The 57,190-nt window shown below is 60.7% G+C and carries 50 protein-coding genes (1 of these 50 cut by a window edge); 16 read left to right on the forward strand and 34 right to left on the reverse strand.

What is annotated here, in order from left to right; genetic code table 11:
* The first annotated feature begins 552 nt into the window (after positions 1-552).
* Positions 553-1,566 (forward strand): GTPase ObgE, encoded by a 1,014-nt coding sequence (gene obgE / locus ACMO9O_RS09645; protein WP_418983652.1) that lies wholly within the window; start codon positions 553-555, stop codon positions 1,564-1,566.
* On the opposite strand, the gene ACMO9O_RS09650 is transcribed toward obgE, so the two are convergent.
* From ACMO9O_RS09650 to serB, 3 genes are read right to left on the reverse strand one after another with little or no spacing between them, the layout of a single operon-like run.
* Positions 1,496-2,329, reverse strand: coding sequence for a DUF5689 domain-containing protein (locus ACMO9O_RS09650; protein WP_418983653.1), 834 nt, complete (start codon positions 2,327-2,329; stop codon positions 1,496-1,498). The two genes, obgE and ACMO9O_RS09650, sit on opposite strands and share 71 nt — an antisense overlap.
* Positions 2,307-3,065, reverse strand: a complete 759-nt coding sequence (locus ACMO9O_RS09655; protein ID WP_418983654.1) for a DUF5689 domain-containing protein — start codon at positions 3,063-3,065, stop codon at positions 2,307-2,309. The genes ACMO9O_RS09650 and ACMO9O_RS09655 overlap by 23 nt, the downstream gene beginning before the upstream one ends.
* Before the next feature lie 4 nt (positions 3,066-3,069).
* Complete coding sequence (gene serB / locus ACMO9O_RS09660) at positions 3,070-4,293, reverse strand: phosphoserine phosphatase SerB (RefSeq protein WP_418983655.1); 1,224 nt, start codon at positions 4,291-4,293, stop codon at positions 3,070-3,072.
* A 97-nt stretch (positions 4,294-4,390) separates the two neighbouring features.
* Here serB and ACMO9O_RS09665 point away from each other — a divergent pair, with 97 nt between their 5' ends.
* From ACMO9O_RS09665 to ACMO9O_RS09680, 4 genes are all read left to right on the forward strand, one after another.
* On the forward strand, positions 4,391-5,311 hold the full coding sequence (locus ACMO9O_RS09665) for a mechanosensitive ion channel family protein (protein ID WP_418983656.1): 921 nt from the start codon (positions 4,391-4,393) through the stop codon (positions 5,309-5,311).
* 19 nt (positions 5,312-5,330) lie between these two features.
* Positions 5,331-5,768, forward strand: coding sequence for a membrane lipoprotein lipid attachment site-containing protein (locus tag ACMO9O_RS09670; RefSeq protein WP_418983657.1), 438 nt, complete (start codon positions 5,331-5,333; stop codon positions 5,766-5,768).
* A gap of 17 nt (positions 5,769-5,785) precedes the next feature.
* Positions 5,786-6,193 (forward strand): DUF5606 domain-containing protein, encoded by a 408-nt coding sequence (locus tag ACMO9O_RS09675; protein ID WP_418983658.1) that lies wholly within the window; start codon positions 5,786-5,788, stop codon positions 6,191-6,193.
* Between the two features lie 209 nt (positions 6,194-6,402).
* Positions 6,403-6,882 (forward strand): methylglyoxal synthase, encoded by a 480-nt coding sequence (locus tag ACMO9O_RS09680; RefSeq protein WP_418983659.1) that lies wholly within the window; start codon positions 6,403-6,405, stop codon positions 6,880-6,882.
* A gap of 55 nt (positions 6,883-6,937) precedes the next feature.
* Here the strand turns inward: ACMO9O_RS09680 and dusB are convergent, their stop codons facing one another.
* Entirely contained in the window at positions 6,938-7,960 is a 1,023-nt protein-coding gene (gene dusB, locus ACMO9O_RS09685) for a tRNA dihydrouridine synthase DusB (protein ID WP_418983660.1), read from the reverse strand.
* Positions 7,957-9,228 (reverse strand): hemolysin family protein, encoded by a 1,272-nt coding sequence (locus tag ACMO9O_RS09690; RefSeq protein WP_418983661.1) that lies wholly within the window; start codon positions 9,226-9,228, stop codon positions 7,957-7,959. Before ACMO9O_RS09690 ends, dusB begins: the two co-directional genes overlap by 4 nt.
* Positions 9,229-9,391: 163 nt before the next feature.
* Here ACMO9O_RS09690 and argS point away from each other — a divergent pair, with 163 nt between their 5' ends.
* The 5 genes from argS (at position 9,392) to ACMO9O_RS09715 (ending at position 15,612) form a co-directional block, all read left to right on the forward strand.
* Positions 9,392-11,173 carry an arginine--tRNA ligase gene (gene argS, locus ACMO9O_RS09695; protein ID WP_418983662.1) on the forward strand — a complete coding sequence of 594 codons (1,782 nt, stop codon included), beginning with the start codon at positions 9,392-9,394 and terminating at the stop codon, positions 11,171-11,173.
* A gap of 279 nt (positions 11,174-11,452) precedes the next feature.
* Positions 11,453-13,234 carry a M23 family metallopeptidase gene (locus ACMO9O_RS09700; RefSeq protein WP_418983663.1) on the forward strand — a complete coding sequence of 594 codons (1,782 nt, stop codon included), beginning with the start codon at positions 11,453-11,455 and terminating at the stop codon, positions 13,232-13,234.
* 11 nt (positions 13,235-13,245) lie between these two features.
* Entirely contained in the window at positions 13,246-13,758 is a 513-nt protein-coding gene (locus ACMO9O_RS09705; protein ID WP_418983664.1) for a hypothetical protein, read from the forward strand.
* A 346-nt stretch (positions 13,759-14,104) separates the two neighbouring features.
* Entirely contained in the window at positions 14,105-14,935 is an 831-nt protein-coding gene (locus ACMO9O_RS09710; RefSeq protein WP_418983665.1) for a hypothetical protein, read from the forward strand.
* Between the two features lie 389 nt (positions 14,936-15,324).
* Positions 15,325-15,612 (forward strand): hypothetical protein, encoded by a 288-nt coding sequence (locus tag ACMO9O_RS09715; RefSeq protein ID WP_418983666.1) that lies wholly within the window; start codon positions 15,325-15,327, stop codon positions 15,610-15,612.
* Positions 15,613-15,663: 51 nt separating this feature from the next.
* On the opposite strand, the gene ACMO9O_RS09720 is transcribed toward ACMO9O_RS09715, so the two are convergent.
* The 13 genes from ACMO9O_RS09720 to dnaA form a co-directional block, all read right to left on the reverse strand.
* On the reverse strand, positions 15,664-16,434 hold the full coding sequence (locus ACMO9O_RS09720; RefSeq protein WP_418983667.1) for a metal ABC transporter ATP-binding protein: 771 nt from the start codon (positions 16,432-16,434) through the stop codon (positions 15,664-15,666).
* A complete protein-coding gene (locus tag ACMO9O_RS09725; RefSeq protein WP_418983668.1) occupies positions 16,431-17,282 on the reverse strand; it encodes a metal ABC transporter solute-binding protein, Zn/Mn family in 852 nt (283 codons plus the stop codon). Before ACMO9O_RS09725 ends, ACMO9O_RS09720 begins: the two co-directional genes overlap by 4 nt.
* 781 nt (positions 17,283-18,063) lie before the next feature.
* On the reverse strand, positions 18,064-18,522 hold the full coding sequence (locus tag ACMO9O_RS09730) for a helix-turn-helix domain-containing protein (protein ID WP_418983669.1): 459 nt from the start codon (positions 18,520-18,522) through the stop codon (positions 18,064-18,066).
* Positions 18,523-19,180: 658 nt separating this feature from the next.
* On the reverse strand, positions 19,181-19,567 hold the full coding sequence (locus ACMO9O_RS09735; RefSeq protein ID WP_418983670.1) for an HIT family protein: 387 nt from the start codon (positions 19,565-19,567) through the stop codon (positions 19,181-19,183).
* A gap of 463 nt (positions 19,568-20,030) precedes the next feature.
* On the reverse strand, positions 20,031-20,303 hold the full coding sequence (locus tag ACMO9O_RS09740; RefSeq protein WP_418983671.1) for a hypothetical protein: 273 nt from the start codon (positions 20,301-20,303) through the stop codon (positions 20,031-20,033).
* 69 nt (positions 20,304-20,372) lie between these two features.
* On the reverse strand, positions 20,373-20,888 hold the full coding sequence (locus ACMO9O_RS09745; RefSeq protein ID WP_418983672.1) for a hypothetical protein: 516 nt from the start codon (positions 20,886-20,888) through the stop codon (positions 20,373-20,375).
* Positions 20,889-20,894: 6 nt separating this feature from the next.
* Positions 20,895-23,108 carry a RelA/SpoT family protein gene (locus ACMO9O_RS09750; protein ID WP_418983673.1) on the reverse strand — a complete coding sequence of 738 codons (2,214 nt, stop codon included), beginning with the start codon at positions 23,106-23,108 and terminating at the stop codon, positions 20,895-20,897.
* A gap of 37 nt (positions 23,109-23,145) precedes the next feature.
* Positions 23,146-24,159, reverse strand: a complete 1,014-nt coding sequence (gene recA / locus ACMO9O_RS09755) for a recombinase RecA (RefSeq protein ID WP_418983674.1) — start codon at positions 24,157-24,159, stop codon at positions 23,146-23,148.
* A 49-nt stretch (positions 24,160-24,208) separates the two neighbouring features.
* Positions 24,209-24,673 carry a thioredoxin-dependent thiol peroxidase gene (gene bcp / locus ACMO9O_RS09760; RefSeq protein WP_418983675.1) on the reverse strand — a complete coding sequence of 155 codons (465 nt, stop codon included), beginning with the start codon at positions 24,671-24,673 and terminating at the stop codon, positions 24,209-24,211.
* 83 nt (positions 24,674-24,756) lie between these two features.
* Positions 24,757-24,969: a hypothetical protein gene (locus ACMO9O_RS09765; protein WP_418983676.1), complete on the reverse strand. Its 213-nt coding sequence runs from the start codon at positions 24,967-24,969 to the stop codon at positions 24,757-24,759.
* A gap of 98 nt (positions 24,970-25,067) precedes the next feature.
* A complete protein-coding gene (locus ACMO9O_RS09770) occupies positions 25,068-25,973 on the reverse strand; it encodes a helix-turn-helix transcriptional regulator (RefSeq protein ID WP_418983677.1) in 906 nt (301 codons plus the stop codon).
* A 1-nt stretch (position 25,974) separates the two neighbouring features.
* Positions 25,975-26,514 (reverse strand): STM3941 family protein, encoded by a 540-nt coding sequence (locus tag ACMO9O_RS09775; protein WP_418983678.1) that lies wholly within the window; start codon positions 26,512-26,514, stop codon positions 25,975-25,977.
* Positions 26,515-28,545: 2,031 nt separating this feature from the next.
* A complete protein-coding gene (dnaA, locus tag ACMO9O_RS09780) occupies positions 28,546-29,955 on the reverse strand; it encodes a chromosomal replication initiator protein DnaA (RefSeq protein WP_418983679.1) in 1,410 nt (469 codons plus the stop codon).
* A 227-nt stretch (positions 29,956-30,182) separates the two neighbouring features.
* On the opposite strand from dnaA, the gene ACMO9O_RS09785 reads away from it, so the two are divergent.
* Entirely contained in the window at positions 30,183-31,925 is a 1,743-nt protein-coding gene (locus tag ACMO9O_RS09785; protein ID WP_418983680.1) for a phospho-sugar mutase, read from the forward strand.
* Positions 31,926-32,048: 123 nt separating this feature from the next.
* Here the strand turns inward: ACMO9O_RS09785 and ACMO9O_RS09790 are convergent, their stop codons facing one another.
* Positions 32,049-34,610 carry an alpha-N-acetylglucosaminidase TIM-barrel domain-containing protein gene (locus ACMO9O_RS09790; protein WP_418983681.1) on the reverse strand — a complete coding sequence of 854 codons (2,562 nt, stop codon included), beginning with the start codon at positions 34,608-34,610 and terminating at the stop codon, positions 32,049-32,051.
* A complete protein-coding gene (locus tag ACMO9O_RS09795; RefSeq protein WP_418983682.1) occupies positions 34,607-35,716 on the reverse strand; it encodes an acyltransferase family protein in 1,110 nt (369 codons plus the stop codon). Before ACMO9O_RS09795 ends, ACMO9O_RS09790 begins: the two co-directional genes overlap by 4 nt.
* Positions 35,717-35,940: 224 nt before the next feature.
* On the opposite strand from ACMO9O_RS09795, the gene ACMO9O_RS09800 reads away from it, so the two are divergent.
* From ACMO9O_RS09800 to ACMO9O_RS09810, 3 genes are all read left to right on the forward strand, one after another.
* A complete protein-coding gene (locus ACMO9O_RS09800) occupies positions 35,941-36,846 on the forward strand; it encodes a hypothetical protein (protein ID WP_418983683.1) in 906 nt (301 codons plus the stop codon).
* 574 nt (positions 36,847-37,420) lie between these two features.
* A complete protein-coding gene (locus ACMO9O_RS09805; RefSeq protein ID WP_418983684.1) occupies positions 37,421-37,804 on the forward strand; it encodes a BlaI/MecI/CopY family transcriptional regulator in 384 nt (127 codons plus the stop codon).
* Between the two features lie 11 nt (positions 37,805-37,815).
* Positions 37,816-39,531, forward strand: a complete 1,716-nt coding sequence (locus ACMO9O_RS09810) for a M56 family metallopeptidase (RefSeq protein WP_418983685.1) — start codon at positions 37,816-37,818, stop codon at positions 39,529-39,531.
* A gap of 246 nt (positions 39,532-39,777) precedes the next feature.
* On the opposite strand, the gene ACMO9O_RS09815 is transcribed toward ACMO9O_RS09810, so the two are convergent.
* From ACMO9O_RS09815 to dapB, 8 genes are read right to left on the reverse strand one after another with little or no spacing between them, the layout of a single operon-like run.
* The gene (locus ACMO9O_RS09815) at positions 39,778-40,110 is read right to left on the reverse strand and encodes a nucleotide pyrophosphohydrolase (RefSeq protein ID WP_418983686.1); all 333 of its coding nucleotides are present in this window, start codon (positions 40,108-40,110) and stop codon (positions 39,778-39,780) included.
* Positions 40,111-40,119: 9 nt separating this feature from the next.
* On the reverse strand, positions 40,120-40,767 hold the full coding sequence (locus ACMO9O_RS09820) for an O-methyltransferase (protein WP_418983687.1): 648 nt from the start codon (positions 40,765-40,767) through the stop codon (positions 40,120-40,122).
* Positions 40,767-41,363, reverse strand: a complete 597-nt coding sequence (locus ACMO9O_RS09825; protein WP_418983688.1) for a type 1 glutamine amidotransferase family protein — start codon at positions 41,361-41,363, stop codon at positions 40,767-40,769. The genes ACMO9O_RS09820 and ACMO9O_RS09825 overlap by 1 nt, the downstream gene beginning before the upstream one ends.
* 3 nt (positions 41,364-41,366) lie before the next feature.
* Positions 41,367-42,581 carry a M16 family metallopeptidase gene (locus ACMO9O_RS09830; protein WP_418983689.1) on the reverse strand — a complete coding sequence of 405 codons (1,215 nt, stop codon included), beginning with the start codon at positions 42,579-42,581 and terminating at the stop codon, positions 41,367-41,369.
* A gap of 7 nt (positions 42,582-42,588) precedes the next feature.
* Entirely contained in the window at positions 42,589-45,378 is a 2,790-nt protein-coding gene (gene uvrA, locus ACMO9O_RS09835) for an excinuclease ABC subunit UvrA (RefSeq protein WP_418983690.1), read from the reverse strand.
* A gap of 1 nt (position 45,379) precedes the next feature.
* On the reverse strand, positions 45,380-45,979 hold the full coding sequence (locus ACMO9O_RS09840) for an IMPACT family protein (RefSeq protein ID WP_418983691.1): 600 nt from the start codon (positions 45,977-45,979) through the stop codon (positions 45,380-45,382).
* 1 nt (position 45,980) lies between these two features.
* Positions 45,981-47,333, reverse strand: a complete 1,353-nt coding sequence (gene lepB / locus ACMO9O_RS09845; RefSeq protein ID WP_418983692.1) for a signal peptidase I — start codon at positions 47,331-47,333, stop codon at positions 45,981-45,983.
* A gap of 23 nt (positions 47,334-47,356) precedes the next feature.
* Entirely contained in the window at positions 47,357-48,118 is a 762-nt protein-coding gene (dapB, locus tag ACMO9O_RS09850) for a 4-hydroxy-tetrahydrodipicolinate reductase (RefSeq protein WP_418983693.1), read from the reverse strand.
* 215 nt (positions 48,119-48,333) lie between these two features.
* Here dapB and truA point away from each other — a divergent pair, with 215 nt between their 5' ends.
* Positions 48,334-49,098 carry a tRNA pseudouridine(38-40) synthase TruA gene (gene truA, locus ACMO9O_RS09855; RefSeq protein WP_418983694.1) on the forward strand — a complete coding sequence of 255 codons (765 nt, stop codon included), beginning with the start codon at positions 48,334-48,336 and terminating at the stop codon, positions 49,096-49,098.
* 18 nt (positions 49,099-49,116) lie between these two features.
* Positions 49,117-49,305 carry a hypothetical protein gene (locus ACMO9O_RS09860; RefSeq protein WP_418983695.1) on the forward strand — a complete coding sequence of 63 codons (189 nt, stop codon included), beginning with the start codon at positions 49,117-49,119 and terminating at the stop codon, positions 49,303-49,305.
* 61 nt (positions 49,306-49,366) lie between these two features.
* On the opposite strand, the gene ACMO9O_RS09865 is transcribed toward ACMO9O_RS09860, so the two are convergent.
* The 6 genes from ACMO9O_RS09865 to ACMO9O_RS09890 form a co-directional block, all read right to left on the reverse strand.
* Complete coding sequence (locus ACMO9O_RS09865; protein WP_418983696.1) at positions 49,367-50,839, reverse strand: zinc ribbon domain-containing protein; 1,473 nt, start codon at positions 50,837-50,839, stop codon at positions 49,367-49,369.
* Positions 50,836-51,141 (reverse strand): hypothetical protein, encoded by a 306-nt coding sequence (locus tag ACMO9O_RS09870; RefSeq protein ID WP_418983697.1) that lies wholly within the window; start codon positions 51,139-51,141, stop codon positions 50,836-50,838. The genes ACMO9O_RS09865 and ACMO9O_RS09870 overlap by 4 nt, the downstream gene beginning before the upstream one ends.
* An 8-nt stretch (positions 51,142-51,149) precedes the next feature.
* On the reverse strand, positions 51,150-53,300 hold the full coding sequence (locus ACMO9O_RS09875; protein WP_418983698.1) for a zinc-ribbon domain-containing protein: 2,151 nt from the start codon (positions 53,298-53,300) through the stop codon (positions 51,150-51,152).
* A gap of 7 nt (positions 53,301-53,307) precedes the next feature.
* Complete coding sequence (locus ACMO9O_RS09880) at positions 53,308-55,140, reverse strand: C25 family cysteine peptidase (RefSeq protein WP_418983699.1); 1,833 nt, start codon at positions 55,138-55,140, stop codon at positions 53,308-53,310.
* Between the two features lie 18 nt (positions 55,141-55,158).
* Positions 55,159-56,592: a hypothetical protein gene (locus ACMO9O_RS09885; RefSeq protein ID WP_418983700.1), complete on the reverse strand. Its 1,434-nt coding sequence runs from the start codon at positions 56,590-56,592 to the stop codon at positions 55,159-55,161.
* Positions 56,593-56,700: 108 nt separating this feature from the next.
* Positions 56,701-57,190, reverse strand: the 3' portion of a protein-coding gene (locus ACMO9O_RS09890; RefSeq protein ID WP_418983701.1) for a hypothetical protein. The gene runs 86 nt beyond the window's last position; 490 of the gene's 576 nt are visible here — the last part of the coding sequence; the start codon falls outside the window, past its right edge; the stop codon is at positions 56,701-56,703.

The following is a 57,190-nucleotide window of genomic DNA, read 5'->3' on the forward strand; positions in this document are numbered from 1 at the left end:
CGAGGCTCGACGATAGAGAGCGTGTTTACATTGGTCTGACCGACCAGCATCCGGTGCGACTATCCTTTTGGGCCTCCGCCGCCGGAGGCTGCGGCCCGCCGGCTCTTCGAGCCGCTGCCGGCATGCAAAAAATTATATCTGATGTTCTTCGCCCCTCCCGAGGGAGGGGTCGGGGGTGGGGTCAGATTTGTAAACGCGGCGGCACGCCGCGAAGCTCGACGATCGAAAGCGTATTATGTTGGTCAGACCAACGACTATCCGGGGCGACTATTCTTTTGGGCCTCCGCGTCCGGAGGCTGCGACCCGCCGGTTCTTCGAATCGAAACAAGGCAAACCGTATTTTGGCCCGCCGACCTAAAGGTCGAGGACAGGAAAAGTGAATTTCGGCCCGCCGACTTGGCGGTCCAAAGCAAAAACCCATCGGCTTCGGCAGTCTTATTTTCGCCCCGGCTTCGGTTTCGTTTTTATTTTGTACCTTTGCAGCCTGAATCCACGGACGGGCGGCATGCACATAGGATGCAGCAAGTCGCACGTCCGGTATTGAACGAGATTATGGCAGGTTCCAACTTCGTAGACTACGTGAAGATATTCGCCCGCTCGGGTCACGGCGGCGGCGGTTCGGCACACTTCCGGCGCGAGAAATTCGTCGCGTTCGGCGGTCCGGACGGCGGCGACGGCGGCAAGGGCGGCAGCATCGTGCTCAAGGGCGACAAGCAGTACTGGACGCTCATCCACCTCAAATACCAGCGCCACCAGTTCGCCGAGGACGGCGGGAACGGCTCGGGCGCGCGTTCGTCGGGCAAGGATGCCCGGGACATCGTGATCCCCGTGCCGCTGGGCACGGTGGCCAAGCGGGTCGTGGAGTGCGAGGACGGTACTACCGCGACCGAAACGGTGGGCGAGGTGACGGCCGACGGCGAAGAGCTGGTGCTGCTGCGCGGCGGTCGCGGCGGGCTGGGAAACTGGCATTTCAAGAGCGCCACCAACCAGACGCCCCGTTACGCCCAGCTGGGCGAAGAGGGCGAGGAGGGGACTTTCATCCTCGAACTGAAGGTGCTGGCCGACGTGGGGTTGGTCGGCTTCCCCAACGCGGGCAAATCGACGCTGCTGTCGGTGGTCTCCGCCGCGAAGCCCAAGATCGCCAACTACGCCTTCACCACGCTCGAACCCAACCTGGGGATCGTCGAGGTGCGCGACCACAAATCGTTCGTCATGGCCGACATTCCCGGTATCATCGAGGGGGCACACGAGGGGCGCGGCCTGGGAACGCGCTTTTTGCGCCATATCGAACGCAATTCGGTGCTCCTGTTCATGATCCCGGCCGACAGCGACGACATCCGTGCCGATTACGAGGTGCTCCTGGGCGAGCTGACGCAGTACAACCCCGAACTGCTCGACAAAGAGCGGCTGCTGGCCATCACCAAGTGCGACATGCTCGACGATGAGCTGATCGGACAGATGCGCGAGCACCTGCCCGAGGGCGTGCCGTCGGTCTTTATCTCGTCGGTGTCGGGGCTGAATATCGCCCGCCTGAAGGATATGCTCTGGGAGGCGTTGCAGCGTTGACGAACGCAAAGTCGCGGTTGACCACGCGCAGGGCGTAACTGCCGTTGAAATAGTCGAGAATCCCCCGTATGGAGCCCGTGCCGGAAGGTACGGGCTCGCTTGCATAGAGGCAGCTACCCGCGGTGCGGACCCGCAGCGTGCGCCCCGTGCGGTCGACGATCTCCCGCTCGGTGGCGAGCATGCGACCCGTCTCGGGATCGCGGTCGCACCAGCTGCCCGGATGGATGAAACGAACCCCGTCGAAGCGGACGTAGGTGTCGACGTAACGCATCGACAACTCCCCGAACGTGCGCGGCACGGGTTCGGGCGGCGACGCCGATGCAGGGTTGCGGCGCAGGTAGCGGGCCAGCTCCGCACGCGGGATGCGCCCCGTGCCGTATTGGCCGGGCGCCGTGCCGAGCCGGATATTGCCCCCGTAATCGTTCAGGACTAACCCGTTGCAGTAAACCGTCACGGATGCTCCGAACGGGTAGTCGTCCGCCAGCGCGGGGTGCTCGATGTCGATCGAAATGCCGCCGCTCGCATCCTGCACGACGAGCGTTTCGGGGAACTCCCCGTAGCGGTCGTTGCCGACCACCGTGCCGCGGACGACGAGCTGCTCCCGGACGGGAACGCTCGCGCCGGTGCACAACGAGCGCAGGTAGGCAATCGAGCGCACCGCATCGGGCGTATCGTCGTAGGCGATCTCCGACGAGCGGTCGCACGCGGCAAGCAGCAGCACGGCGGCGATTCCGAGAAGTTCAGTGCGCGCAGTCGTTCGCATCGCGGAGTTTGAGGATGTAGCGCCCCTCGCCGTCGTCGTATTGCAGAATACCCGTGAGCGAGCAGACCCCGGCGGGGACCTCTTCGGCGGCAAAGGCGGCTCCGGCACGGACGTAGGTGTAGACGGCTGCTCCCGACGCATCGCAGAAACGTTTGTAGCCCGCCCATGCGCCCGACGCAAGTTCTTCGGGCGTGTAGCTCACCGGCCCGATGCGCACCAGCGTGCCGCACCTGGCGGGCGTCAGCTCTCCGATCGTAAGGGTGGCGGGGATTACGGGTTCGAGCGTCTCGCCGTCGCGGACGAGGCAGAGTCCGACGGCTGCCGGGGAGCCTATGTAGTCGGTGGGGTAGCCGCTGCCGGGCGCAGGCATGCGTCCCGCCTGCAACACGCCGCGGCTTTGCCCGAGCGCCAGCCCGCGCAGGCGGAGCGTCACGCGGCAGCCCGGGGGATAGTCGTTGTGCAGGTGGTCAATGCCGGCCATCACCTCCAGCCCCGCGCCCTCGTGCTCGATGCAGAGCGTGCGGTAGAAGTTCTCGCTGCGGTCGGAGGTGGTGACCGTTCCCTTGACCACCACCTCGCCCGTGACGGGAAAGGTCGTCCCGACGAAGCGGTCGCGCAGCTCCGCAAGGGTGGTCGTCGCAGGTTCCGGGGCCGCGCCGTCTTCCCGCTCGCCGAACGACGAGTCGTAACAGGCCGCCACGAGCAGCGCCGCAGCGAGGATCGGGAGCCGGCGCATGGGCTTACTGCTCGATGCGCGAATCTTTCAGTCCGAGGAAGTAGAGGATGCCGTCCAGCCCGATGGTCGAGATCGACTGCCGGGCCGTGGCCTTGACTTTGGGCTTGGCGTGGAAGGCGATGCCCAGACCTGCGAGGTTGAGCATCGGCAGGTCGTTGGCCCCGTCGCCCACGGCTACCGACTGCGCGATGTTGATCTCCTCGAACTGGCACAGCAGGCGCAGCAGTTCGGCCTTGCGGCGGCCGTCGACCACCTCGCCCAGGTAGCGCCCCGTCAGCCGCCCGTCTTCGATCTCCAGCTCGTTGGCATAGACATAGTCGAAGCCGTATTTCTGGCGCAGGTAGTTGCCGAAGTAGGTGAAGCCGCCCGAGAGGATCGCCGTCTTGTAGCCGACGCGCTTGAGGATGGTCATCAGCCGCTCAAGCCCCTCGGTGATGGGCAGGTTGCGGGCGATGTCCTCCATCACCGTGACATCCAGCCCCTTGAGCAGCGCCACGCGCTGGGTGAAGCTCTCGCGGAAGTCGATCTCGCCCCGCATGGCGCTGGCGGTGATCTCGCGCACCCGGTCGCCCACGCCGGCCCGCTCGGCCAGCTCGTCGATCACCTCGGTTTCGATCAGCGTCGAGTCCATGTCGAAGCAGATCAGGCGACGGCTGCGGCGATAGATGTCGTCCTTCTGGAACGAAACGTCCAGCCCCATCTCCGAGAGGTTGATGAACCGCTCCTGCATGGTGCTGCGATCCTCGTCGGAGAGCGATCCGCGCACCGAAAGCTCGATGCACGACTTGGCGGCCCGGTCGTCCTCGCGCAGCGGCATGCGGCCCGTCAGACGGCGGATGGCGTCGATGTTCAGCCCGTGTTCGGCCACGACCCGCGTCACCTCGGCGATGTGGCGCGCCGTGACGGTGCGGCCCAGCAGGGTCACGATGTAGCGGTTCTTGCCCTGACGCCCCACCCAGTCGTCGTACTTCTGTTCCGGGATGGGCGTGAAGCGGACGAAGACGCCCAGCTCCGACGCTTTGAACAGCACCTCTTTCATGATGTTGCCCGACTTGTCGGCCGTGGTCTTGATCAGGATGCCCAGCGTGAGCGACTGGTGGATGTTGGCCTGGCCGATGTCGAGGATGAAAGCGTCGTAACGCGCGAGAATCTCGGTGAGCGACGTGGTCATGCCCGGTTTGTCCTCGCCCGATATATTGATCTGGATAATTTCTACGTTCGTGTTCATTGGTGGGGTGTTTTCCGTTTGCTTTGTCGGTTAATTTCAGACAAAGTTAATAAAGTTTCTATTTTTTACTATTTTTGCAGGCAAACTAAATGAAGAAATGAAGATTCTCTGGTTTTTCCTGGCGGCGGACGCTCCGGCTCCCCTGATCCTGCCCGACAGCGTGCAGAAAGCCAATCTGGCCCAGACGGTCCAGAAACTGATGAACCTCGACTACCACGAGGTATTGAGCGGACTGATCAGCCAGTCGGTCTGGATCGTGCTGAAGATCCTGCTGGCGCTGGCCATCTATTTCGTGGGCCGCTGGATCGTGCGGCGCATCGTGCGGCTGCTGGACATCGCTTTCGAGAAGCGGAAGGTGGACACCTCGCTGCGTTCGTTCCTGCGCAATACGATCCGCGTGGTCTTCACGCTGATCCTGGTAATGATCGTGGTGCAGACGCTGGGCGTCAATGTCACCTCGCTCATCGCCCTCTTCTCGGCCGCCACCCTGGCCATCGGTATGGCCCTGAGCGGCACGGCGCAGAACTTCGCGGGCGGCGTGATGATCCTGTTGATGAAGCCCTACCGCATCGGAGACTATATCTCGGCGCAGGGACAGTCGGGTACGGTGCGCGAAATCAAGCTCTTCTCGACGGTCATTACCACCGTCGACAACCAGACGATCTACATTCCCAACAATGCGATCGCCACGGCCATCATCGACAATTACTCCACCGCCGAACTGCGCCGTGTGGACTGGTCGGTGGGCATCTCCTACGGCGACGACGTGGATACGGCGCGCCGCGTGCTGCTCGACCTGCTCGCCGGCGACGAGCGCGTGCTGAAGGACCCCGCCCCCGTGGTCTATGTCTCGGCGCTGGCCGACAGCTCGGTCAACCTGACGCTGCGCGCCTGGACGAAGAACAGCGACTACTGGGATGTGTTCTTCGAGTATAACGAGAAGATTTACAAGACGCTGCCGGAAGAGGGTCTCAGTTTCCCCTTCCCGCAGCTGGATGTTCATATGAAACAAAACTGAGGTTAAAACGAAAAAAACGATGAAAAAAATGTTTTTGGCGCTCGCCGCCGTTTTCGCGCTGAGCGCCTGTAATAAAGAGTTGGGACCGGAGTATTCGACCGGGGCCGAGTTCGGCGAGGTGACCCGTACGCCCGTGATGGTCACTCCAACCGATGCCGTATCGCTCCAGGTCGTCATTACCAGTCCTTACGGCTTGAGCGCCGCGCAGGTCGCCTACTACCTGAACGATGACCTGACCACTATGAAGTCCTCCAAACCGACGCTCTATCAGGGACAGTCGCAGACGCAGGCGGTCTACAAACCCGAGAAAGCCATCCCGGCGCAGGAGGCGGGCACGAAGGTGTCGTTCCAGATCGTGGCCGAGACGCCTTTCAACGTCATCAGCGGTACGCGCATCTACGAATACACGGTCACCGACGGCGGAGACGAGCCGATCAAACCCGATCCGGTGGAATAACCTTATAAATCAACGATATGGAACTCAAAGAGATTCTGGCTATCTCGGGACAACCGGGACTTTTCAAATACGTGGCCCAGTCGACGCGCGGCGTGATCGTCGAATCGCTGCTCGACGGCCGCCGCATGAACGCCTCCGCCTCGGCGAAGGTGAGCGCGCTCACGGAGATTTCGATGTTCACCGAGGGCGACGACATTCCGCTGGCGGAGGTCTTCACGCGCATCTACGCCCATACCGGCGGCAAAGAGTCCGTCGACCCGAAGGAGACCCCCGAAAAGCTGAAGGCCTGTTTTGCGGAGGTGCTGCCCGAGTACGACCGCGACCGGGTGCACTTGTCGGACATCAAGAAGTGCTTCGCGTGGTACAACACGCTCATACGAGCGGGTTTCACCGAATTTAAACTCCCCGAGAAGGAGGAGGCGTAAGCGAAAGTCCGGGCCGGCGGCTCGGACTTTTTTGTTACGTTTCGGTTAATTTTCTAAAATTATTTAATAATTCTGCTGCGCTTGCACTATCTTTGCACGCAGAGAAATTTTCGCTTGGACAGGCTGCGCTCCGGCATCGAAGGAGGCGGCCCTGCCTGCCGAAAAAAATTTGACCGAAAGCCTGCGGGCTTTCCGAACGATAGGATGTTATGGAGAAAAAAACGAAAGTACTGGCATTGGTTGCCCACGACAACATGAAACGCGACCTGGCGGAGTGGGTCGACTGGAATTCGAAGAAACTGAGCTGCCACCACCTGGTCTGCACGGGTACGACCGGAAAGATGGTGGAGAAGACGCTGCGCGACCAGGCGGACGAGGGGGACGAAGAGACGCCCGAACTGAAGATCACGCTGCTCAAATCGGGTCCGCTGGGCGGCGACCAGCAGCTGGGATCGCTCATCGCCGACGGGCGGATCAACGCCCTGATCTTCTTCTGGGACCCGATGTCGGCCCAGCCGCACGACGTGGACGTCAAGGCGCTGCTGCGACTGGCAACGCTCTACAACGTGCCGACGGCGGTCAACCGCTCTTCGGCCGACTTCCTGATCTCCTCGCCGCTGTTCGAGGACGAGGAGTACGTTCCGGTGGTGAAAGACTACCGCGATTATGTGGAGCGGGTGCTCAAATAGGGACTTCCGCCCGAAAAAGGAATCCGGACGCTTTCCACAAGCGTCCGGATTTTCGTTACAGCTCGTGCGACAGCGGCGCGGGAACCGTGCCGCTCAGGTCGAAGCCGCCCCAGCGGGAGGCGATCTCGTCGAGCGTTGCGAACAGCTCCTCGGGATCGAGCGAGGTGACCAGCTTGAGGCGCGTGGCCTTGAAATCGGGCAGCCCCTTGAAGTAGTTGGTCAGATGGCGGCGCATTTCGAGAATACCGACGTGTTCGCCCTTGACCTCCAGCGATTTTTGCAGATGCTCCCGGGCGATCGCCACGCGCTCCGCAACCGACGGCTGGGGCAGCACTTCGCCCGTAGCGAGGAAGTGTTTCACCTCGCGGAATATCCACGGCCGGCCGTAGGTTGCCCGGCCGATCATTACGCCGTCCACCCCGTAGCGGTCGAACATCGCGGCCGCCTTCGGCCCCGAATCGACGTCGCCGTTGCCGATGATCGGAATACGAATCAGCGGATTGTTCTTGACCTTGCCGATCAGCGTCCAGTCCGCCTCGCCGCGGTAGAGCTGCGCCCGCGTGCGCCCGTGGATCGTCAGCGCGGCGATACCCACGTCCTGCAGGCGCAGGGCGATCTCCTCGATATTTTTCGTCTCCTCGTCCCAGCCCAGCCGCGTTTTGACGGTGACGGGCTTGTCGACGGCATCGACGATCCGGCGCGTCATCTCGACCATCAGCGGCACGTCGCGCATCATGCCCGACCCAGCGCCGCGCCCGGCGATCTTCTTCATCGGGCAGCCGAAGTTGATGTCGATGATGTCGGGTCCGGCGGCCTGGGCCATCCGCGCCGCCTCGACCATCGGCTCGATCAGGTGGCCGTAGATCTGGATGCCCACGGGCCGTTCGGCCTCGTCGATTTCGAGCTTTTTGAGCGACTTCCATGCGTCGCGGATCAGTCCGTCCGAGGAGATGAACTCGGTGTAGACCACGTCGGCCCCGAACTTCTTGCACATGTAGCGGAACGAGGGGTCGGTCACATCCTCCATCGGGGCCAGCAGCAGGGGGCGTTCCCCGAGGTCTATGTCGGCTATTTTCATGATTCTGTCGCAATTTTTCGAACCAGCAGTTTGTCGATGCGGGCGCCGTCCATATCGACGATTTCGAAACGGAATCCGTTCCAGAGCAGCGTCTCGCCCGTCTGCGGGATATGTTCCAGTTCGTCGAGCAGCAGGCCGCTCAGCGTATTGTAGTCGTTGGGGTAGATGTCCTCCACGCCGAAGTGAGCCAGAAAGTCGTAAAAGGGACATTGCCCGTCGATCAGGCAGCTGCCGTCCTCGCGCACGACGATGTCCGGCTCCTCGTGCTCGCCGGGCATCGTGCCCACGAGCGCCTCGAGGATGTCGCGCAGGGTGACGATGCCCTGCGTCACGCCGAACTCGTCGCAGACGATCCCGTAGCCGATCTGCTCGCTGCGCAGCTGTTCGAGGGCGCGGTAGACCTCCGTATGTTCGTGGAAGAGCTTGGCCGGACGCACGATGGCGCGCAGCGAAAAATCCGCGTCGCCCAGGTGCATGAACAGCTCCTTGAGGTGGATGACCCCCGCAAGCCGGTCGAGGTTCCCGTCGGCAGCGGGGTAGAGGCTGTGCGGCGCGCGGGCGACCAGCTCTCGAACTTCGCCTGCGGTCATGGAAAGGTCGATCCAGGCCAATTCGCTGCGGTGGGTCATGATCGACTCTACCCGGCGGTCGCCGAGCGAGAAAACGCGGTCGACGATCTGCTGTTCGACCGCCTGCACCTCGCCGTCCTCGGTCCCCTCGCGCACGATCGAGCGGATTTCCGCCTCGGTGACCCGGCTCGTCTGCCGGCCGATGCCCAGCAGGCGGGTGATGCCCTCGATGCTGCGCGAGAGCAGCCACACGAAGGGCGAGGCGATCCGCGAAAGCAGCCGCATGGGCCGGGCCACGAGGATGGCGATCCGCTCGGCGGCGTTCATGCCCAGCCGTTTGGGGAGCAGTTCGCCGAAGATGATGGTGCAATAGGTCACCGCGGCCACGACCAAAATGTGAGCCGCCGAGACGGCCGTCCGCAGGGGCAGTCCCCAGGCGGCAAGCTGCGCGCCGAGGTGACCGGCGAGCTTTTCCCCCGAATAGATACCCGTGACGATGCCGATGAGCGTGATGCCGATCTGCACGGTCGACAGGAAGCGGTCGGGGTCCTCGGCCAGCCGCAGCGCCTCGCCCGCCGCCCGGTTGCCCTGCCGTGCCCGGGCGCTCAGGTTCGAGCGGCGTGCGGAGATCAGCGCCGCTTCCGACATGGCGAACAGGCCGTTGAGGACGATCAGCAGGAGGATGACGAGAATTTCCATAGCGGTTGCGGGGTGCGGTCTTTCAATGCGGGGTCGTGTCCGCAAATATAGCGATTGTTTGCTTTCCGGCATAACTTTCACTGCAAAACAGCCCCGAATCTGCGCGGCAGCGATTGAATATTCGCGGAAAAAGGTTAAATTTGCAGCCTAAATTCTGCTGTTTATGAATATCGAGCTTTTCATTTCGGATGCGGTCCGCCGTTCGGTGGAGGCGCTCTACGGTCCGCTCGCGGGCGAGCAGCTGCAGGTGCAGAAGACCCGCCGCGAGTTCGAGGGCGACTACACGCTGGTCACCTTCCCGCTGCTGCGCCGGAGCCGCAAATCGCCCGAGGCCACCGCGACCGAAATCGGTGAATATATGAAGACGAACGTCCCGGAGATCAAGGCGTTCAACGTGATAAAAGGGTTTCTGAACCTCTCGCTGGACGATGCGTTCTGGGCGGCGCGCTTCGCCGAGATCGCAGCCGACGAGCGGTTCGGGCAGGCTCCGGCCTCGGGGCGCACCGTGATGATCGAATACTCGTCGCCCAACACCAACAAGCCGCTTCACCTGGGGCACGTGCGCAACAACCTCCTGGGCTACTCCGTGGCGCAGATTCTTCGGGCCAACGGCCACACGGTCATCAAGGCCAATCTGGTCAACGACCGCGGCATCCACATCTGCAAGTCGATGCTGGCGTGGAAACTTTACGGCAACGGCGAGACGCCCGCTTCGTCGGGCATGAAGGGCGACCATCTGGTAGGCAAGTACTACGTCGAGTTCGACAAGCACTACAAGGCGCAGATCAAGGAACTGATGGCTGCGGGGCAGTCGGAGGACGAGGCCAAGAAGAACGCTCCCATCCTGCGCGAGGCGCAGGAGATGCTGCGCCGGTGGGAGGCGAAAGACCCCGAGGTGTACGCCCTGTGGGAGATGATGAACGGCTGGGTGTACGCGGGTTTCGACGTGACGTACAAGGCGCTGGGCGTCGATTTCGACAAGGTCTACTATGAGTCGCAGACCTATCTGCTGGGCAAGTCGCTCGTCGAGGAGGGGCTGAAAAAGGGCGTTTTCTACCGCCGCGACGACGGGTCGGTGTGGATCGACCTGACGGCCGACGGGCTGGACGAGAAACTGCTGCTGCGCGGCGACGGTACGTCGGTCTACATGACGCAGGACCTCGGCACGGCCTACCGCCGTTTCGAGGACAACCGGCTGGACGATATGATCTATGTGGTGGGCAACGAGCAGAACTACCACTTTCAGGTGTTGAAACTGGTGCTCAAAAAGCTGGGTTATGCCGACTGGAGCGACCATATCACCCACCTCTCCTACGGGATGGTGGAGTTGCCCGAGGGCAAGATGAAGTCGCGCGAGGGCACGGTGGTCGATGCCGACGACCTGATCGAGGGTATGGTCTCGACGGCCCGCGAAATGTCCGCCGAGCTGGGCAAGCTGGACGGCTGCACCGAAGAGGAGGCCGACGCCGTCTCGACGATGGTCGGGCTGGGAGCGCTCAAATACTTCATCCTCAAGGTGGACCCCAAGAAGACAATGTTGTTCGATCCGCGCGAGTCGATCGACTTCAACGGCAACACGGGGCCTTTCATCCAATACACCCATGCGCGCATCCGCTCCGTGCTGCGCAAGGCCGCAGAGACCGGCATCGCGTACGAAGGCGCCGTGCAGGCGGCCTATCTCCCGGAGGAGATCGACCTGGTGAAGACGCTGACGGAGTATCCGGCCGTGGTGAAGAGCGCCGGCGAGGGCTTCGCTCCCTCGGTGGTTGCGGCTTACGTCTACGAGTTGGCCAAGCAGTTCAACGGCTACTACCACGACCACCCGATCCTCAAGGAGGAGGACGCCGAGGTGCGCCGCATGCGGTTGCAGCTGGCCGCCGAGGTGGCCCGCGTCATCCGCAGCGGCATGGCGCTGCTGGGCATCGAGGTTCCCGAGCGTATGTAAAAAAGTCGCAAATATCCTGTCTAAGGCCGCATCCTCGGGTGCGGCCTTGTCTTTTGTTGTATTTCTACCACTTTTTAGATAACTTCATCTTCGGTATTGCGGCTCCCCGAGCTGCGCGGGCCGCAGCCTCCGGCGGCGGAGGCCCGCATTTAGCGTTCCTCCGCAGGTTGTGGCCCTACCTCTGCAAAGCTATTTTCCGCGGGAGAGGCGTTCTACCCAACAACTTTGCTCCTTTACAAATTCGATCCGACCAACTGTTTAACCTTAAAACTTTGGCGAATGAGAAAAAAGGCCTATTTTTACAAACCGCTGCTTCTCGTGCTGACCGTGTTTGCCGGTTGTGTGCGCTCGGACCCGGAACCGACACCGGACCCACCGGAGGACCAACCCCTGAGCGGGCTTACGGTCGACGAGGCGCGGGCGTTCTTTGACAGCCGGACGCAGCAGCTGACCCGTTCAGACGGCGACGACCGGCCGCTGAGTGCCTTTCCCGTGCAGGAGATCGTACCCGACTGGAGCGATTCAAGCCCCTCGCAGAACGAACGGCTGGCGTGTGTGGACGTTGCGGCTGAGACCGGCAGCGTGTTCCGCATCCTGCGCCGACAGCCCGACGGTTCGATGTATCAAGTGCGGGCTTACGGAAAATTGCTGGTCGTGAAATCGCGTCAAACGGATTCGCTGGCGCTTTATATGCGCTATATCGTGCCCGATCGGATTTATGCCGATGCCTACGACGGCGATCTGAGCGGCCTGTTCGCCAACTGCGACGAGCGTTGCGACTATTCCGGATTGGAGATATACACCACGCTCGACGGCGCTATTGCCGCCGTGGCTTCCTATTACGAAGGCGAGCTGTTGGGGCGCATTTTTATGGGAGATCCGGAGTTTTCCCCTGCCGAACGCGACCGTCGGCTGCGTCGACTGATGAAAGGCGTCTTCATTCATCCGGAGTTGATGGCCCGGACCCGAATGCAGGTGGAATGGGATTTTGAGGGAAAGCAGTGTTTCTACGATTCGACTGGCGCGCTCTACTATGTTGTTAAGATTGGTGGTGATTATTATGCAACGATGGATTTCGACGGCGTCTTCCCGCCCTGTAACAACGGCCGTATAGGAGACGACGGTGGTGGCGGCTCTTCCGGCGGTTCCACGGGCGGGAATACGGGTCCCGGCGGTCCGGGTCTTCCGGTGGGCCCGGGCGGTCCCGATGGTCCCGGCGGGGGTGCTGGGGGCGGTGGCGGAGGAGGCGGCAGCCATAATGGAAACGGAGATGAAGACGATGGCGAAAGTGAAAAAGGAGATGATGACGAAGGGGATGGAAATGGCAAGTTGCCACCTCGGGTAATTAAAGATCCCTATAATCTGTTCAATCCCCCTATCTTTATCGATCCGATTCCTTACAATCCGCCCGATATTCCGCAAGACCCCAAAGACCCCAAGGAGCCCGAAAAACCGGACGATCCCGAGAAGAAAAAACCCTGCGCTGACAGTCTTGCAATGGAGGCAAATCCTCTGTCCGAGATGAAAATATCGGATGACAATAGAAGTTGGAAAAGTAACACTTGGGGGTATGTAAGAGTTGATAAAAATGGGAACGGCAGATTCCATGATGGACTTGACCTGAAAGGGGTACAAGGAGAAACTCACGTGTATGCAATGTTTGGTGGAACTGTTATAAAGATAGTTTCAGATCAGCCTATGCCAGATTTGGATGGAAATTATCCAGATGACTATTCAAATGATAAAAATCCGGCTGGAAATCGTATTACAATTGAAACCCGTTTGCCGGATGGACGGATGATTCAAGTATCTTACTGGCATCTCGAGGTTAAAGAGAAAAATGAATATACTCAGAAACTCTTTTTTGGAAAGGAAGTTAAGGCAGGAGAAATAATCGGAGTGGTAGGGAGAACAGGAAATGCTTATAATATGAAAGCGCATCTTCATTTGAAAACGTACAATGTTGGAACAAATAAAAAAGAAGATTCGGTTAATAATCCCTTTCTTTACTTATATACGAAATTCGATCCGGAAACGGGAAGTGTTGTACGTGATTGTTAAAATATAGAATTATGAAACGTATTTTTTTATTCCTAATAATTGTTTCTGGCAGCATCTTCAATGCTTCTGCTCAGATTGTTTTGAGCAAAGGTTCCGGACCCGGAATTACTATTGAATGCCCTGTTACTGAAGAAAAAATTATTGAAATTTTCGGACAACCACAGCAGACCTGGACGGAAGAGGGTGGGGCAATAGATGGGGTTATGAAAACATTTGTCTATAAAAATTTGAGAATAGCGGTTGTTGATGGTTATTTGTTTGACTTTTCATTCAGCAACCGAGCGCGGAATGACGATTGTGTAGTAGTCATAAATAACGAATATCGTCTGAAACTCGGGGATAACTTTTCGGTTTTCATGGCATCTATACCTTCCTCTGATGTCATAGCCCGAGACTATGGAGAGAATGTCATGCAATTGTTTTTCAAGACGGATAAGGGGGATGCCTTTAGCGATTCTTCCCTGCATGTGACACTTGACAATCAAGGGCTGGTTACGTTAATCAGTTGGGTTTCTCCGGTCTGACGACCGGGTGGTAAGCTCTCCGGCCGATGGGAAATAACCGTTTGAAAGGCTGGTCTATGGGGTGCGCTGGTACGAAAGTGCCGGCGCATTTTTTCGCTCCGGTCGCACCTTGTACGTGCCGGAGGCGGAGCGACATTTGATCGTGGTACGAATCTTGCGAAGAGGAGGGCAGGTTAACTAACACTATTTTAGCGTGAAAACAATCGTTACAACATTCGCTCTTTCTCTTGCGTTGTGCGCCGCTGCCGGAGCGACGGCCCAAACCAGGAGCGCGGCGTCGGCGTCTGCGGCCGATTCCGTGTTGCTGTCGGAGTGCACCGATGGCGATTACATCGTTCGCAGGTATATGGTCAGAAGTCAGGGCGACGCCGAATATTCGGTACGTTACAAGATCAATCTGGCGAAACTTTCCTCGACGCTCAACGGCAACTCGAAGGAGTTGGATGAGCTGAATACCTTCCTGCACAAGGTGATGGACGACTCGCTGATGCAAGTCCGCTCGGCCGAAATCACGGGTTATGCCTCTCCCGACGGTCCGCTGGCTTTCAACCAGTCGCTGGCCAAGCGCCGTGCCCAGGATTTCAGGAACTACGTCGACAAGAAGTACGACCTTTCCAAAAAATACGACGTGAAAGTCAGCTCCGATGCCGACAACTGGGAGGCGAGCCGCACGCTGATCGAAAAGAACAACGTTCCGGACAAGCAGGCCGTGCTGCGGATCATCGACGGCAGCCAGAGCCGCGAAGCCAAAGAGCAGGCGCTGAAAAAGATGCCGGGCGTCTGGGACTACCTCAAAGTGCATGTCCTGCCGCCGCTGCGCCGCGTCGAACTGGTGATTTACTACAACTACGCACGTATCGCCGAGGAGCGCGTACTGATCCCCCGTCCTCAGCCCGTGCCCGAGCCGCAGCCCCGGACCGAATGTTGCTGCGACATCGTCGTGGACGAAGCGATAACGGGTCTGTTGGTCGAGATGCCCGAACCGGGCCGTGATTTCGAACGGCTCGAAAAGCGGGTCAGCCGGGAGGGTTACCAGATCGAGAAGGTGGCCCGCCGTGAGGCGCGCATCGCCCGCAAGCTGGCCCGCAAAGAGGCCCGCGAGGCTGAGCGCATGGCCCGCGCCGAGGCCAAAGCCGCCAAACGCTCTTACCGCGAACTGGAGAGAGGCATGAAATAGCCCGCTCCCTTTTACCCCGCAATTGCATCCCCGCCCCGTTTCCGGAGCGGGGATGCTCTTTTCCGGCGGTCCTCTCCGGCAGCCGCTTTCGGATCCGGCGTGCAACCGGGACGTCGCCGCCCGGATGGCCGCTCGGGAATTTTACGCATGCGCCCCGGCGAAATTGTTTGATATTCCGAAAGGTTTTGCTACCTTTGCCGAAGTTAACTTCGGCTTGGACAGGCTGCGCCTCGGCATTAAGAAGCTATGTTTGCTTCTGCATCCGGGTTGCGCCTCTTTGCGAACGTTGACTGCTTGGATAGGCAGCGCCTTGGTACGAAACGCTTTCGGTGCCGATCGCCTCACGGCCTGCGCTATTGGGAGGGAGAAATTCACAAAATACCGATAAAATGGCAAATTTAAGAGATCTGAAAAAGGAGATTGACTACCGTCTGGAGGAGGTCGTTTTCGACTGCGATATGGCTATCTGCTTCCAGCCTTCGAAGGAGAAGGAGGTTTTCGAGGTGATGCAGGAGGCCGTCGCCGTGCGCAATGAGCTGTTCGCCAAGGCGATGAACCCGGCAGAGCCGCACAACCGTTCGCTCGTGCGCAAGCATTATGCTGCGCTGCGCAACGAGATGGTTGCCGCGTTCGATGCGCTGTTCGAGAAGCTGAGCAAGATCAACGAAGTGAAATAGGGTATCCCTTGTTTCGCACGAAGGCCGTTTCCCTTGGGGAAACGGCCTTTGTCATTCGTGGTCGCAGCAGCAGTCGCCCGGATGGTGTTCCAGCACGGTGTGGGGAACGTGGCCGTGCGAAAGCAGCTGGATCGGACAGTCGTAATTGAGCAACTGCTCCTCGGTGAGGATGTTCGAACGGTGACGGTGGACGCGACGGTTGACGCATACGATCTCCTTCACCACGCTGGTGATCGTTCCGATGTCGTGCGAAACCATGACGATGGCCATGCGCCGGTTCAGTTCGCGCAGCATGCGGTAGAGTTCGTTTTCGAACTTGTTGTCCACGAAGTTGGCCGGTTCGTCCAGAATCAGCAGCTTCGGATCGGAGATGATGGCCCGGCAGAGCAGCGCCCGCTGCATCTGTCCGCCCGAAACTTCGCCGATGGGGTGGCGCGACGAGGAGCCGATCCCGGCCGAATCGAGGAGTTGCTGCGCTTTCGCGCGGTCGGCTTTCGTGTAGCGCGACACGAAACCGCGCCGCCCCTGCAAACCCGAGAGGACCACTTCCAGAACCGAGATGGGGAATGCGCGGTCGAACGACGAGATTTGCGGCATGTACCCGATCAGCCGCTCCTTGCCGCGGAACAGTTCGTCGGCGAGCGTGATGCGCCCCGTGTGCGGAACGGTCCCGAGGACGGCCTTTACGAGCGTCGTCTTACCCCCACCGTTGGGACCGATCACGCCCAGAAAGTCGTCGTCGGCGATTTCGAGATCGACGTGCTGCAAGGCTTCGTAGCCGTCGTAGGCGACACTCACGTCGCGCAGGGTGACCAGATTCATTGTTCCGCGATCAGTTCGGTGATTTCCAGAATATTAGCTATCGCATCCTCGCGCAGCGGATCGATTTCGACCGCACGGGCGCCGATGTCGGAGGCGATCACCTCGACGGTCGAGGCGGGAAACTCCCGTTGGTAGAATATGCTTTTTACCCCCGCCGCGCGCGCTTCGCGGATCAACTGCGCCAACTGCTTGGCTGACGGCTCCTTACCGTCGGCTTCGATGGCGATCTGCCGCAATCCGTAGTCGCGGGCGTAGTAGGTGAGGGCGGGGTGGTAGACGATGAAACGGTCCGCACCGCTCCGGGCAATCCGTTCGGCGACCCGCCGGTCCGTTTCGCGGAGTTTCTCCGCCAGCCGGTTGTAGTTGGTTTCGTACTTTGTCGAATCGGGATAGGCCTGGCGGATCGCCTCGTAAGCGTTTGCCGCCATCCGTTGCAACGCTTTGGGAGAGGTCCAAACATGCGGATCGACCCCGTGGGCGTGTTCGTGGCGGTGGCCGCCGTGCGAGCAGGTCCCGGCGATCAGTTCGATGCCGTCGCTGAGGTTGACGACCTTCCGCGGGTCTTCGACTTTGGATAAGAGGGTGGTTTCGAAGTCGATAAGTCCAACGTTGAAGATCAGTTGCGCCCGGTTCAGCCCGACGAACTGCTTCGGGGTAGGCTCGAACGTTTCGGGGCTGGCTCCCGGCGGGACAAGCACCTCGACCAGAAAATCGTCGCCCACGATCTCTTCGACAAGCCCGCGAAGCGGGAGGATCGAAACGTAGAGGGTATTCCCGGCAGGCTCCCGCTGGGGTGTGCAGGCAAAAAGTATTGAGTTTAAAATGCTGATAATAAATATTCTAAGCATGGTTTGCATGGTCGGATGATCGAGTTCGGTTTTTCGGATTCCGGGTGTTCGGATAACGGAGCAAAAATACGAAAAAAACGACGAATTGAGGTTCGCAAACAAAGATAGTTTATCCCGACGAAAGAGGACCGACCATCGGCAGTCTGATTCCGGGTAAATTTTTGTTTTCGAAAATCATGCGTAGAATATACATTTGCTGTCTGCAATATTGAAACAGGTGTCCCGCTTCTATTATTTAACATAATAGATATATTAATTCAAGATGATATCCATCCGCATATCTATATTTAATGTGCTGTGCATAATATCGTGCAAGGAAAATACGTGCCTGAGAATTGCGTATTCTGATTCGTGCCGGGGATTGCGCGTTTTAGCGAATTGTAGAGCGCATTGTGGGAGGTTAACAAGTGCCAGCAAATAACAATGCACTGACCAGATCGCGGAATGTGTCGTTGGGATGTCCCAAGCTATGGAAATCCGATGAACTCCTTAGAATCCCAGTCCGATGACGATGTTGCTTGAAGGTGTTGCTTGGCTGATGCGGCTTTCAAAGGCTTACAAGCTCTCCCGGACAGCTTGTCACTACATCCGGACGTGCGTTGCTTGGTGGTATTGCTTCGGCTTCGGCAGAGGCATCGGTTACGATGTTGCTTGAAGGTGTTGCTTGGCTGATACGGCTTCAAAGCTTACAAGCTCTCCCGGACGGCTTGTCATTACATCCGGACGTGCGTTGCTTGGTGGTATTGCTTCGGCTTCGGCTTCGGCTTCGGCAGAGGCGGCTTCAACGCTTGGTAGGCGTATAACTCTCGCAGGTCTGATCGCTGTATAGAATAATCACCCGCTCGACGATGGCCTCTGACTTACCGATGCTTTCTAAAACATCCTTCGGGTTTACGAGCTGTTGCGAAGATCCTGTCCGCTCGTCTGCGACGTAAGATGATGCTCCCGGCTGGGACGCGGTTTGACCGAAGAGTCCGTCCGCCATACGATCCGTTGTCACCGCCGGAGCGGCATCTCCGGACAACACTTCGGTCCGGTACATGGGGCCCCGGTCGAGCAAGAGCCAGTCGGGACTGATGCGGGGAAACCGCCGGAGAATCTTCTGCAGCAAATCGAACCCCGGTTTGTTGCGTCCGGCAAGAATGTGAGAGATTCCGGCAGGATTGATTCCGAGCATCTCTGCGAGCTGGCTCGACCGCAGTCCTTCGTTTTTCATCAACTCGAGCAATTTTTCCCTCATTTCCGTAATTTTTTACAAATATAAATAATTGTTTTTTGTAAAACAAGAGAAATCTACATTTGTAAAATGTTAATAGTTGTTGATAATGTTTACAAGTGTAAAGGATGAAATACTGTTAAATAGTCGCCGGACGTTAATGGTTAAGTTTCGATCGAGTTAAAAATAGATATATCGCTGATAAATAAAGTATATTAACCTTATTTATAGCCAGGAAGTAGTGTTTGGCTGAAACCGTGATCCAAAACCTCTTAGTAGCTCATATAAATGACAGATGAACTATGTATTCTGTTGATATATAATACCTAAGATAGATATGTTTAATCTTTGTACTATGCGAAATTTCCGCAGGAAGCGGCATTTACCGACACGCTTTCCGGTAGTTACATTTGTTTATATTGACAATAGGCAAGGCCCTGTATTCTTTCCAGATGTAATTATACTTGGAAAATACAGGCATCGAATAATATTACATTTGTAATAACACCTCCCTCTTGCTTGAAATTACGGAAGATTTTCTCTAATTACCACTTACCTGTCAGTAAAAAATAATCAAAGTCCTAATCATATCAATATTATGTTAAATAAAAAGAAAGGAGATCGTGAGTTATCCACACGATCTCCTTGTAAAACAATTAGATATATATATGTAAATTCTTCCTTATTCGCTTAGTCTCGTAGCGATTTCGCGGAACTCTTCCGGGGTCAAATGGAGCTTTTCCCGACGAAAATCGACGTCGTTTTCGCTCTGAATCGGGATCAGGTGGATGTGCGCATGGGGCACTTCCATGCCTAAAACGACTACCGCTACCCTCGCGCACGCTATTTCCTGCTTGATTTTGGCCGCAACCCGCTTGGCGAAGAGCATCATGCCGGCCAGGGTTCGATCGTCCAGATCGAAGATATAGTCCACCTCCTGCTTCGGGATGACCAGCGTGTGCCCTTTGGTCAGCGGATTGATGTCGAGAAATGCGTAGTAGTTCTCGTCTTCGGCGACTTTATAGGAGGGAATCTCGCCTGCGACGATGCGTGAAAAGATAGTTGCCATATCGTTTAATTTTGGTTATAGGTTCGTTTGCCTGTCTGTCCGATCTGATTCCGACGTTGTGTGTTTTCGGGGCCTGGCCTTCCAACGCAAGTTACCATACTGAGGTGCTGCAATCGGCCGGAATGTCTTCTCTGCGGATGTATAAGGGCTACTCTGCCGATCCGCCGCTGCGGCATGTTTACTCCAAGAATACGGGCTTGCAATTCCGTCGGAATCTAAGCGGTTTCGGTTTCGTGAGGCCCAGCGGTTATGATAAATTCCGGTTATCCTTTATCCTGCTCTTGGTCTGTACGACGCTGTTTTATGGACAGTATTTTGATTCCGCTAAGGTTCTTGTTGCCGCAAAATTTATCGAGGTTTCGCCTTTTCGCTGCTAACCGAATAGGGCGATCCTCATGTTGACGACAGTCCGCTTAGGGTTTCTGTCAAGCGCAAGAATTTCGTGGGGCTACCTTTCCAACGATTAAAGCGGTTTTCTGCCTCGGGCGATTCGTCGGTTGTTGACGATGCCGACGATGGCCCCCGCGGCTCCCAGCAGGGGAACCAGAATCAGAAACCCGTCCGCCCAGCGGAACGGTTCGTCCGACCGGATGACGGATACGAGCCAGCCGATCAGAAATGCAACCCATACAGTCAGGAGTATATAACCGTATTTGATTCTGCCTTTGGCTTTTACGGGGTCGAGCACGCTCGCCATCCACCTCTCCTCTTCCGGGGTCTGGGGTCGGTTGTTCATAATCTGTCGTCTTTATTTTCGAGCCGAAAACTTTCGGATACGTGCCGGAAAGTTTCGCATGCAGCCGGTTTATTCGTCGTATTTCGGTTTGAGTATCTCCGAATAGATAACCGCCCGCCGCAGGTCGAAATCTTCGGCGATACCGTCCGTATCTTTTTCCGGGTCGTTGTCCGCCTGCGTGGCTGCGTGGCTGCGGTCCCTGTCGAATGCGCTCCGTTGCGGATGCGGACGGGCGGCCTGTTCATGCGGTGTGCAATAGCCGGATATGGCCACCACCTCCCCCTCCGGGTTCGCCGCTTCTTCCGGGCAGGCGGCATCCGCCCTTTGCGGGTGGTTCGTCTCCCCCGTCCGCACGCTTCGCGGGGCGGCCGTCGCCTCCTCCGGCTCCGTTCCTATCATCATCGGTTCCCTCGGGGCGGGAGCCTCCTCCTCGGTAGGGTCCCACGTGGGCCACGCCTCTTTGGGCAGGTGCTCCCCGAAGCGTTTGGCTGCCCTTTCGGCCTTTTTACGGACCTTGGAGAGGGAGCTGAGCAGCAGAAAGCCGAACAGGACGACCATCCACAAAACAGGGGCATATTCTTCCATAAGGCGTTAATTTAAGGTGCGTTTGATGGTCTCGATCCCTTTTATCTTGCGGAGCCGGTCCATCACGGCGTGCAGACTCTCCGCATCCTTGACATAAAGGCTGATGCTGCCCTCGAAGATGCCGTCGTGGCTCTGGATGCTGATCTCACGGATATTGATGCTGAAATCGCCGCTGACGACTTTTGCCAGATCGAGCAGGATGCCCATGCGGTCGATGCCGCGCAGTTCCACCCTGACCAGGTAGGACATGGCCTTGTGCTGCGACCACTTGATCTCCTCCTTGACGATGTTGTTGCCGAACTGCGAAGCCAGCCGGTTCAGCTCGTCGCAGGTGGATTTGTGAACGATGATGTTGCCCGATACGGGGTCGCGGTAACCCACCACTTTGTCTCCCGGGATGGGCTTGCAGCACTCGGCGATTTCGAACTGCGGAGCGGCCGGAGGCTCCTTGGCGGGCGTTTTGTCGCCGTCCGCAGGTTCTTCCGCGTCGTCCTCCTCCTTGTGAGGGATGAAGAGCGTCCAGAACTTGAGTATCTTGCTCTTGGAGTTGACTTTGAGTACCTTGTCCAGCTCGTCGAGCGAGACGATCCCCGCGCCGATCTTGCTGTAAAGCTCCTCCTTGTTGGTGCTGTCGTAGATCGGGACGATTTTGCGCAGCACGCGGCCGCTGAGCTTGATATTGAGCGACTTCATCTTCTCGTCGAGCATCTGCATGCCGCGCTCGATGTTGTTCTGCCGCTCGCGCTTGAGGAAACTCTTGATCGACTGCTTGGCTTTGGCCGTGGTCACGATGTCGAGCCACTCGGGCTTGGGCCGCGAGTTGTCGGCCGTGATGATCTCGATCTGGTCGCCGCTGTTGATCTGCGTAGTGATTGGTTCGAGCTTGTGGTTGATCTTGGCGCTGATGGCGCTGTTGCCGATCTTGGAGTGAATGTCGTAGGCGAAGTCGAGGGCCGTGGCTCCGAAAGGCAGCTTGCGGGGTTCGCCCTTGGGTGTAAACACCACGATTTCAGATGTGTACAGCGATAGCTTGAAGTTGTCCAGAAAGTCGACGGCATTCTCCGTCGGGCTGTTCAGCGCGGCGCGTATCTGTTTGAGCCAGCGGTCGAACTCGTCCTCGTCCTGCGAAATGGTGGCGTGCTTGTATTTCCAATGTGCGGCGAAACCGCGTTCGGCGATGTCCTCCATGCGCTGCGTACGGATCTGCACCTCGACCCACACCCCGTCGGGACCCATCACCGTCGAGTGCAGCGCTTCGTAGCCGTTGGCCTTGGGCATCGAAATCCAGTCGCGCAGCCGGTCCGGCTTGGGGGTATAGATGTCGGTGATGGTCGAGTAGATCTGCCAGCACTGTGTCTTTTCCGAGGGGAACGAGAGCGGCTTGAAAACGATGCGGATGGCAAACAGGTCGTAAATCTCCTCGAAGGGAATCTGCTTGCGCTGCATCTTGCTCCAGATCGAGTAGACGCTCTTCACGCGGCCCGAAATCTCGTAGTTGAAGTTGTCGTGGTTGAGCGCGGCGATGATCGGTGCGTTGAACTTGTTGATGAACTCCTGCCGCGTGGCCTCGCTCTCGGCGAGCTTCTGCGAGATTTCGGCGTACTGCTGCGGGAAGCGGTACTTCATGCAGAGGTCCTCCAGCTCGCTCTTGATCGAGTAAAGCCCCAGCCGATAGGCCAGCGGCGCGAACAGATAGATCGTCTCGCCCGTGATCTTGATCTGCTTGTTCATGGGCATCGCCCCCAGCGTGCGCATGTTGTGCAGGCGGTCGGCGATCTTGATGAGGATGACCCGCACGTCGTCCGAGAGGGTCAGCAGCACCTTGCGGAAGTATTCGGCCTGCTCGGAGGTGTCGGCGTTGAAGACGCCCGACATCTTCGTGAGGCCGTCGACCATCGAGGCGATCTTCGGCCCGAAGATGCGCTCCATGTCCTCCACGGTGTACTCCGTGTCCTCCACCACGTCGTGCAGCAGCGCCGCGACGACCGATTTGACACCCAGTCCGATCTCCTCGATGACGATCTTGGCCACGGCGATGGGATGCAGCAGGTAAGGTTCGCCCGAACGGCGTCTCACCCCCTCGTGGGCCTCTTTGGCCAGGAAGAATGCGCGTTTGATGAAGTTCCAGTCCTCGTCGTTCTTGCAGATATGCGTGCACGACAGGAGCAGGTCGTCCCATTTCTCCCTGATCAGGCTCTCATCCTCGGCAGTATATCCCATATCGCATCGTCTTAAATTTCCGGCCGGGCGCTCCCCGCTACTCTTTCGGGGCCTTCATCGCCACGCGGATCTTCTCTTCGATCTCGTTGGCCAGCGCCGGGTCGTTTCGGAGCAGCTCCTTCACGGCGTCGCGTCCCTGACCGATCTTGCGGTCGCCGTACGAGAACCACGATCCGGCCTTCTTGAGCACCCCGAAATCGACACCCAGGTCAACAATCTCGCCGATCTTGGAAATTCCTTCGCCGAACATGATGTCGAACTCGGCCCGCTTGAACGGCGGCGCCACCTTGTTCTTGACGACCTTCACGCGCGTGCGGGTTCCGAGCTGCTCCTCGCCGTCCTTGATGACCGAGACGCGGCGGATGTCGATGCGCACCGAAGCGTAGAATTTCAGCGCGTTGCCGCCCGTGGTGGTCTCGGGGTTGCCGTAGACCACGCCGATCTTGTCGCGCAGCTGGTTGATGAAGATGCAGACGGTCTTGGTCTTCGAGATGCTCGAAGTCAGTTTGCGCAGCGCCTGCGACATGAGCCGCGCCTGCAGGCCCATCTTCGAATCGCCCATCTCGCCCTCGATCTCGGCTTTGGGCGTGAGCGCCGCCACGGAGTCGATGACGATGATGTCGATGGCGCTCGAGCGGATCAGCGAGTCGGCGATCTCCAATGCCTGTTCGCCGTTGTCGGGCTGCGAAATCAGCAGGTTGTCCACGTCCACGCCCAGTTTCTGCGCGTAGAAGCTGTCGAATGCGTGCTCCGCGTCGATGAACGCCGCGATGCCGCCCGCCTTCTGCGCTTCGGCGATGGCGTGGATGGCCAGCGTGGTCTTGCCCGACGACTCGGGACCGTAGATCTCCACCACGCGCCCCTTGGGATAGCCGCCCACGCCGAGCGCCATGTCGAGGGTCACCGAACCCGACGGGATAACCGGTACGTCGTTGACCTCCTGCGAGTTCATGCGCATGATCGACCCCTTGCCGAAGTCCTTCTCTATCTTTTCCATCACCGCGTTCAAGACCTTGAGCTTGTCCGCGTTCACTTGTGCTTTCTCTGCCATTATCGTTTTTGTTTTTTACGTTTCGAAATGTTTTGTCTTGCCGGCCTCGCTATTGCTTGTAGGCGTCCAGAATCTGCTGGTAGTGGTTGGCCGTGTCCACCTTCTCGAAAACCCGTTCGATGCGTCCCTCGGCGTCGATGACGAACGTCGTGCGCACGACGCCCATGTATTTGCGTCCGTACATCGACTTTTCGGCCCACACGCCGTAGGCTTCGCATACCGAGTGGTCCGTGTCGGCTATCAGCGTGAAGTTCAGGTCGTGCTTGGCGCAGAAATTCCGGTGCGAGCGCTCGCTGTCGGGGCTGACCCCGATGATGCGGAATCCCATGCGCGTAAGTTCGGCCTTTCCGTCGCGCAGGCTTTTGGCTTCGAGCGTGCAGCCCGACGTGTTGTCCTTGGGGTAGAAATAGAGGATGATGCGCTGTCCCCTCAGATCGGCAAGCGCCAGAGGCTCACCGTCCTGCGTCGTCGATCTGAAGTCGGGAGCCATCTCCCCTGCTTTCGGCTTGGCCATAAGGTTTCGCAATGAATGAATTTTCTTTCAAAGATAACAAATTTCCGCGGATTGATACGTCTCCGGGCCCACTTTTTTGCGGTTCAGTCCCACACGTAGGTCACCTCGATCTGCTCGTTGAATTCCTCCTGCGTGCCGTTGAGCCGGTGCAGACAGGCCGGACAGCGGATGGCCGCCTCGGTCTCGACGTATTCGCCGCACCCGACGCACGCCGGCATCAGGCCGTACCCCGGCTGCATGTAGTGTTCGAACTCCGCTCCGCAGTGTTTGCATCGGATTTTGTAAGCTGTTCCCATGATCGTAATTTTTTAGGTTCACGCTACAAAGGAACGGGCTTTGTGTGACAGGTTGTGACACACCGTAAAATAATTCGGAAATTTTCGGCCGCAGCCGCTCATTCGCCCCTGCGGGCGTATTTGGCGAGGTAGTCGGTCAGGTACTTTTCCAATTCGGGCGTCTCGACGATGCGGATGTCGTCGAGCAGGCCGACTACGAACCGCCCCACTCCGGCGAATCCGGCGACCTCGGTGTCGAGCAGCCAGCGCCCCTTGCCCAGCGGCCGCACGTCGCGCTCGGCGAGCGGGTACTCCTCGCAGAGGAGGTTGTAGGCCAGCAGCCCCATCTCCAGCCGCACGCGCCGCCGCGTGCCGCCGTGCATGCGGAATGCGTCGATAAAGCCCTCGCAATGCTCCGCTTCGTGCGCCCACGCCTCCGCGGTGAGTTTCACGGAGCCGATGCGCGAGGTCTTGAAGAGCTTGCACGAGCCGCTTTCGGGGTCGTAGCACCACACCTGCACGTAGTTGGTCGTGAATGCGAACGGCTCCACCCTGCGGTCGCGCACTTCGCCTCCGTGCGCCGACTGGTAGCCGTGCAGCACGACCTGCCGCCGCTCTTCGATCGCTTCCACCAACCGTCTGACGTTCGCGGCGTTCTTGCCGCGGACCACCGTGTCGGCCAGCGTCTTGTCGTTGTAGACCGAGTAGAGCTTCTTTTTGAGGTTCTGTTTCAGCAGGTTCGTGTCGTCGATGTTCTCGATGGCGCTCTTGAGGATCACGGCCTCCTCCTCGGTGAAGTGGACCAGCTGCGTGATGTCGCGGAAATGGGGCGACTCCTTATCCAGCCGGATGCAGTCGCCCGACTTCTTGACGACGAACCCCGCCTCGCGGAAGGTGTCGATATAGCGGTAGACGGTGCGCCGGGATAGGTCGAGCCGCTCGGCCAGCTGGTCGACGTTGTAGGTGGTGTTGGCCGTCAGCAGCTTCATCAGCCGCAGCAGGCGCTCCAGTTTGGGCTGGTCCATGTCAGGCGGTTTCGGCGGTGCGGCGGTAGCGCTCCAGCCGCTCGGTCAGGACGGTTAGCAGCTCTTCGGGACTGCACGCGAGCGACGAGGTTTCGATCGTATAGAGCGATCCGGCGATCCGTTTGTTGAAGCGCAGCAGATGGCGTTCGATCGGTCCGGCGCCGGCGATCCGCTCGGCGGTGTCTTTGAGTTGGATCAGGATCAGCTGTTTGCCGGACAGTTTCCCGAACCGGAAACCCGCCACGGCCGACCACGGCAGGAACCGGTCGTTTTTCGGTGCGAGCGGAGCGTTGACCCGTACACCCTCCTGCGACACGATCACGTACGGCCGTTTGGAGCGGAATAGGCTGGTCGCCAGCAGTGCGAGCCCGCCCAAGCCGAAGAAGAGGTTTGCGGCCACTCCGATGGCCTGGCCGAGGGTGTCGTCGCTCACTGCGAGCAGCACGGCGCCCGCGATTGCAAGGAAGATGCATCCCACCCCGCTGGGCAGCATTTTGCGGGAATCGAGGTAAAATTTCCGGGTGTCTTCTTGATTTTCCATCGCAAGAGGTGTTTGGACAAATATACGAAGAAATCGGGTAATCCGGCTACCCTGCCCGGCAATAAAAATCGGGTCGGCGTCGGACCGCGTTACGTCGAAACGTATCGGGGAGCCGACGACCGACCCGCTGCCGCCTCACTTTGAAAAATAGTGACGCACTCAATACCACGGACGGCAGATTCCGGTAACGGGGCGGCAAGCAATGCCGCCCCGTTGCGCTCAGGATACGGAGCCGCCCAACGGCGGCTCCGCGGCAGAAACAAAAGTGGCTTTTTCGAAAGATTTAACTATAATTAGGTATTGATTTCTCATCAGGGGGCGGCCCCGGTTCCGCCGGTAGCCGGGTCGGGCGTCGGCCGCAAATGCCGGTTGAACCGGCTGCGCATGCGGATCGGGGCGCAATCGGCCGCAGGGGCGTAAGCATTGTGTAAAGAAGAGGAACGCGACGGGGTTTCATAGGTTTGTTTTTTATGCGCGTCCCTTTCGGGCATAAAAAAAGGACGCGGTGTGCCCCTTCGCACAGGTCGTGGAAAACCCGAATCAGAAAGCTGTCCTGCGCCCTTGTTGTGTCCCGCAAAGAAATGCGCGGGACATAACAAGGACTGACAACCATTATACCTGATTCAAACCCTCCCGAAAGAGGTTTCCACGTTTGTACGAAGGTATAAAGAGTTGTTTACCCTTTATATGTTATTTCAGTCGGCTCAGCCGAAATGTCTGGCAGCAAAGTTAGCATTATTTATGCTTCCTTTTATTTCACAGGGCAAATATAAACAAAAAAATTGAAATATGGCATAAATGCCAAATTAAAATACATTAATCATCCATTTTTTTGTTCAAAATTATTTTTTGAAGCGTCGAGACAAAATATTGATAGGCCTGATTATTCAACGAATGCAGGAAATTCGGGAACAACATGGCCACACGCAGGAGTTTGTTAGCCACAATACCCGCTTGGATATTCCGCATTATGAATCGGGGCAACGTTTTGCTTCCCTCCAAACCCTATCTATATTCTGTAAATTTTATAATATGACCCTCGACGAGTTTTTCTCAACTATAAAATACCCTCCTAAAGAGTAATATTTCTTTTATCTGTCTTGCGGAAAGAGCACTCTTTCCGCTTTTTCTTTTTGGCGGCGCATACGCTCTGCGGATTCATATTTTAGGGTTCGGGCGGCAGCCTGCGGAGTGCACGCGATAAGCGGGCCTCCGCCGCCGGAGGCTGCGGCCCGCCGGCTCTTCGAACCGAATATACTGCCCTTTCTTCACAAGAAAGGGCGAAAGAACGGCGCACGCAGAAAACGTCGGTCGGCCGTCCTCCTCCTCGCTGAACGGGCACGAAAGCTAACGCATATCGCACGCCCGTTCCGGGCGCTCGTCGTCGGACGGCCGCAATTCCCGCCGTTTTCAGAAGTGCGCGAGCAGGTGCGGCGCGCTGCGCCGCAGAGGTTGATTAATAGGTAATTTTGTAGAAACGCGCTTACGGAAAGTTCTCGGGCGGCAGCCTGCGGAGTGCACGCGCTTGAGCGAGCCTCCGCCGCCGGAGGCTGCGGCCCGCACGGCTCAAAAGCCGCTTAACCAGCGCAAGAATAAAACGATTGTATCTCAGTCCGTAGCCGGCGGAGGGACATCGAAGCCGAAGGCTTAGATGCAGCCCTCCGCACCCGGCGGCTGCGGGCTGCCGGTTCTTCGAACCGCAAGAGCGAACGCTAAAGGTTTAGCTTCATATCTGATGTTCTTCGCCCCTCCCGAGGATTTAGGGGTAAGGTCGGATTTACGGCGCGTCGCTAATGCGACAACCGTGCGCCGTGACTGCTGTGGCGGCTCGGCAATTCGCAAGCGATTGCGCTCGCCTGCTGCACGCAGTTGTAAACGCGGCCGCTGGCCGCGAGGCTTCAGCGGTCGTAAGCGGACCTGCGTATCAGGCATGGGACGATTCGAGACTACAAAACCCCCAAAACCATCCACAAAAAAACCGCGACACGTAACTGTCGCGGTTCCTGTCTGTTTGCGGTATGCGTCCACGCCTTACTGGGCGAGCACGAGTTTTTCGATCTCCTCGACCTGTCGGCGGAACGCCTTGTCGGTCTCGATCAGGTTCGACACGGCCTTGCACGAGTGTAGCACCGTGGCGTGGTTGCGTCCTCCGATGGCCGACCCGATGGTCGTAAGCGGCGCTTTGGTGTGCTGTTTGGCCAGATACATGGCGATCTGCCGCGCCTGCGCGATCTCGCGCGTGCGCTCCGTGGAGTTGAAGCGGTCGAAATCGAGGTTGAGGAACTCGCAGACCACCTGGATGATGTGGTCGAGCGTGATCTCCTTCTGGTGCAGCTGCACATAAACCTTCAGAATCTCCTTGGCCAGCGACGTGGTGATCTTGCGTCCGAGGAACGAGGCGTTGGCCACCAGCGACGACAGCGCCCCCTCGATCTCGCGCACGTTGGCCGAGATGTTGTCGGCCAGGTAGGCCACCACATCGTCCGAAATCTGAGCCCCGAGCTTCTGCGCCTTGGCGCGGATGATCTTGATCTTCGTGTCGTAGTCGGGCGTGTTGAGCTGCGCCGACAGGCCCCACTTGAAGCGGGTGAGCAGTCGCTGCTCGATGTCCTTCAGCTCCACGGGCGGCTTGTCCGAAGTGAGGATCAGCTGCTTGCCCGCCAGCTGCAGGTGGTTGAAGATGTTGAAAAAGGCGTTCTGCGTACCCGTCTTTCCGGTCAGCTCCTGGATGTCGTCGATAATCAGCACGTCGATCATCTGGTAGAAGTGGATGAAATCGGGTATCTCGCCGTTCTTGTAAGCCGTCTGGAACTGGGCCTGAAACTTGTTCATCGAGACGTAGAGCACCTGCAGCTCCGGATGGCGCTCCCGCACCTCGTGACCGATCGACTGGACGATATGGGTCTTGCCCAGCCCCGAATCCCCGTATATATAGAGGGGGTTGAAGGGGTTATTGCCCGGACTGACCGCCACCGACATGCCCGCCGAACGCGCCAGACGGTTACATTCGCCCTCGATGAAAGTGGCGAACGTCAGGCCCGGATTGAGCTGCGGATCGATGATTATTTTTTTGAGACCCGGAATTACGAACGGATTCTTTATATTTGCGGTATTGGTCTGCGTGTTGAACCGCGAGATGGCCGTCGTATCGGCATCCGCGGGCACGGCGACCGGAGCGGCCGCGCGCGGCACGGCGTAGTGCAGCCGCGTCTGCTGGCCGTAGAGCTGCGAGATGATCGGGCGCAGGAACGGGATGTAGTTCTTCTCGATCTGCCGCACGTAGCTCTCGTTGGGAACCCGCAGGCGAAGCGTCGTGCCGTCGAACTCGAGCGGTACGATGGGCTGGAACCACTTCTCGAACTCCTCGGCGGAGGTCTCGGCCTTGATGCGGTCAAGGCAGTTCTGCCACATATCGCTATATGTCTGCGTGTTGTTCAACATGGATGGGGTTGCACCGTTTTTGATGGGACAAAGTTGTGAATAAATTTGTAAAAATATCTTCCGATTCGGGTTGGAAATCTTCTTTTTTTATATATAGAAAAGCAACGGTTTCCGAGCGCTAAATTTTAACTCCCTGATATTGAATTATAGATTTTATTTTCTTATATTTGCATATAAATTTTTTGGAACGACCCTACATCAATCTATAAATAAAACCAATAAAACCTATGGCAAACGAACTGGAACAGAAAGTCCTCGAGAAGGCGCAATCCTGGCTGGACGGTCACTACGACGAGGAGACGAAAAAGCAGGTCAAGTATCTGATGGAGAACGACATGAAGGAGTTGGTCGAGAGCTTCTACAAGGACCTGGAATTTGGTACGGGCGGCCTGCGCGGCATCATGGGCGTGGGTTCGAACCGCATGAACGTCTACACGGTCGGCGCTGCTACGCAGGGGCTTGCGAACTACCTGAAGAAGAATTTCGAGGGCGAGCAGATCCGCGTTGCGATCGGCCACGACAGCCGCAATAATTCGCGTATGTTCGCCGAGCGCGTGGCCGATATTTTCGCCTCGAACGGCTTCACCGTTTTCCTCTTCGACGCGCTGCGTCCGACGCCCGAACTGAGCTTCGCCATCCGCGAGCTGAAGTGCCATTCGGGCGTGGTGGTCACCGCCTCGCACAACCCCAAGGAGTACAACGGTTACAAGGCTTACTGGACCGACGGTGCGCAGGTGACCGAGCCGCACGACAAGAACATCATCGCCGAGGTAGGGAAGATTACGGACGTGAACATGATCCAGACCGGCCGCAATCCGGAGAACATCACCATCCTCGACGAGCGGTTCGACGAACTCTACCTTAATAAGGTGCACGAACTGTCGCTCTCGCCCGAGAGCGTCCGCAAGCACCACGACATGAAGATCGTCTACACGCCGATCCACGGCTCGGGCGTACGGCTGGTTCCCGCCTCGTTGCGCAAGTTCGGTTTCACCAACGTGATGCTCGTTCCCGAGCAGGCCGTCGTCGACGGCAACTTCCCCACGGTCGAGTCGCCCAACCCCGAGGAGCGCAAAACCATGTCGATGGCCATCGATCTGGCGGCCAAGGAGGGTGCGGACCTGGTGCTGGCCACCGACCCCGATTCCGACCGCATCGGCGTCGCCCTGCGCAACAAGAAGGGCGAATACGTGCTGCTGAACGGCAACCAGACCCTCGTGCTGCTGATGAGCTACCAGCTTACGCGCTGGGCCGAGCTGAACCGGCTCGACGGCCGGCAGTACGTCGTGAAGACCATCGTCACTTCGCAGATGGCCAACGCCGTGGCCGCCCACTTCGGGGTGAAGTGCTACGACTGCCTCACGGGCTTCAAATACATCGCCAAGATCATCCGCGAGAACGAGGGCAAAACCCAGTACATCGGCGGCGGCGAGGAGTCGTTCGGCTACCTGGCGGGCGACTACGTGCGCGACAAGGACGCCGTGTCGGCCTGCTCGCTGGCCGCCGAGGCCGCCGCATGGGCGATGGACACGATGGGCCTGACGCTCTACGAGTGGCTGCAGGAGCTTTATGTCAAGTATGGCTTCTACCGCGAGGGCCTCGTCTCGGTGGTCCGCAAGGGCAAGGAGGGCGCCGAGCTGATCCAGCAGATGATGGTCGACTTCCGGCAGAATCCGCCCCGCATGATCCTCGGATCGAAGGTCGTCAAGATCAACGACTTCCTTTCGCTCGAAACCACCTGCACCGAAACGGGTGTCAAGACCCCCATCGAGCAGGACAAGAGCAACGTGCTGCAGTGGTTCACCGAGGACGGCACGGCGGTTTCGGTGCGTCCCTCGGGCACGGAGCCGAAGATCAAGTTCTACTTCGGCGTGAAGGCTCCGCTGGCCTCTGTGGCCGACTTCGACCGGGTGAAGGCCGAACTGGATGCCAAGATCGAGGGTATCAAGAAAGACCTCAAGCTCGAATAATCCGGGCAGCGGGCCGTCCGGTGATCCGTCTGCGGCGGTTCTCCCGGCACAGCCCTCTACCCCATCCGGCAAGCGCCCCGACCTGAAAAGGCCGGGGCGCTGACGTTGGCGGAGGCGACGCGGTCAGATCAGTTTGACGACGGCATAGTTGTCGGCCGCGACCTCCCCTTCGATCCGGATGCGGATGTTGACCTCTTTCGAGAGCGGGTCGGGCGCATCCAGCTTGCGGAGCGGAATCTCGACGGGACCGTTCGCCGGCGAAATTTCGAGCGAAACCTCCTCCCGGGCGCGGTCGTAACGGTTGGCCGTGCATTGCACCCCCGTCACCCGTACCGACTGGCTGCCCCGGACGGGTTCGATGCGCAGCGTCCGGGCGCGTTCGAACTGCTCTCGGCCGACGGTGAAACTCAGCCGGACCGACTTTTTCGTCAGCTCGAACGGCGACCAGAAAGCCACGGCGTCGTCCGGACGCATACTTTCCACCGGGCCCTCCGCCCGGGCCTCCGCGACCAGCCGGCACGCCGCCGCGAGCGGATCGGCGAACGGCTCTACGGCTGAGACCTCGCCGGAGCCGTGCCACCGCTCGTCCCAGGTGCGGAAATCGAAGGTCGTGCCGTGGGCTTTGGCGTCCATGTAGCGGCGCAGGCGCGGCACATAGTAGTCGCGGATCAGCCCCGACCAGACGCGGCAGGAGTAGTCGCTCAGCGACGGACCGCCCCAGACGGAGACCAGCCGGCGCGCCTCGTTCTCAAAACGCGCCTGTTCGTCGGGCGTGCAGCCCGCTTCGCGGGCCATGTCGGTCCAGCGGTCGAGCCGCAGCAGGGGGTGCGAAGCGAGCAGCCGGTCGGCATCGAGCAGCAGCCGTTCGAGGCGCTGCGCGTAGCCGTGAGCCTCTTCGCGCTCACCGTAGAGGTCGGCCCAGTGGGCGGCCTCGAAGAGTTGGTCGGCCTTCGAGGCGAGGTAAAGCGCCGCATATTGGATCGCATCGGCGCGGTAGAGCGCGTTCCGTCCCAGCTCGCCGACACATGCGAGGAAACTTTCGATGGCGGCGAAATAGTGCTCGTTGATGCCCATCGTCGGCATGCGCTGCGCGTAGGGACGCAGCTGCCAGCGGTAGCGGGCGTTGTTCGTGCACTTCGCGTAGGAGGATTGCACCATTTCGCGCCAGAAGCGTCCGATCGCTTCCGGGCAGGCGCCGTAACGCGCTGCGGAGTAGTTGGCGAGGAATCGCGGCAGGTCGATCTTCCGGTCGCTCCACCCCGCCGCCGCGATCAGCTCGTAGACGATCTCGTTGTTCTCGACCCCTTCGGGCGAGGTTCCGTACCCCGTCAGGCGGCCCTTGCGGGGCGATGCGAGCGCTTCGAGGTGGCCGTTGGCGTAAAATTCGAGGTTGCCGATCAGCGCCGTGCGGCCGCCGAAATTGGGAACCGTCGAGTAGATCCACTCCTTGCCGAAGAATCCGGAGAGGTGGTTCCAGCTTCGCTCGCTGCACCAGATGAAGCGGTTGAAGTCGACCGCCAGATCGAGAATCATCATCCGCCCGTCGGGAGCGCCGCTCAGCAGCGCCTCGACGCTCGCCGGGTCCCAGCTGTTGCGCTGGTAGCCGAACATCCATCCCTGCATGACCCACACGGCGTCGGGGTTGGCGGCCGAGAGCGAGCGGTAGATCGTCTCCCCGTAGCGGCGCAGCGTGGCGGCGCGCTCGGGCGACCCTTTGGGCCCGAACGGCACGTCCATCTCGTTGAAGCTGTCGATCAGGTAGTAGCGGCCCTTGCCGAACTCCTGCTCCCAGGCGCGGACGAAGGCGGTTCCGATCTGCGTGAAGAGCGGATCGAGCGGCGAGAGCATCCAGTTCCGAAAGCCGCTCCACTTGGTTTCGGTTAGCTCCGTTTCGGGGTGAATACGTTTCATCGCGGGCGGCACGAAGCCGGCGAATCCCTGATAGACCGGTGTCATGCCGAGCGCCTCCATGCGCCCGATGATGCGGTGCTGGAGGGCGATCTGCGACCGATGCCACCCCTTCGACGGCGCGCCGTCCAGTCCGCTCATGTTCCCCATGCGCATCCACGGCAGGTGGGCCGGACCGGTGAACAGCACGTCGATCTCCTCCTCGGTCAGTCCCATCTCACGCCAGACGCGCGCCAGAATCGCTTCGCCGGCAACGGGGGCCAGCGGCATGTCGAAGCCGTGCAGCGCCATCCAGTCGATCTCGCGCTCCCACTCGTCCCAGCCCCAGAAAGGCGTCGTGTAACCGAACGTGCAGACGTTCATGTAGAGCCTCCGTTCGAACGGGGAGGTCACTTCGCGCCGCGGCGAGGCGGGGAAGCGCTCCGGCAGGTCGAAGCGGCTGCCCGACCAGGTGCAGACCCCGTAGCCGTGCTCCGTTGCGTAGTCGTAGAACCCGCGGCAGAGCGCTACGGCGCTGCTGCCCTCGATCGTCAGGCGACCGTCCCGGGCCTCGACGGCGAAGCGGTCGCAGCCCGTCGGGGCCTTGTCAATCAGCCGCAGTTCCACATTGTCGGGCCACTCCCCGACCGTGCGCCGGATTACGTCGCGTGCCTCCTGCGTCGGGGCCGCCTCCTGCGTCGGGTTTGCCTCCTGCGTCGGGTTCGCTGCCGCGAGTGGAACGGTCGTTGCCACGAGGAGTGCCCCCGAAAGCAGCCGTCTGATGAAGCGTGTTTTCATACTTTGAGAAAGGTGTTTTTTCGGTAAAGGAAATAGAGGAACAGCCAGCAGACGGCCACGTAGCCGGCGTCGTTGATGACCGCCGCCACCGCTTCGGGGCTTTTCGAAGCCACGCCGCCCAGGAAGAAGTCCGAGATGTGGCCGAAGTCGACGATCCGCTGCGCCAGGTAGATGGTGATCGAATTAAGGCCGATGACCCGGAAAAAGAGGGTCCACCGCGTCCAGCCCCTCACGTCGATCAGGTAGTAGAACAGCGTGAGCATCCCCAGCGAATAACCCGCTACGACGCAGGTGAACGAGCTCGACCACAATTTCTTGTTGATGGGTATAGCGCAACTCCAGCACACGCCGATCAGCGTCAGGGCCGCGGCGGCAAGGAGCATGCAGAGCGCTTTGCGGTTGCCCGTGAGCGCGCTCCGCTCCGTGCGCAGGAACTCGCCGGTGAACATGCCCAACATCGCCGTGACGATGGCTGGGAGGGTGCTCAGCAACCCTTCGGGATCGAACGTCTGGTAGTGGATTCGCCCCGGCAGCCACTGCCGGTCGACCCACCCCGCCAGATTGCCTTCGAACGTGAGAGGCCCGGCCCCGGCCGGAGCGTCGGGCGCTGCGACAAGACCCGTCAGCAGCGCGTACCCGATCAGGATAACCGCAGCCGTGATCGCCCGGGTCCGGACGCCGCAGTGCATGTAGAGCAGCGCGGCGAACATCCATGCCAGACCGATGCGTCCCAGCACGCTCGCCACCCGCAGCGTGGCGAAATCGAGCGTGAATAGACCGTTGTAGACAAGTCCCAGCGCGACGAGCGTCATCCCCCGGCGGATGACCCTGCGCCGGATGCTCCCCTCCCCGATCCGGTTGGCGCGTTGCCTGGCCAGCGAAAAGGGGAATGAGACCCCCGCGATGAAGAGGAACAGCGGGAAGATCGTGTCGTGGTGGGTCAGGCCGTCCCAGGGAGTGTGTTTCATCTGGAGGGCCAGCGCGTCCGTGAAAGCGTTGGGCAACAAGGCGCAGAGCGAGGTCACAAGCCCTGCGAATCCCATGATGAAGAGCATGTCGAAGCCGCGCAGGGCATCGAGCGACAGAAGTCTTTCGTTGGGTTTCATCGTTATGTGAAGCGGCTTTTGGGTTCGGTTGGTCGTTCGGTTGCTGAGTTTTACAGGCAAATGTAGGATTATTTCCGCAAAGAGGCTTTGTTTCCGCCCTTTTTTGCGATCCGGTTCGGCGGCGTCCCGACTTCCCGCCCGATGAGTATTCCGGTCGGATTTTTTCCGCTTCTGGTATTGGTTTCTAAAATATTTATGCTATTTTTACTAAAATTTTAGTAGCTATGAAGAAGGGTTCGATCTGTGGGATGCTGGCATTTGCGCTGGCGGCGGGCTTTGTCGCAGCGGCGCAGGAGCCGCCCAAGGCGGAGGCGGTGCTGCGATTCGACGAGGCGAAACAGGAAGCGGCGGCCGATATTCCCCTGTCGCAGGTTGCGGCCGACACCGCCGGCCGGCGGCCGTTCGCCTATAAGCTCAACCGCCGCCGTGTTAGCGAGGCGAAAGCCTACGATGCGGTCACGTTGTGGAACGTTCGCCGGGTCCGTATCAAGAACCGCCGCATGCGCCTTTCGGACAGCACGCGGCGCGAAAAGGTGCGTCTGCTGAAATTCTTCACCGAACGCGACCGCCGCAAGGGGGCGCGGCCTCACCTGCTGGGCAATGTGGCGGGCTATACCTGGTCGGAGCATTTCTACGACGAGGCGGTGTGCAAGTGGCGGGATGCTCCGCGGCATATCTCCACCTATACGCTCCGCAGCGAATACGATTCGGTCCGGCTTGCCGGGGGCGAGGTCTCCCTGTTCGATGTCCCCCGCGAACTATGGCGGCAGCTGACGCCCGAGGCGGTCTATGTGCTCGACGGCGAACGGGTTCCGGCGGGCATTTTCCAGTTTATCGACGGGCTGATCCTCCGGACGCTCGAAATCCATACCGACTCCGCGACGATGGCGCGCTACGCTACCGCGGAGGGCGTGGTCATGGGAGATATCTACCCCGACCGGACGCCGCTCGTGGTGGTCGAGGGATCGCTTTCTTCGATCGAAGAGTGGCTGAAAATGTGTCAGGCCGGTCTTTTCAGCGTCTCCTCGGCCGTGTCGATGCGCTACTACTATATGCTGCCGCTCGAAGCGGTGCAGCTGTATGGCAGGGCGGGAAAGTTCGGGGCCATCTGCATCGAAATGGCGGAATAGATCTTCGGGTTTCGTCATTGATGCTGCGCTGGGGAAATCCAGTTGCGGACGCAGCCTGCGGTTTGCCGCAAGTGCGCGGGCAGGTGCACGTTGCACCGCAGAATATGTTTTGAGCGGGTTTCGTTCACGGACGCAGCCTGCGGAGGGACGCGAAAAGCGGGCCTCCGCTGCCGGAGGCTGCGGCCCGCCGGCTTAACAGCCGAAACAGGACAACGCGGACAGCCCGCGCGGCGCGATAGCCGCCTAACCGAGTGGAGATTTATCCCCGGGTTCTTCGCCATACGGAGGGGCGAGGCTGCGGCCCGTAGGCCTAAGGTCGAAACAAGATAGTGAGTGAGTTGCAACCCGCGCCTCATAAAATCCGTAAAATCGAGCCTATGAAATTCCTGCCCGAGGTGCTTTCTTTCCCCCTGCTGTGAAAGAGGTCAGATTCGTTCGTTGTGGATACCCACCCCGCTCACAACGCTCTGTGAGCGGGTTTTTTCATTTTTCGCCAAAATAATTATAAAATTAGTTGTATAACTAAAATATTAGTTGTAAACTTGCCGTAGGAAAATCAACTAAAATTATAGTTATGGTAGAAGTCGTAAAGAACCGCCCCCAGGAGCTGACGCGCGCCGAACTGGAGATCATGCGCGTCCTGTGGGACAAGGGTGCAGTCGTGGTACACGATATTCTGGATGAGATTCCGGAGCCGAAACCCGCCTACAACACCGTGTCGACCATCGTTCGCATCCTCGAAAAGAAGGGATTCGTCTCGCACAAGGCCTACGGCAAGACCTACGAATATTTCCCGTTGGTGTCCAAGGACGACTATGCGAGCCGCTACATGGACACCGTGCTCGACAACTTTTTCGGCGGATCGCTCAGCCGGCTGGTCTCGTTCTTCTCGCAGAACAAGAATATCTCGGTCGAGGAAGCGGATGCGATTCTGCGCATGCTCCGTGAGCGCAAATAACCCGTATAACCATGAAACCCTTTCCGCTCTACCTGCTCGAGGTGCTTTTTTGCAGTGGCCTGCTGTTGGCGTTCTATCGCCTGCTGCTCGTGCGCAAGGTCTCTTTCGCGGCCTGCCGCAGCTATCTGGTGGCCGCCGTCCTGCTTTCGGCGCTGATCCCGGCGCTCAACATCCCCCTCTACCCTGCCCGCACGGTGGTCCTGCCGCTGCCGCTGATCGGCGTGGAGGAAGCGGTTGCGGTCTCCGTTCCGGCTGCCGATTCGGTCGTTGCGCCCGATGCGCCCGATGCGCTGCCCGAAACGAACTGGCCCCGCGTGCTGCGGGTTGTGGCAGGAACGCTGTGCCTGGCCGCTACGGCCCTGATGCTGGTACTGTTCGTCGTACGGATCGCCGCGATCCGCCGCCTGCGCCGCCGCTCGCGGCTTACCGACTGCGGCGATTACCGGCTGGCGGAAAACCCGGCGGTGGAGACGCCTTTCTCGTTTCTGAGGACGGTTTTCCTGGGCGAAGGGTTCGAAGGCCGCCGCCGGGAGATGGTGCTCTGCCACGAAGCGAGCCATGTCCAGCACCGCCACTCCCGCGAGCGCCTCGTTTTGGAAGGGATGCGCTGCCTGATGTGGTTCAATCCGTTTGTCTGGATCGCGTGCCGCTGGCTGCGCGAGGTGCAGGAGTGGGAAGCCGACCGCGACGTGCTCGGCGCGGGGTACGACCTGACCGAATACCGTATCGAAATCTTCGCTCAACTCTTCGGTTATAATCCGGATATAGCCAGCGGGTTGAATCATTCATTCACTAAAAACCGATTTGTTATGATGACGCAATGCAAAGTGCATCGTTTCGCGCTGGCGCGGTTCGGTGCAGCCATTCCTTTAGTGGCAGGCATGTTGCTGCTGTGCAGCTTTACGGTCCGGGAAACGGAATCACCCGCGGCGGACGCAACCTCGCGGCCGGTGGCTACGGTGACGATCCGCACGGTCGGCGATAAGCCCGAAATCCGCCTGAACGATCAGGCAATCAGCCCGGAAGAACTCTCCGAGAAGATTGCTGCCTGGCGCGAACAGCTATCCGAGGAGGAGCGGTCCCGGGCAGAGGTGACGCTTCGCGCCGAGCCGGATACCCGGATGCAATCCGTGAACGCGATCAAAAACCAACTGCGCCGCGCGAATCTCCTGCGCGTGGCCTATCAGAGTGCCGATGATCCCGGTGTGATGCGCATGCTGCCGCCCGATCCCGAAGCCGTGTCGCGGGTGAGCAACTCCTCACAAAATGTGCGCATAATAACCGATCTGGCAACGAAAGTCAGAGAGCGCAACGTGTTTTTCGTGCGGGTCACAGCTTCGGGAACGATTGTGGCGGGACAAGCCTATCAAGAAAGGGAGGTTCGTCCATCGGCGCTTCCGGAGCTGATCGAAACCTTTGTGACGAATGAAGCGGATGATCCGCGGATGCCCGAAAAGGAGCCGACGGAGATCGAACTGCCTGCCGGCGGGGCGATGCGCTATCCGGTCAGCCGCGGTATCGTATTCCTGATGACGGGACCCAATACCCCCTACGATTCCTATGTCGAGGTACAGCGGCTCGTTTCGCAGGCGTACGACCGGATTCGCAACCGGGTCGCGCAGCGGCAGTTCGGCCGCGGTTTCGATGAGCTGAACGAAGAGCAGCGGCAGGTGATCCAGCGGGCGGTTCCGATCAAGGTCACGGAAGCGGAGCCGGTGCAGGAATAAGATTCAAGCCCCCCGTTCAGGGGGCTTGTTCGTGTTCCGACGGTGGGCTGCAGCCTGCGGAGGTACGCGGTAAGCGGGCCTCCGCGCCGGGAGGCTGCGGCCCGCGCGGCTCAAAGAGCCGCCATGCTGCGCGGGCCAGACACTAAGCAGACAATTGCCCGCGAAGTTGCATGCAGTTTGGGTTGGCAGGTCGAGCGGCCCTGAATAGTCCGGCAGCCGTAATGCCTGCCCGAAGTGAACTCCGTTTTACCGCTTCGCAAACAGTTTTTCGTTGTTCAGGTGTCGTTCCCGGTCGCGCGCGGTTTTCTTGGCGAAACTCGCTTCGATCGCCTCAGTGAGGTCTACCCCAGTCTGGTTGGCCAGACAGGTCAGCACCCACAACACGTCGGCCATCTCCTCGGCCAGGTTGTCGGTTTCGCCCGGCTTGAACGACTGGTCGCCGTATTTGCGGGCCATTACCCGCGCCAGCTCTCCCACCTCCTCGGTGAGGACGGCCAGGTTGGTCAGCTCCGAAAAATAGCGCACGCCGTACTCTTTGATCCAACTGTCGACGCGTTGTTGCAGTTCCTTGATCTCCATGAAAAATCGTTATTTCACCCTTATCAGATTCAGTCCGTCGCGCAGCGGCAGAATGACGTTCTCCACGCGCGGATCGGCGGCGACCAGGCGGTTGAACTCCACGAGCGCCTGCGTATGGCGGTCGTTGTGCGCCACGGGCTGCACGACCTTGCCCGACCAGAGGATGTTGTCCGCGACGAGCAGCGCTCCGCTCCCGACGAGGGGTTGACTGTCGCGGTCGCCCATCAGCATGCGGTAGTAGTCGGGGTATTCGCGCTTGTCGCCGTCGATGAATACCAGATCGAACGTGCAGTCCAGCCCCGGCGCAAGGTCGAGCGCCGAGCCGACGTGCAGCCGGATTTTCCGCCCGTGAGGGCTGCGGTCGAAGAACGATCGGGCGATCGGTTCCAGTTCGTCGTCCACCTCGAAGGTGTGCAGCACGGCGTCCTCGTCCAGTCCGGCGGCCATCGCAAGGGCCGAATAGCCTGTGAAGGTCCCGATCTCCAGCACGCGGCGCGGCCGCACCAGACGGACCAGCAGCTCCAGCAGCCGTCCCTGAATATGGCCCGAGAGCATCCGGGGCGCGACGACCTGCCGGTGCGTTTCGCGGTCCAGTTCGCACAGCAGCTCCGCTTCGGGGGCGGAAAAGTCGCGGATATAGCGTTCGAGCGCGTCCATCAGCTGCGGTAGAGTCCCTGTTTGTTGAATGCGTACGACGCTTCGACGGCTTCGGGCGTGTCGGCTCCGAGGGCCAGCAGGCATTCGCGGGTGAATTCGAGGGTTCCCGAGCCGTTGGCCGTCACCACGTTTCCGTCGCGCACGGCCTGCCGCTCCTCGTAGCGGGCCGCTCCCGTGTAACGCTCCCCGCCCCACGCCCGGAGCATCTCGACCGTGTTGCCCGTGTGGCGGATCTCGTTGAGGAATCCGTTTGCGGCGAGAAACGATGCCCCGTTGCAGATGGCCCCGACCAAAAGGCCGCGGCCGAGCGCCTCGCGCACCAGCGGCGCGACGGTTTGGGCTTCGGGGCGGTTCCAGCTCATGCCGCCCACGAGGATCACCCCCGCGCAGTCGTCGGGAAGCGCTGTCGTGTCGCGGTCGGGCTGCACGGTCATGCCGCCGATCGAGCGTACGGGCTGCCCGTCCGGCGCGGCGAAAAGCGTTTCGAAGCGCCCCGGCAGGTCCGGGGTCACCCCGCCGCGGAGCGCGGGGGCGAGGAACGCCGCCTCCCAGTCGGCAAACTGATCGAGCAGGACGAAAAGTATGTTTTTTTTCATGGTTTATCGGTAGATTAATCGGGACATGTCGGTGAAGACCTCTTCGGCGACCTCGGTAAGCTGTGTCGCCGTAAGGGCCTGAATCTTGGCGTAGACTTGCTCCATGGTGTCCACGTCGTCGTGCGTCAGCAGGCTCTTGCCCGCGCTGAGCATGTAGCTTTCGTTGCTCTCGCTCGATATGGCCAGCTGGGCGATAAACTGCTTCTTGGCCATCGAGAGCCGGCGTGCGGTCAGCGGCGTTGAGCGCAGCCGCCGCAACTGCTCCTCGATCAGTGCGAGGCACTGTTCGGCGTTGCCGTGGTCGGAGCTGAAGTAGATCGCCACGATCCCCGTATCGCCATAGGGCGTATAGCTCGCCTCGATGTTGTACGAAAGGCCGTTCTTCTCCCGCACGACCACGTTGAGCAGCGAATTGGCGCTGGGACCGCCCAGCAGGTTGGTCAGCAGGGCCAGCGGCAGCCGCCGCTCCTCCCCGATGCCGCAGGCGCGGCTGCCGAGGATGCAATGCGTCTGGTGGGTATGCCGGACGACCGTCTTTTCGAACGGGGCGTATGCTCCGGGCGCTGCCCGCCGAAAGCCGCGCACCGTGGCGGGCTGTTCGCCGAAATAGCGGGCCGCGACGCTCTGTGCCGTCTTCGGGGAGAAGTTGCCGATCGAGGAGAAGACCATCTGGTCGGTAGTGTGCGTGCGTGCGATGAAGCGGCGAATGGCCTCGCCGTCGTACCGCATCAGCGCGGCTTTGCGGCCCAGGATGTTGTGCCCCAGCTCCGACCCGGCGAAGAGCATGTCCTCGAACGTGTCGTAGATCATGTCCGCGGGCGAATCCTTGTAGGTGTTGATCTCGTCGACGATCACCTCCTTCTCGCGTTCCAGCTCGCGGTCGGGAAAGGTCGAGCGGAACGCAATGTCGGCGATCAGCTCCGCGGCCTTGGCGAAGTCGCCCCGGAGCGTGGTGGCGTGGATGGTCGTATCCTCTTTGGTGGTGAAGGCGTTCAGCTCGCCGCCCAGGTTCTCCAGCCGGCAGTTGACCTGCCAGGCGCGGCGGCGCTGCGTGCCCTTGAAAAAGGCGTGCTCCGTGAAGTGGGCCAGTCCGAACTGGTCCGCCTGCTCGTCGCGGCTTCCGGCGTTGATGACCAGCGCGCAGTGCGCCACGGTGTTCTTCACCTGCCGGTGGATGCCCCGGATGCCGTTGGGTAGTCGGTATGTGTAAAATTCCATCTTCTCTTTACAATTTGGTGCGCAGCCGCAGGAACTCGCCCGTATGGCTGCCGGGGCATTGCTCCAGTTCGCGGGGCGTCCCTTCGAAAACGATCCGGCCGCCCTCCGTGCCCGCTTCGGGACCGAGGTCCACCACCCAGTCGGCGCACTTGATGACGTCCATGTTGTGTTCGACGATCACGATCGTATGCCCCCGCTCGATCAGCGCGTTGAACGCGGCGAGCAGTTTGGAGATGTCGTGGAAGTGCAGCCCCGTCGTCGGTTCGTCGAAGATGAACATCACGCCGCCCTCGGCGCTGTCCTTCGTCAGGAACGAAGCCAGTTTCACCCGCTGGCTCTCGCCGCCCGAGAGCGTCGAGGACGACTGCCCGAGCTTGATGTAACCCAGCCCCACGTCCTGCAGGGGCTGCAGCCGCTCGACGATGCGGCGGCAGGTGGTGTTTTTGGTGTCCGCGCCGAAGAAGCCGATAGCGTCGTCGACGGTCATCTCCAGCACGTCGTAGATCGTTTTGTCGCGGTATTTCACCTCCAGCACCTCGTCGCGGAAACGTTTGCCGCCGCACGCCTCGCACACCAGCTCCACGTCGGCCATGAACTGCATCGAGACCTTTATGACCCCCTCGCCCTGACACTCCTCGCAGCGCCCGCCCGCGATGTTGAACGAGAAGTGCGATGCGTTGAGGCCCGTATGCTGGGCATAGGGCTGGTCGGCGAACAGGCGGCGAATCTCGTCGTACGCCTTGATATAGGTCACGGGATTCGACCGCGACGACTTGCCGATGGGGTTCTGGTCGACCATCTCCACCGAGCGCACGAGCTGAAGGTCGCCCGCAAGACCGTCGAAATCGCCCGGCTTGACGCCCGTGTCGAAGAGCAGCCGCCGCAACGCCGGGTAGAGGATGCCTTTGGCCAGCGACGACTTGCCGCTGCCGCTCACGCCCGTGATGCAGGTCATCACCCCGAGCGGGATGCGCACGTCGATGTTGCGCAGGTTGTTCTCACGGGCCCCACGGACGGTGATCGAGTGGCTCCAGCCGCGGGCCGTCTCGGGCGGTGCGATGCTTCGGCGGCCTGTGAGGTAATCAGCCGTCAGGCTCTTTTTGCTTTTCAACAGTTGGGGCAGCGTTCCGCTGAAGACCACTTCGCCGCCGTGGTAGCCCGCCTTGGGACCGATGTCGACGATCCAGTCGGCGGCGCGGATCACCTCCTCCTCGTGCTCGACGACGATCACCGTATTGCCCAGGTCGCGCAGCTGCCTGAGCACCTTGATCAGCCGGTTCGTGTCGCGGGGATGCAGGCCGATCGACGGTTCGTCGAGGATGTAGAGCGACCCGGTGAGGTTGCTCCCCAGCGAGGTGGAGAGGTTGATGCGCTGGCTCTCGCCGCCCGAGAGGGTCGACGAAAGACGGTCGAGCGTAAGGTAGCCCAGCCCCACGTCGGCGAGGTATTGCAGGCGGTTGCGAATCTCGATGAGGATGCGTGCCGCCGTCTTCGTGTCGTGCGCGTCCAGCTCCAGCGCGCCGAAGAAGGCGATCAGCTCGTCGACGGGCATCGTTACCAGTTCGGCGATCGTCCGGCCGCCCACGCGCACGTAGAGCGCCTCCGGCCGCAGGCGCGAGCCGCCGCACGCGGGGCAGACGGTCTTGCCCGTGTAGCGGGCCTTCATCACGCGGAACTGAATCTTGCGCCGCTCCGAGTCGATGTAGGCGAAGAAGTCGTCCAGCCCGTTGAAATACTCGTTGCCGCGCCACAGGAGCCGTTTTTGTTCGGCCGTCAGCTCGTGGAACGGCGTATGGATCGGAAAGTCGAAGCGGTAGGCGTTCTCCACCAGCTTCTCCTTCCATTTGCGCATGGTCTCGCCGCGCCAGCAGGCGATGGCGTCCTCGTAGATGGTTTTGCCCTTGTCCGGAATCACCAGATCCTCGTCGATGCCGATCACCTTGCCGTACCCCTCGCAGCGGGGGCACGCCCCCAACGGGTTGTTGAAACTGAAGAGGTGCTCGGTGGGCGGCTCGAACCGGATGCCGTCGGCCTCGAAGCGCGACGAGAACTCCTCCGAGTCCCCGTCTGAAATGATCCGGCAGACGCCCCCTCCGTAGGAGAAGGCGCGGGCCACGGAGTCGCGGATGCGGGTCTGCGTGTCGTCGTCGGAAGCCACCTTGAGGCGGTCGACGACCACTGCGAACTCCTCGGGCCGCGTCTGGGGCCTGATGCCGGGCAGGACCTCCTCGATCAGGCGCACCTGCCCCTCCGACCAGACGCGCATCAGGCCGTCGGAGAGCAGCAGCGTCAGCTTCTCGATCAGCCCCTGCCCCTCGGTGAGCGTGAGCGGCGCGGCGATTACCGCGCGGCTGCCCTCCCCCAGCGCGAGGACGCGGGCTGCCACGTCGTCGACGCTGAAACAGCGCACCTCCTGACCCGAGACGGGCGAGAAGGTGTGCCCCACGCGGGCGAAGAGCAGCTTGAGGTAGTCGTACAGCTCGGTGGTCGTGCCGACGGTCGAGCGGGGATTGCGCGTGTTGACCTTCTGCTCGATGGCGATGGCCGGGGCGATGCCCGTGATGAGGTCCACGTCGGGTTTGTTGATCTTCCCGAGGAACTGGCGGGCGTAGGCCGAGAGGCTCTCCACGTAGCGGCGCTGCCCCTCGGCGAAGATCGTGTCGAAAGCCAGCGTCGACTTGCCCGAACCCGAAAGTCCGGTTACGACGACGAGTTTGTCGTGCGGAATGTCGACCTCGATGTTGCGGAGGTTGTGGACCCGCGCGCCCTTTATATGGATGGAATTTTCGTGTGCCATGTTACGTTTCGGGGATGCTGCCCCCGGCTTTTTTCAATTTTTCGATCAGCGCCTCCGCCCGGCTTTCGCGGATCGAGAGGCGCATCGTGCAGAGGTTGTCGAACCGCTGCTCTTCGATGCGCGGCTGCTCCTCCTTGACCACGCGCATCACGGCGTTCATCGCCGCGTACGGGAAATCGACGCACACCGTGCGGTCCACGGTGCGCTCCACGATTTCGGCGGCGGCGATCGCTTCCGCCGCGGCTTCCCGGTAGGCGGCGATCAGTCCGGGTACTCCCAGTTTCGTGCCGCCGAACCAGCGGACGACCACCACCAGACAATCGGTCAGCGCATGGGAGAGCAGCTGTCCGAGGATCGGACGGCCCGCCGTACCCGACGGCTCCCCGTCGTCGTTGGCGCGGAACGCCTCGCCCGCGGGGCCGAGCCGCCAGGCGTAACAGTGGTGCGTGGCGTCGTAGTATTTTTTGCGCAGGGTGTCGAGGTGCGATCGTATCTCCTCCTCCGACCGGACGGGATAGGCGTAGGCGAGGAACTTGCTGCTGCGCTCCCGCGACGCCGCCTCCGACGGGGCGGCTATGGTTCGATACGTATCCTCCGCCACCCTATTTCACCTTTCGGAAGAGACGTCCCCAGCGGATATTGGCCGGAAAACGCTTGTTCGCGTCGAGCGAAAGCCAGACGAACGACGCCTTGCCGACGATATGGTCCTCGGGAACGAAGCCCCAGAAGCGCGAATCGGCCGAGTTGTGGCGGTTGTCGCCCATCATCCAGTAGTAGTCCATGCCGAACGTGTAGCTCGAGGTCTGCTCGCCGTCGATGAAGATCTCTCCGTCGCGCTGCTCGAGCGTATGGCCCTCGTAGGTCTCGATGATGCGGCGGTAAAGCGGCAGGTTTTCGGCGGTCAGCTCGACCGTGGCGCCTTTGGCCGGAATCCAGATCGGACCGTAGTTGTCCTGGCTCCAGCGGGGGGTCTCCCACTGCGGGAAGACGTCCGTGTTGGGCGTGTAGACATAGCGCCGGATCGAGACGACATTCTCCAACTGGCGGATTTTGTCGGCCGCATCCTGCGTGAGGTACATATAGTAGACCGATCCGTTGCCCGAGAACTCCGTGATGCCGAGGTTGTCGATGGCGTACTGCGAGAAGGGCGACGAGGTCTGCACGACGTACATGTATTGCAGCCCGTCGATCGGCTCCTGCGGCAAACCATTGACCCACACCTGGCCGTCGCGTACTTCGAGCGAGTCGCCCGGGATGGCCACGCAGCGCTTGATGTAGTTCTCGCGCTTGTCCACCGGACGGCTGATGACCGTGTATTTCGCATTGAGCTGCTTGCGCCCCTCCTCTTCGCCGAACGACTCCTCGTAGCTGCGCAGCGTGTCGTAGTAGCTGACGGCCTGATTCTCCAGCAGGACGGTGTCGCCCGCGGGGAAGTTGAAGACCACTACGTCGTTGCGCTCGATTCCGCCCAGTCCGCGCAGGCGGTGGTAGGGCCACTTGACCGCCTCGGAGAACGACTTCTTGGTCTGCGAGAAGGGCATCGTGTGGTGTACGAACGGGAACGAGAGCGGCGTATTGGGCATCTGCGGGCCGTAGGCCACCTTGCTCACATAGAGGTAGTCGCCCACCAGCAGCGACTTCTCCATCGAGGAGGTCGGGATGACGTACATCTGGAAGATGAAGATGTGCACCAGCGAGGCGACCACCGTGGCGAAGACCACGGCGTTGATCCACTCGTAGGCCGTCTTGTAGGTTTTGCTGCGCTGGCACATCTTCACGTTGTGACACCACACGTAGCGGTAGAAGTAGCGCGAAATGTAGAGGTCGTAGATGATCGGAAGGCCCAGCAGCAGCCAGAGATTGCCGGTCCAGACCACGAACCAAAGCGTGTATAGCAGCGCGGTGAGGGTGAATCCCACCCATTTGTTGCGAAAAAAGCGTCTGATCTTATTCATTCGGTTGTATGCTTGATGCTCGTTCAGGAAATGCGCAGCAGGTCGTCCATCGTGTAGACGCCCCGTTTGCCGCAGAGGAACTCGGCCGCCACGACGGCTCCGAGCGCCAGCGCACGGCGGTTTTTGATCGTATGCCGCAGTTCGAGGCGGTCGTCCTCCGATTCGTAGGTCACCGTGTGGATGCCCGGAACCTCCCCTTCGCGGACGGAGCGGATGACGATCCGCTCCTCGCCCGCCTCGGCGGGATCTTCCACCCGGTTGGCGGCCTGCCCCACGCCGGGGGCGTAATCGACCCACCCCGTCTTGCCGGGCATTTCCGCCAGGATACCCTCGGCCAGCGTGATCGCCGTGCCGCTCGGGGCGTCCTGCTTGTGGACATGATGCACCTCCCCGATCGTTAGGTCGTAGCCGCCCACGCGGCCGATCATCGCGGCCAGCTGCCGGTTGAGGCGGAACAGGAGGTTGACGCCCAGGCAGTAGTTCGAGGCGTAGAACAGCGCCCCGTTCCGCTGGCGGCACAACGCTTCCAGTTCCGCGAGGCGGTCGGTCCAGCCCGTCGTGCCGCTCACGACCGCCGTGCCCGCTTCGATGCAGGTCCGCAGGTTGGCGTACGCCGTCGCGGGGGTGGTGAACTCCAGCGCTACGTCGATGCCGGCCAGATGGGCGGCATCCAGTTCCGAAGCGTTCGCGGCGTCGATGATGAGCGCCGTCTCGTGCCCTCGTTCGGAGAGGACCCGTTCGATTTCGTGCCCCATGCGGCCGTATCCGATGATAGCTGCTTTCATGCCTGCGTGATTGGTTTTGGTAAGACAGTGCAAGCCGGGGCCGCCTGTCTGAGCCGGTGGTTATTCCGGGCAAAGATACTAAAATTTCACCGCTAAAATACATGCGTTCGATCCTAAAACGTGCGGCGGGCCGAAAATGTTATGTCTCCTCGGCGGAAAGACGGTAGCAGATAGCGTTGTTTTTGCTACCTTTGCAGGGATAAATTTTCGCAAAGATGCGTTATTTTCTCGAATTGCGATACGACGGGGCGGCCTACTGCGGCTGGCAGCGGCAGCCCGACCAGCCGACGGTGCAGCGGACGCTCGAGGGGGCGCTGACCATCCTGCTGCGCGAAAAGATCGAGCTGACCGGGGCGGGACGCACCGACACGGGTGTCAACGCCTCCTATTACGTGGCGCATTTCGATTGCTCGGCAGAGGTCGCCGATCCGGTGCAAACGGTCTACAAACTCAATTTTTTGCTGCCGGGCGACATTGCCGTGAGCAGCATGACCCGCGTCGGCGACGGGGCGCACGCCCGCTTCGACGCCCGCGAACGCGAGTACCGCTACTTTCTCGAACCGCGCAAAAATCCCTTCACACGCGGCTGTACGTGGCAGTATTACGTCCCGCTGGACGTCGACCGGATGAACGAGGCGGCGGCCATGCTTCCGCAATTCGACGACTTCACCTCGTTCGCCAAGCTCAATTCGAACAACAAGACCAACATCTGCCGCGTGATGCACGCCCGCTGGACGGCCGACGAACGGGGCGTGCTGTGCTTCACGATCCGGGCCGACCGCTTCCTGCGCAACATGGTGCGCTCGATCGTGGGAACGCTCATCGATGTGGGCCGCGGACGCTACACGCCCGAAGAGTTCCGCGCGATCGTGCTCGCACGCGACCTGTCGCTTTCGAGTGCGGGGGCGCCGGCGCAGGGGCTTTTCCTGAGCGACGTCCGCTACCCGGCGGAGGTTTTCACACGCAAAACGAACTTTTAACCTTAAATAAAAATCATTATGATCGGAACACTTGTTTGGCTTATCGGCGTTGTCTGCACCGTCTGGTGCGTACTGGACATCTTCAAGAAGAACATCGGCACGGGCGGCAAGGTCATCGCCTCGATCGTGGTACTGCTGACCAGCTGGGTGGGTCTCGCGGTCTACTATTTCTACGGCCGCGAACACCTCGAAGAGTGGTTCAAATAGCCCGCAACGCCGGATGGAAAAGAGGTCTCTTCTGAATGAAGAGACCTCTTTTTTAACTGACTTATTGGAGCGAATCGGGCGCCGGGATCAAAAAAAGAGCTATCAGTATCAACAGCAGAATCCCGACCGCGATTGCTGCGGTCCGCTTCCAGCCGCCCCGCTTTTTCTCGGGCAGAACCGGGGTGTCGAAGCCGGCGAAGGCTTTCGCCGGAGCATCGGCGCTTTCAGGCTTGGGTTTCTGCCCTTCCGGCCGACCCAGTTCCCGTTCCAGCCGCCGGGCACGTTCGGCGGCCAGCGCGGCCTGCCGCTCCCGGCGCGCCTGCTCCGCGGCGGCGCGCTCCCGCTCCTGCCGCTCGTGTTCGGCGCGGGCCGCCGCCTCCTGCGCGGCCCGTTCGGCCCGCAGCCGGTCGATCTGTTTGCCTGCGCGGAAGACGGCGAGCAGAACGAAGAGCTGCCCCGCGTCGAAACTCCCTTCGGGGGACATGTCGTTGTCCATCAGCGCGCGGAGCGCATCGTGGACCTCGATCAGCGGCTGCGAGAGGTATTCCCGCCGGATTTGTCCGCCGATCGTGCCGGCCCGCCGGATCATGGTCTGGTCGGACGATTCGAAGCCGCGTGCCAGGTAGTAGGCCGCCTCGGCCAGCCGGATGTCGTCCTCATGCTCACCGAACGCCGTGCGCACCCGCTCCAGCGCGGCGCTGCCCTTGGGCGATCCGATCCGGCAATAGGCCAGAAAGCCCCAGTAGCGCTGCCAGTAAATGTCGGTCAGCTCCTCCTCGTAGCTCTTTACCGCAGCCTCGGGTTCGAGGATCGCGCGGGCGAGGAAATACCAGTACTCCGCTGCGTAGTTGGCCGTCAGGTCGTGCAGTACGGCGAGCGTTTCCATGGCCTTCGCCTGCTCTTCGGGTGCGTCGGTCCGTTTCAGCTGCCCGACGGCCGTCTCCAGTTCGGCCTCCTGCAGCGACGAGAGTTTCGGATTGCGCACGGGCGTCTGCTGCTGCAGCGAACGCAGGATCGCCATGCGGCTCTCCCCGTCGAGGTGCAGCCGCTCGGCCTCCGCGTCGAGCTGTCGTTTGCGGGCCGCGTCGAGCGGCCCTTCGGCCGTGATGCGTGCCGCCGTGGTGCGGAACTCTCCGCGGGCCTCCTCTTCGCACGTTTCACACCGCTTCGACCGCTCGATGTAGTACTCCAGGGCGACCTGCTTGCCGCATTGGGGACACACCACGCTGTGATCGAGGTAGATGCGTTTGCCCGAAACGGCGCAGACGACGGTCATGTGCGAGTGGTCCTCGGTGATGTTGTTGTGGATGGTGATGTTCGAAGCCTCGTAATTCTCCTGCTTGCCGACGATCGTGCTGTCGTTGATCAGGTTCTTGTCGCCGACGAGCGGTCCCGCATCCGGTTCGGCGGTCGGGGGAGCGGCGGGCTGCGGCGCGGGCTTGGGCGCGGACGTCGGGCACTCCCTGCCGCACGCTGGGCAGAAGCGGGCGTTGTCATCCGCAAGGACGGTCCCGCAATTAGGGCATTTTTTCATGGGTTGGATTGTTCTTCGGTGCTGTCATTGGTTTGTCGGGCAGGCTCGATCGTATCGACCGTTTCCGCCGGCGCTGCCGGTTCGATCCGTTCGACGACCAGCCAGCCGTGGCTGAGGGTCCCCGTCACGCAGGTCTCCATCCCGTCGAACGGTCGGAACCACGTATCGTTCATGGGTGCGCCCCCTTCGCGGCAGAGCTTGATTTCGTCCCCCTCCGCCGGGGTCAGGAACGCATAGTGCCCCTCGGCGTGCGTTCCGACGTTGCTCAGCCGGTAATGAAGCGTTCCGCGGTAGGTTTCCATAGCCGCAATTATTTGAGTTCGTTGCCGCAGTGGGCGCAAAAACGGATGCCGGGAGCGGTCACCGTCCCGCACGCGGGGCAGACGCGGCCTTCGGGCCGGGGCTGCTGTGCGGACTGCTGGGCGTTGTTGCGCGTGGCGTATTCGAGGGCGTTTTCCTGCGCGCGGTCGGTGCGCTCCTGCTGCCGCTCGGCGTTGCGGCGGTATTCGTCGCGCTGCTCGTCCTTGTGCTGGACCAGACTGCCGGTCATCGAGGTGGCCATCTCCTTCATCTGCCGCATCATCTCCAGCATGTGTTCCTCGTGGCGCTGCGCGTCGCTGATGCGGGCGTCGGCCGCCTGCTGGACCTGCTCGGCGCTGCGCCCTGCGGAGAACGACTGGGCAAAGGCTTTGGCCCCCTCGGCATCGAGGTTTTCGCGGGCGCCGATGGCCATGATCTGTTCGGCGGTCATCTGCGCCTGCTTGTCGAGCGCCTCCTGACGCAGGCGCTCCTTCTCCAGCTCCTGTTGGTGCTCGAGTTGTTTGTCCTCGCGGTTCAGCTCCTTGACCTTGCGCAGCCGCTCGATCTGAGCGTCCATCTCCGCCTGATCCAGCTCGATCTCCGTCATGCGATCGGCGCGGGTGTGTTCGCGCTCCTTGGCCCGCCGCTCGTCGGCGTACTCCTCCGCCTTGCGCTGTTGGGCGATGGCCATGTCCTGCAGGTCGAGGTTGCGGCGCATCTGCTCCATGGCGATCTCGCCCTCCCCTGCCGTGCGGGCCTTTTCGAACTCGATGTCGTCCTTCAGCTGCATCAGCTTGAGCGTCTGTCCGCGGCGGTAGCCCCGTTCGGCGATGTCCTGACGCAGGTTTTCGATGTCTTCCTCACGCAGCAATCCCGTTTTGGCGATGTCGGCCATCGCGGCCTCCACCTCCTCCTCCGAGCGTGCGTCGCGGATGCGCTTCTCGCGGGAGAGGACCGTGTAGAACTTATCCAACTCGTCTTCGGTCAGCAACTTGTCCTTGTTGACCTGCTGCAACCCTTGAAACAGCTCCAGATCGCTTTGCGCCTCGGTGACGGCCTGCGCATTCGTGGCGGCCGAGAGGCGGTTGCGGAAGTCGTTGGTGCGGTGCAGGTAGTCCAGCTCCTGCTCCGAGAGGTAGAGTTCGCGGCTCAGGTCGCGCAGCCGTTCCAGGTCCTCGTTCGAGGCGACGACCTCGGCGACGCGCTCGAGCACGAGTCCGTGCAGTTCGTCGGAGGCGGCGATGCGTGCGCCGATCGCATCGAGCGTCTCCTGCGGAAGGGTCGCGGCGGTCACCTCGCTATGTGCGAGTACCGCTTCGACGGCCTGCCGCACGGCCGGACAGAGCGTTTCGGCGATATTTCCGGTCGTGGCTACGGCACGGTCCGCGAGGAAGTGGCGGGCGAAGCGGTCGAAGTCGGCGATGCGGAACAGGGCGCGCACGCCGACCTTCAGATCGAGTTTGTCGGTGCGCACCTGCATCGGGGCGAACTCGCCGTCCTGCCCCGGGGTTCCCGATCCGAAGATGAGCGAAAAACTCCTGTCCAGCTTGAGGTAGAGCGAGAATACCTCGTTGCGTTTCAGGCTCTCGATCAGCTCGTCGAGCGTATGCTGCCGCGCGTGGGGATCGCCGAGGCGGTCTTTCTCACGCCGGCCCAGCACGGCGTTCAGCAGGAAGCGGCCTCCCGCTCCGAGCGCCCCGCTCACCCCGCCGCGGCGGCTTTCGAGCTGGCGTTCCAGTTCGTCCGGGTCGACGAAATCGTAGACCCCGCCGTGCAGTTCGGCGATCTGTTTGCCGTTCGCCCGGATATAGGCCGTCGTACCGTCGTTGACGATCAGCCCCTGTGCCGAATCGTAGCGGGTAAACTCGGTTTCGTTGATCCGGCAGGCGACCTCGCCCTGTCGGATGTTCCAGCATATTTTCTGTTTGACGACAGCCAGTTCGCCTGCCGGCTCCCGCTCCTCAGCGGGCGCAGTGCTGGTCGGAGCGGGGCCGGAGGCGACAGGCGTTCCGCACGAAGTGCAGAATTTGGTCCCGGGGGTAAGCGTTTGGCCGCATGAGGGACATGCGGGACCGTCATCGGCCGCCGGAGCGGGTGTGCCGCATGCGGTGCAGAACTTGGCTCCCTCCATCAGTTCGGAGTTGCAATTCGGACATTTCATGATCGGGTTATTTGGTTGATACGATGGTTTTCACTTTCCCGTCGACTCCGGTGAGTGCCGAGTGCAGCCGCTCGCAGGCGTAACCCCGGCCCGTGTAGTCGAAGGCGTAGAACTCCGTGCCGTCCGGGTAGCGGTTGCGGAAGATGGCGCTGAGCCGGCGCGGTTCGACGCCCAGCCGCGCATAGAGTTCCCGGTCGACCGTCTGGCGGATGGCGGCCAGGTTGCCGTCGACCTGCCGCCGCACGGTTTCGAGCAGCGACTGCGGTCCCTCGTCCGCGGCTTTATAGAGACAGCGGCTTTCGCTGACGCTCTGGACCGGACGCAGCGACATCTTTTGCCGGGGAGCCGCGGCGATCCGTTGCGGACGGCCGTCGACCGCGGCGCGCAGCGAGGGGTCGCCGAAGAGGTTGAACTCGACGATCGAGACCAGCTGCTGGTCGTAGAGCCGTCCGTCGTCGTAGTCGAAGAAGCTCTTGCGCGCCAGGTAGAGCGCCTCGCCCGCCGTATGGCCGTTGAAGAGCGAAGCCATGTAGACGTTGGCCAGCCGGTCGGAGTTGTCGATCGGATAGCGGTTGTTGCAGAAGGCGCTGCGCGAGGAGCCCAGGTAGAGCAGCGTCTCTCCCGTCAGGGCGGTCAGCAGCATCGACTGGTCGCGGTAGTACTGCATGTATTTGGCCCCGTAGCACGCCTCCGTCACCACGATATTGGGGCGGCGTGCCGCGGCGAAGTGATGCGGCGAGATCGCCGGGAAATAGGCTTCGTTGTCGATGTCGGCCACGAATCCCCGCTGGGTGGGCTGGTCGCCGCCGTGGAGGTTGAAGTAGTAGAAGTCGGCTTCGGGGTCGAAAACCTCTTCGATATTCTCTTCGAGCACGGGCAGTGAATAGAAGAGGCTGCCGCGGACCACGGGCAGGCGGACCCCCTCCATCTCACAGTAGGACTGTGCGTAGCGGTCGGCGGCGGTGTCGAGGCGCATCTGCTGCAAGGGGGTGCAGACCGTCTGCGAATCGTCGCCCCACGGCAGGTTGGTCTGCGCGTAGTAACGCCTGAGCGGAATGCCGTCTGCGGCCCCGGCGGCGCGGCGCAGGTAGCCGGCCAGGTCGTCGATCGAGGCGTCCATCGGCAGCGGGAGCCGCCCGACGTGGAAATACTGCTCGTATTCGAAGAGTTTTCCCGAGCGCAGCAGGGGGTAGGTCCGCTCGCCCAGCAGATAGGCGTAGGGAATGTCCGTGTCGATGTCCTTGTCGTGGATTTTCGGATTGTCGGCCATGTAGTGCCTTACGACGGGCATCGGGATGATGTCCTCGCCGCCTATGATAAACAGGTAGGCCGTCCGGTCCCGGTCGGTCGTGCGGCCGAAGCGGTAGCTGTCGGCCAAAAGGGCGGCGTGCTCGGTCCACTTGTCGGACGGTGCAAGCTCCGTGTGACGGTCGCTTCCTGCCGCAGGGTTGAGCCAGCGGTAGTCCGAGGCGTCGACCAGTCGGTAGCGGATGCCGCGCGCGGCGGCGGCTTCGGCATAGGCCGCGAGCAGTCGGCGCAGGGTCTGCGGATCGCTGCCCAGTTTGGAGGTGAGCGCTTTGAGGTTGGTAAAGAGAATGCCTTCGGCCGGCCGTTCGCCCGGGGCGGCTTCGACGCCCCTGCCGGAGGGGGCGTTTGCCGGGGTCCGCCCGGGAGCAGGCTCGGGGACGGGAATCGGTGCGGGTGCGGGCTTTTGTGTCGGTTCGGTGTCGGGTTTCGGCGCGTGGACCGGGTCCGGTTTGGGCGCTTCGGGCAGTTTTGCGCCGCAGTTCCCGCAGAAGAGGCCCTTCTCGCATTTATGGCCGCAGTTGGGACAGAACATGGCGTGGGGTTGTTTGGGTTAGTCGATTCGGATGATCTCTACCGGGGTCTGTTCCAGGCCGGGCATCGCCTCGCCGATTTCCGCGCCGATATAGGTCGGATCGCAGACGGTGTAACGCTCCCTGCCGACGGAGACGTAATCCCCCACCGCCTCGCCGTGGAACCGGACGGCGGCGGCGATATGGTTCGGGTAGTAAAGCAGGACGGTCTTCAGCTGAAGCAGCTCCCCGACCAGCTGCACGAAGAGCACCGAGCGGTCCTCGCAGTCGCTGTACGGGAAAAAGAACATCTCCTCGGCGAAGAGCGTGCGCTCGCCGCCGAACTGCGCGTCGTCAGTTTTGTACGGAAAGGCCCGGTGCAGGTAGTGCAGCAGGATCGCCGCGGCCTGGTACTCCCCTTTCCCGGCGATCGCGCGGCGCAGCGGCGGAAGCAGCTGTTCCCGCACCGAGGCCGACAGGCGGGCGGAGGCATAGATATTCCAGTAGCAGGGCGGATAATCCTCCAGAAAATCGAGCAGGTTGCGATTCGGCGTCACCGTGGTCGATATACCGTCCTGCGCGTCGTTGCGCACGGCCGGTGCGGCGGGAGCGTCGCTCAGCAGGGGCGGTTCGGGCATCGAGAGCGAGAGGACCCGTTCGCCGGGGATGCTGAAATTGCAGATGCTGAACTGTCCGCCCGTCGCGCTGCCGTCCAGTAGGTAGAAGGTCTGTCCGCCGATCCGGAAATAGGGACGTGCGTAAACCCGGTCATCGAGAGCCAGCAGCAGGTGCAGACGCTCCCTGCCGCGGGCCAGCCGGACCTTGTAGCCCGCCTCGGCCATCAGGAACGACTGCACGAGCGTCGATTCGTCGGTCGCCCGGCCGCAGTAGGCGTCGGCGAGCGTGCGCACCAGGTCGTAATAGCCCCAGTCGTTCAGGCGCAGCTGCTCCTTCATCTCGCTGCATTCTGCCGCCACGCGGTCATACGACCCGGCGATGCGCTCCCAGGCGTCGGCGACGCTGTTCTCCGCCCTCGAAGCGAGGCGCACATGCTGATCGGGTCCCAGCGAGACGGAACACTCGGTTCCGTAGAACGCGAACCGGCAGGTGCGGGATGCGTCTATTTTCGTAGGAGTTGCGACGGGTGCGGGGCGTGCCTCGGGCGGAGCCTCGGGCAGTTCGACGATCCGGTTCGGGACGATCGGTTTGGGCGTGCGGATAACGGGTGCGTCGGGTTGCCGCATCACGGGCCGGTCAGGCTCTTTCCGTTCGGGCACAGGCACGGGCGCTTCGGCACGGAACGCCTCCCAGCGCTTGCGCATGAAGTCGGCGCAGGCTTTTCGGTAGTCCTCCCGGAATTCGGTGTAGGCGCGCCGGCGGCGCGACTGATATTCGAGCAGCGCTTCGCGGCGCGTCTGGGCCGCGAGGGGCGCGGCGGCGAGCAGCAGCACAAGCACGAGCGTATAACGTTTCATAGGGCGGGTCGTGTGGTCGGGAACGCCCTTCCCGGCAAGGGGTCCGGGAAGAGCGTATGGGAAAGGGGTGATGGGGAAGGGATTGGGGGGTAGGGATTGGGGGGAAGGTCACTGCCTCGAGAAGGTGGCCATCTGCTCCTGGAAGATCTTCTTGAATTGTTCACGGTCGAACTCCAGGTTGAGCTTGGCGTCGTTGGCGATCGCCTCCTCGACCGCCTGCTCGATGGCCGCCTTGGGCATCTGCAGGCAGACGTAGAAGCGGAAGGAGCCGTCTTCCTGCCGGAAAATCTTCTCGTCGGCGACCTGCACGTCGCGCAGCTGCTGGTTCACTACCGCATAGGAAAGCTCCTGATACTGCGATTTGTGCTCCGCGGCGACGCCCGTATCCTGATTCTTGACGTAGTTCTCCATGACCACCTGCAGGTCGGCCTGGATGTTGGCGGCCAGCTCCTGCCGGCAGTTCTGCATGGCGATCTTCTGTGCCGTGCTCCGGTCGCTGCTGGCTCCGTTCTGTACGGCGCGGAAGTAGGCGGCGTCGCTGCGGTACTGCGGACCGCTCAGCGGCACGGTCTCTTCCACCATGCCCGTCGGGGCGGGC

It is taken from the genome of Alistipes sp. (genome assembly GCF_048465635.1).
Taxonomy (GTDB): domain Bacteria; phylum Bacteroidota; class Bacteroidia; order Bacteroidales; family Rikenellaceae; genus Alistipes.

Coding starts and splice junctions, on each gene's coding strand:
- obgE (WP_418983652.1), top strand. CDS start 553: ATGGCAGGTTCCAACTTCGTAGACTACGTGAAGATATTCGCCCGCTCG.
- ACMO9O_RS09650 (WP_418983653.1), bottom strand. CDS start 2,329: ATGCGAACGACTGCGCGCACTGAACTTCTCGGAATCGCCGCCGTGCTG.
- ACMO9O_RS09655 (WP_418983654.1), bottom strand. CDS start 3,065: ATGCGCCGGCTCCCGATCCTCGCTGCGGCGCTGCTCGTGGCGGCCTGT.
- serB (WP_418983655.1), bottom strand. CDS start 4,293: ATGAACACGAACGTAGAAATTATCCAGATCAATATATCGGGCGAGGAC.
- ACMO9O_RS09665 (WP_418983656.1), top strand. CDS start 4,391: ATGAAGATTCTCTGGTTTTTCCTGGCGGCGGACGCTCCGGCTCCCCTG.
- ACMO9O_RS09670 (WP_418983657.1), top strand. CDS start 5,331: ATGAAAAAAATGTTTTTGGCGCTCGCCGCCGTTTTCGCGCTGAGCGCC.
- ACMO9O_RS09675 (WP_418983658.1), top strand. CDS start 5,786: ATGGAACTCAAAGAGATTCTGGCTATCTCGGGACAACCGGGACTTTTC.
- ACMO9O_RS09680 (WP_418983659.1), top strand. CDS start 6,403: ATGGAGAAAAAAACGAAAGTACTGGCATTGGTTGCCCACGACAACATG.
- dusB (WP_418983660.1), bottom strand. CDS start 7,960: ATGAAAATAGCCGACATAGACCTCGGGGAACGCCCCCTGCTGCTGGCC.
- ACMO9O_RS09690 (WP_418983661.1), bottom strand. CDS start 9,228: ATGGAAATTCTCGTCATCCTCCTGCTGATCGTCCTCAACGGCCTGTTC.
- argS (WP_418983662.1), top strand. CDS start 9,392: ATGAATATCGAGCTTTTCATTTCGGATGCGGTCCGCCGTTCGGTGGAG.
- ACMO9O_RS09700 (WP_418983663.1), top strand. CDS start 11,453: ATGAGAAAAAAGGCCTATTTTTACAAACCGCTGCTTCTCGTGCTGACC.
- ACMO9O_RS09705 (WP_418983664.1), top strand. CDS start 13,246: ATGAAACGTATTTTTTTATTCCTAATAATTGTTTCTGGCAGCATCTTC.
- ACMO9O_RS09710 (WP_418983665.1), top strand. CDS start 14,105: ATGGTCAGAAGTCAGGGCGACGCCGAATATTCGGTACGTTACAAGATC.
- ACMO9O_RS09715 (WP_418983666.1), top strand. CDS start 15,325: ATGGCAAATTTAAGAGATCTGAAAAAGGAGATTGACTACCGTCTGGAG.
- ACMO9O_RS09720 (WP_418983667.1), bottom strand. CDS start 16,434: ATGAATCTGGTCACCCTGCGCGACGTGAGTGTCGCCTACGACGGCTAC.
- ACMO9O_RS09725 (WP_418983668.1), bottom strand. CDS start 17,282: ATGCTTAGAATATTTATTATCAGCATTTTAAACTCAATACTTTTTGCC.
- ACMO9O_RS09730 (WP_418983669.1), bottom strand. CDS start 18,522: ATGAGGGAAAAATTGCTCGAGTTGATGAAAAACGAAGGACTGCGGTCG.
- ACMO9O_RS09735 (WP_418983670.1), bottom strand. CDS start 19,567: ATGGCAACTATCTTTTCACGCATCGTCGCAGGCGAGATTCCCTCCTAT.
- ACMO9O_RS09740 (WP_418983671.1), bottom strand. CDS start 20,303: ATGAACAACCGACCCCAGACCCCGGAAGAGGAGAGGTGGATGGCGAGC.
- ACMO9O_RS09745 (WP_418983672.1), bottom strand. CDS start 20,888: ATGGAAGAATATGCCCCTGTTTTGTGGATGGTCGTCCTGTTCGGCTTT.
- ACMO9O_RS09750 (WP_418983673.1), bottom strand. CDS start 23,108: ATGGGATATACTGCCGAGGATGAGAGCCTGATCAGGGAGAAATGGGAC.
- recA (WP_418983674.1), bottom strand. CDS start 24,159: ATGGCAGAGAAAGCACAAGTGAACGCGGACAAGCTCAAGGTCTTGAAC.
- bcp (WP_418983675.1), bottom strand. CDS start 24,673: ATGGCCAAGCCGAAAGCAGGGGAGATGGCTCCCGACTTCAGATCGACG.
- ACMO9O_RS09765 (WP_418983676.1), bottom strand. CDS start 24,969: ATGGGAACAGCTTACAAAATCCGATGCAAACACTGCGGAGCGGAGTTC.
- ACMO9O_RS09770 (WP_418983677.1), bottom strand. CDS start 25,973: ATGGACCAGCCCAAACTGGAGCGCCTGCTGCGGCTGATGAAGCTGCTG.
- ACMO9O_RS09775 (WP_418983678.1), bottom strand. CDS start 26,514: ATGGAAAATCAAGAAGACACCCGGAAATTTTACCTCGATTCCCGCAAA.
- dnaA (WP_418983679.1), bottom strand. CDS start 29,955: ATGTTGAACAACACGCAGACATATAGCGATATGTGGCAGAACTGCCTT.
- ACMO9O_RS09785 (WP_418983680.1), top strand. CDS start 30,183: ATGGCAAACGAACTGGAACAGAAAGTCCTCGAGAAGGCGCAATCCTGG.
- ACMO9O_RS09790 (WP_418983681.1), bottom strand. CDS start 34,610: ATGAAAACACGCTTCATCAGACGGCTGCTTTCGGGGGCACTCCTCGTG.
- ACMO9O_RS09795 (WP_418983682.1), bottom strand. CDS start 35,716: ATGAAACCCAACGAAAGACTTCTGTCGCTCGATGCCCTGCGCGGCTTC.
- ACMO9O_RS09800 (WP_418983683.1), top strand. CDS start 35,941: ATGAAGAAGGGTTCGATCTGTGGGATGCTGGCATTTGCGCTGGCGGCG.
- ACMO9O_RS09805 (WP_418983684.1), top strand. CDS start 37,421: ATGGTAGAAGTCGTAAAGAACCGCCCCCAGGAGCTGACGCGCGCCGAA.
- ACMO9O_RS09810 (WP_418983685.1), top strand. CDS start 37,816: ATGAAACCCTTTCCGCTCTACCTGCTCGAGGTGCTTTTTTGCAGTGGC.
- ACMO9O_RS09815 (WP_418983686.1), bottom strand. CDS start 40,110: ATGGAGATCAAGGAACTGCAACAACGCGTCGACAGTTGGATCAAAGAG.
- ACMO9O_RS09820 (WP_418983687.1), bottom strand. CDS start 40,767: ATGGACGCGCTCGAACGCTATATCCGCGACTTTTCCGCCCCCGAAGCG.
- ACMO9O_RS09825 (WP_418983688.1), bottom strand. CDS start 41,363: ATGAAAAAAAACATACTTTTCGTCCTGCTCGATCAGTTTGCCGACTGG.
- ACMO9O_RS09830 (WP_418983689.1), bottom strand. CDS start 42,581: ATGGAATTTTACACATACCGACTACCCAACGGCATCCGGGGCATCCAC.
- uvrA (WP_418983690.1), bottom strand. CDS start 45,378: ATGGCACACGAAAATTCCATCCATATAAAGGGCGCGCGGGTCCACAAC.
- lepB (WP_418983692.1), bottom strand. CDS start 47,333: ATGAATAAGATCAGACGCTTTTTTCGCAACAAATGGGTGGGATTCACC.
- dapB (WP_418983693.1), bottom strand. CDS start 48,118: ATGAAAGCAGCTATCATCGGATACGGCCGCATGGGGCACGAAATCGAA.
- truA (WP_418983694.1), top strand. CDS start 48,334: ATGCGTTATTTTCTCGAATTGCGATACGACGGGGCGGCCTACTGCGGC.
- ACMO9O_RS09860 (WP_418983695.1), top strand. CDS start 49,117: ATGATCGGAACACTTGTTTGGCTTATCGGCGTTGTCTGCACCGTCTGG.
- ACMO9O_RS09865 (WP_418983696.1), bottom strand. CDS start 50,839: ATGAAAAAATGCCCTAATTGCGGGACCGTCCTTGCGGATGACAACGCC.
- ACMO9O_RS09870 (WP_418983697.1), bottom strand. CDS start 51,141: ATGGAAACCTACCGCGGAACGCTTCATTACCGGCTGAGCAACGTCGGA.
- ACMO9O_RS09875 (WP_418983698.1), bottom strand. CDS start 53,300: ATGAAATGTCCGAATTGCAACTCCGAACTGATGGAGGGAGCCAAGTTC.
- ACMO9O_RS09880 (WP_418983699.1), bottom strand. CDS start 55,140: ATGTTCTGTCCCAACTGCGGCCATAAATGCGAGAAGGGCCTCTTCTGC.
- ACMO9O_RS09885 (WP_418983700.1), bottom strand. CDS start 56,592: ATGAAACGTTATACGCTCGTGCTTGTGCTGCTGCTCGCCGCCGCGCCC.